The organism is Hamadaea flava (assembly GCF_024172085.1).
In the GTDB taxonomy this organism is placed as follows: domain Bacteria; phylum Actinomycetota; class Actinomycetes; order Mycobacteriales; family Micromonosporaceae; genus Hamadaea; species Hamadaea flava.
Window position 1 is genome coordinate 166543 of sequence record NZ_JAMZDZ010000001.1, and the last position, 54116, is coordinate 220658.

Sequence of the window (54116 nt, forward strand, 5' to 3'; positions counted from 1 at the left end):
GGGTCTCCCGGGTGCCGGGGCCGGTCGCGGCCACCATGACCGTCGCGGCCTCGCCGACGAGCGCCCGCCAGCGCGCGGTCACCTCGGTGGCGTACCGACGGACGCCGTCGCCGGGCAGCAACGGGCCCTCGCCGTTCGTCCCGGCCAGCAGCAGCGACGTCACGCCGCCCTCGGCCAAGTAGGCCAACAGCGGCTCGACGGCTTCGGCATCCGGCCGCCCTTGGGCGTCCAGCGCGGTGACCAACGGAATGACCGTGCCGCTGACCAGCGGTTTTACCGAGCCGCCGGTGGTCGGGCGGCTGTTTTGCCTGGTAGACATGGGACCTCCTGAGCGAGTGCTTCCGGACGGTACCGGCGATCTTTACCGGACGCCAGACGCTAATAGGTATTAGTATTTCGCCTTCGCTCTTCGGGATCGCGTACTGGATCACCCCTTGACATCCAGTCGTAGCCGGTGTGAAACTTTGCGACCACCGAACACCCCCAGTTAGTAGGGCGCATTAGCAGGGAGGCGCACAGTGTCCCGAAGCCCCGTGCCACGCGGACCGGCGCGACGGCCCACCCAGGCCGACATCGCACGCCTGGCCGGCGTCAGCCAGGCGACGGTCTCGCTCGTGCTGAACGAGCGGGAGTCGGAGGTACGCATCAGCCCGGCGACCCGGGACCGGGTGCTGGCCGCCATGCGCGAATGGGGTTACGTCGCGAACCCCTCGGCCCGCTCGCTGGCCGGCGGACGCAACCGGATCCTCGGCGTGCACACGTTCGAGCCGGTGTTCCCGACCAACAGCGTGGACTTCTACTTCCCGTTCCTCGTCGGCATCGAGCAGGAGGCCGCCGATCTCGGTCACGACCTGCTGCTGTTCACCAGCGCGGGCGGCCAGCGGCAGATCTTCCGCGACGGGTCCAGCCGGCTGTCGCTGGCCGACGGCGCGCTGCTGCTCGGCCGCAACCCCAACGTCGAGGAGATCGAGCGGCTGCGTGACTCCGGCTACCCATTCGTCTACATCGGACATCGTGAGGTCTCCGGCCCGCCGATCCCGTACGTCGCCGCCGACTACGCCACCGCCACCCAGCAGCTCACCGAGCGGCTGTTCGGGCTGGGCCACCGGCGCGTCGCGTACGCCCGGATCGGCGACGGCGACGCCCAGCCCAGCCGCGACCGGGAGAAGGGCTTCCGCCGGGCGGCGTCCCCGGACGGGCAACGGCGGCTGACCGGTCCGGTGTGGACGCTCGAATCCGGGGAGGACGTGCCCGGCCTGCTCGCCGAGATCCGCCACGGCGGCATCACCGCCATCGTGGCCGAGCAGCAGGTCCTGGCCGAGCGGATCCTCGCGTACGCCGAGGGGCAGAACCTGTCGATCCCCGGCGACCTGAGCGTGGTCGTCCTCGGCGACTCGGCCGGAGCGCCGCAGACCGGCACCGACTGGACCGGACTCATCGTGCCCCGGGAGCAGATGGGCCGGCAGGCCACCCGGCTGCTCGTCCAGCTGCTCGAAGACCCGGATCTGCTGGACGATCCCGGTTCGGCGGACGCGGCCCCCGGTGACGGAGCGCCGCACGAGAGCGTCGAATGCCTGCTCGCCGACGGCTCGACGGTCGGGCCGGTGACGCAGTCATGATGCGGCTCGTCGTCAAGCGCCTGCTCATCGGCGTCTTCGTGATGTGGGGCGCGGCCTCGCTCATCTTCCTCATCGTCCGGGTCGCGCCCGGCGATCCGGCCAGCATCATGCTCGGCCCGGACGCCGGCAGCGATCAGGTCGCGGAGCTGACCGCCCGGCTCGGCCTCGACAAGCCCCTGTACGCCCAGTACCTGAGCTACCTCGGCGACGTCGTCCGGCTGAACTTCGGCGACTCCTACCGCCTCGGCACCGCCGCGATGCCGACGGTGTTCGAGCGGCTGCCCGCCACGGCCGAGCTGATGCTCGCCTCCACGGCGATCGCCGTCATCGTCGGGCTGACCCTCGGCCTGCTCGCCGGAGCGCGGCCCGGCTCGATGGCCGACCGGATCGTCTCGGCGGTGTCGATCGCGTTGCAGTCGTTCCCCACGTTCTGGGTCGGCATCATGCTGATCCTGATCTTCGCCCAGGCACTGCGGCTGCTGCCCAGCGCCGGGGCGGGCAGTCCGCTCCATCTGATCCTCCCGGCGGTCACGCTGGCGTTGCCGTTCACCGCGGTGGTCGCCCGGCTGACCCGGACCAACGTCGCCGAGACGATGCGGGAGGCGTACATCCAGACGGCGCGGTCCAAGGGGCTGTCCGAACGGCAGGTGCTGCTCGGCCACGCCCTGCGCAACTCGCTCATCCCCGTCGTCACCGTGGTCGGCCTGCACATGGGCGGCCTCATGGGCGGCGCGGTCGTGGTCGAGAACGTCTTCGCCTGGCCCGGCGCGGGGTCGCTGGTCGTCGACGCGGTGTCCAACCGCGACTACGGCCTGGTCCAGGCGGCCACCTTCCTCATCGCCGGGATCGTCATGCTCTTCAACCTGATCACCGACCTGGTCTACTCCCAGCTCGACCCCCGCATCCGCCTGGACGGTGGGGCATGACCGCGGTGCTGGAGAAGACTCCGGCGACCTCGGCCGACGTACGCCGTCGTCGTCCGCGTCGCCGCTGGACGCGGTGGGTCCCGTACACGATCCTGGCGATCTACGCCCTGGTCGGCGGGGTCGGCCCGCTGCTGATCGACTACAACCCGGTGTACGTCTCGCTGCCCGATCGGCTGCTCAAGCCGGGGTCGCACGTGTCGACCGGCGGGATCGCCTGGCTGGGCACCGACGGCACCGGCCGGGACGTCCTGGCGCAGGTCGTCTACGGCGCGCGTACCTCGGTGCTCATCGGGATCGCGACCGTCGTCGTCTCCTGCGTCGTCGGCGTCGCGATCGGCACCGTCGCCGGATACTTCCGGGGCTGGCTGGACACGATCCTCGCCCGGGGCATCGACATCCTGCTCGCGTTCCCGGCGATCCTGCTCACCATCGTCATCGCGGGCGCCTTCGAGCGCAGCGTGCTCGTCGTGGTGGTCGCGTTGTCGGCGACCGCGTGGATCTCGTTCGCCCGGGTCACCCGGGGTGTCGCGCTGACCATCCGGGAACGGGCCTGGGTCGACGCGGCCCGGGTGCTCGGCGTACGCCCCCTGGCGATCCTGTGGCGGCACATCGTGCCGTTCACCGCCGGACCCGTCGTCGCCCTCGCGACCCTCGAATTCGCCCTCGTCGTCCTGGCCGAGGCCGGGCTGAGCTTCCTCGGCATCGGCCTGCCCAACTCGGCCGTGTCGTGGGGCCAGATCATCGCCAACGGCAAGCAGTACCTGGCGACCGCCTGGTGGATCTCCGCGATCCCCGGCATCGCGCTGTCCCTGCTGATCATCACCATCGGGATCCTCGGGGACCAGCTCACCGCCCGCTACGGACGCGGGCACGTCCGATGAACCGCCCACCTCTGCAAGTCCCTTCCCTCATGACCACTCCCACTTGGAAGGCATCGATGACCAGATATCGTGCCCCGCGCGCCACCCGGCGTACGGCGCTGGCCGTGCTCGGCGCCGCGCTGTCCGCCTCGCTGGCCCTGACCGCCTGCAGCACCACCAGCGGCGGCTCCTCCGGCGGCGGCAAGGAGATCACCGTCGCCGGCACCTACTCGATCGAGAGCCTCGACCCGGCCAGCCCGTCGGGCGGCGGGGCCACCGGCACCCAGCTCACCTCGAAGGCGCTGTTCAGCCGCCTGGTCAAGCCCAAGGCCGACGGCAGCCTCGAAGGCGACCTCGCCACCGAGTGGACGCCGGACGGCACCGCGACGCAGTGGACCTTCAAGCTGCGCTCGGGCGTCAAGTTCAGCGACGGCTCGGACGTCACCGCGGACGACGTGGTCGCGTCGTTCCAGCGGTTCATCGACCTCAAGAGCACCAACGCCGCGAACTTCACCGGCTACACGATGACGGCGTCCTCGCCGACGGAGGTGGTGCTGAAGGCGACCAAGCCCGACGCCGCCATCCCGTACAAGCTGGCCGTCTTCTTCGTGATGCCCAAGAGCGTGCAGGGCGAGGACAAGGAGTTCTTCCAGCACCCGGTCGGCTCCGGCCCGTTCAAGCTGGAGAAGTTCGACTCGGCGGGCACCGTCGTGTTCGCCCCGAACAGCGGCTACTACGGCGGCGAGCCCAAGGTCACGAAGGTGACCATCAAGAAGATGCCGGAGCTGGCCGCCCGGCTGACCGCGCTGAAGACCGGCGAGGCCGACCTGATCTGGGGCATCCCAGACGACCAGCTGCCGCAGCTGCAGAGCGACTCGAACCTGACGGTTCAGACGGTGCCCAGCACCGCGGTCTTCACGATGTGGTTCAACTCGTCGATCCCGTCGCTCAAGGACGCCGCCGTACGCCGGGCGCTCTGGCAGGCCGTCGACTTCGCGACCATCATCAAGCAGCTGTACCCGCAGACGGGAACGCTGTCGGACGCGCCGGTGTCGCCGGTGACCCTCGGCTACTCGCAGCAGGAGGCCCAGAAGTACGACCCGGCGGCGGCCAAGGCGGCCCTGCAGGCGGCCGGCTTCGACTTCGCCAAGAAGCTGCGGCTCCAGTTCGCCAACGCCGAGTTCCGCCAGTTCAACCAGGCGGTCGTCTCCGACCTGGCGAAGATCGGCGTCCAGGTGGACCTGCTGGAGAAGGAGCAGGCCGTGTTCACCAAGGATCTACTGGCCCTGAACTGGGACATCAACTTCCAGCAGCTGTCCAACCCGACCTTCGACGGGGCGAACACGCTCGGCCGGCTCTACACCTGCGCCGCCAAGCGCAACGGCTACTGCAACCCGGACCTGGACAAGCTGCTCGCCGCGGCCGGCGCCAGCCCGGACAAGAACGAGCGCGTACGCCTCTACGGCGAGGCCGGCAAGATCATCTGGTCGGACGCGGTCGGCATGTTCCCGATGGCCGTGAAGTTCGCGTACGCCTGGAACAAGAACCTGACCGGTGTCGCGCCGGACCCGAACGGGCTGCCGGACTTCTCGACGATCGGCGTCAGCGGATCATGACCACGCGAATGCCGTCTCACGCCGGCCGCCCTGAGGCGGCTCGGCAAGCGACCCGGCAAACGCGTTTGCTGGAGGTGTCCGGGCTGGTCGTCGACCTGCCCGGCCCCGCCGGCGGCACGGATTTCGTGCGCGTCGTCGACGGGGTGTCGTTCGACGTCCCGCCGGCGACGACCGTGGGACTGATCGGCGAGTCGGGCAGCGGCAAGACGATGACGGCCAACGCCCTCATCGGCCTGCTGCCCGACGGCGCCGAGACCGGCGGCGAGCTGCGCTGGCGCGGGGAGGATCTGCTCAAGGCCACCCCGGCCCGGCGACGCGCCCTGCGCGGCCACGAGATCGCGATGATCTTCCAGGATCCGCTCGCCGCCCTCAATCCGACCCAGACGATCGCCCGGCAGGTCGGCGAGATCCTGCGCCGGTCCGGCCGCCCGCGCGACGAGGTACGCCGCCGCGTGGTCGAACTGCTCGACCGGGCGGGTGTGCCCGACCCGGCGACCCGGGCCGACAGCTACCCGCACGAGTTCTCGGGCGGTCTGCGGCAGCGCGCCGTCATCGCGATGGCGCTCGCGGGCAGTCCCGCGCTGCTGCTGGCCGATGAGCCGACGACCGCGCTGGACGTGACGGTGCAGTCGCGCATCCTGCGGCTGCTGCGGTCCCTTCAGGACGACGATGGGCTCGCCATGGTCCTGGTCAGCCACGATCTGCGGGTCGTGGCGCACGTCGCGCAGGAGACCGTCGTCATGTACGCCGGGCGGGTGGCCGAACGCGGGCCGACCGCCGCCGTGCTGCACCGACCGGCCCACCCGTACACCCGGGCGCTGGTGCAGAGCGTGCCCGCGGTGCGGACGCGGACGGCGCTCGCCTCGCCGTTGCCGGGCACGCCCGCGACCCCGGCGAACCGGCCGTCCGGTTGCGCCTTCCACCCGCGCTGCCCGCTGGCCCGCGACCGCTGCAAGGTGGAGCGACCGGTCGTCCGCGAGATCGCGCCCGGCCAATGGGCGGCCTGCCACTTCGCCGAGGAAGTACTGAGTACCGAGGAGGTGCGGCATGACGCTGCTTGACGTACGCGATCTCCGGATCACCTTCGGCCGCCGCACCAAGGTCGTCGCGGTCGACGGGGTGAGCCTCTCGGTCGCGCCGGACGAGACGGTCGGCCTCGTGGGCGAGTCCGGCTCCGGCAAGACCACTGTGGCCCGCGCGGTCGTCGGCCTGGTCCGGCCGGACTCGGGCGCGATCGTCCTGGATGGACAGCCGCTGGGCCGGATCGGGCGGCGTTCCGCGGCGGCGCATCGTGCTGTGCAGATGGTCTTCCAGGATCCGCGGTCGTCGCTCAACCCGCGCATGACGGTCGCCGCGGTGATCGACGAGGTGTGGCGTACGCATCCGGTCACCGCGCCGGAGGGCGATCGCACGGCCGCGCTGCACGGCCTGCTCGACGACGTCGGGCTGGACGCGAGCGTCGCCCGGCAACGGCCGAGCGAGCTGTCCGGCGGCCAGTGCCAGCGGGTCAGCATCGCCCGCGCACTGGCCGCCAAGCCCCGGCTGCTGGTCTGCGACGAAGCGGTGTCCGCACTGGACGTCTCGGTGCAGGCGCAGGTGCTGCGGCTGCTCGTGGACCTGCGGGAGAAGCACCATCTGTCCATGTTGTTCATCTCGCACGACCTCGGCGTCGTGCACCAGATCGCCGATCGGATCGCCGTCATGCGGCGCGGCGAACTCGTCGAGGAGGGCCCGGCCGCCGACGTCCTGGGCGCCCCGCAGCACGAGTACACCCAGAGCCTGCTCGACGCGGCGCTCGAACTGAACGAATGAACCAACCCGCACAACCAAAGGCAAGACCTGGGGAGGAAACACCAATGACGGACGGCTCATCCCGCGTACCAGCAAATGCTGACGTGCTGGTGGTCGGCGGGGGTCTCGGGGGAGTCGCCGCCGCGCTCGCCGCGTTACGCCGGGGCCGCACGGTCCTGCTGACCGAGCCCACCGACTGGCTGGGCGGCCAGCTGACCAGCCAGGGCGTCCCGCCGGACGAGCACCCGTGGATCGAGCAGTTCGGCGCGACCCGCTCGTTCCGCGCGCTCCGCGAGGCGATCCGCGATCACTACCGCCGGTGGTACCCGCTCACGCCGGCCGCGCGCGCCACGACCGACCTCAACCCCGGCCTCGGCCGGGTCAGTCGGCTCTGTCACGAGCCGCGCGTGGCGGCCACCGTGCTCGCGGCGATGGTCGGGCCGCATCTGGCCGCGGGGCGGTTGACCATCTGGTACGCACACCGGCCGATCGCCGTCCAGAGCGACGGTGACCGGGTCACGTCGGTGCTGTTCGAGGGACCGGACGGCACCCGGGTCGAGGCGAGCGCGCCGTACGTGCTCGACGCCACCGAGCTGGGCGATCTGTTGCCGATGGCCGGTGTCGAGCACGTGACCGGCTTCGAGTCCCGGGACGAGACGGGGGAGCCGAGCGCGCCGGCCGTCGCGCAGCCGGACAACATGCAGGCGTTCTCCTGGGTGTTCGCGGTCGACCATCGGGACGGCGAGGACCACACCATCGACCGCCCGGACCAGTACGGCTTCTGGCGCGACTACCAGCCGCCGTTCTGGCCGGACCGGCTGCTGAGCCTGGTCGCCCCCGATCCTCGTACGCTGGAGCCGGTCGCCCGCACGTTCGTCCCGAACGCCGCCTCCGGCCCGGTCGTGGCCGATCAGAGCCGGGATCCCGGCGACAAGGACCTGTGGATCTTCCGGCGCGTCCTGGCCCGGGAGCAGTTCCAGCCGGGGTTCCTGACCAGCGACGTCACCATCGTCAACTGGCCGATGATCGACTACCTGCCCGGACCGCTGATCGGAGTGTCCGACGAGGAGCGCGACAAGCACCTCGACGGCTCCCGGCAGCTGGCGCTGAGCATGTTCTACTGGCTGCAGACCGAGGCTCCGCGCCCGGACGGCGGCACGGGCTGGCGAGGACTGCGCCTGCGGCCCGACGTGATGGGCACCGCCGACGGCCTGGCCAAGACGCCCTACATCCGGGAGTCGCGGCGCATCCGGGCCCGCCGGACGGTGGTCGAGCAGGACCTGTCGCTGGCTGTCCGCGGAGAGCACGGCGCTGTGTCCTATCCAGACAGTGTCGGCGTCGGCATGTACCGCATCGACCTGCACCCGTCGACCGGTGGCGACAACTACATCGACGTCGGCAGCAGCCCGTTCCAGATCCCGCTCGGCGCCCTGCTGCCGGTACGCGTCCGCAACCTGCTCGCGGCGGGCAAGAACATGGGCACCACGCACATCACCAACGGCTGCTACCGGCTGCACCCGGTCGAGTGGAACGCCGGTGAGGCTGCCGGGGCGCTGGCCGCGCACTGCCTGGCGAACGGGCTGGAGCCGGCCCAGGTGCACGAGAGCCCGGAGCTGCTCGAACGCTTCCAGAACGAACTGGTCGCGGACGGCTTCGAGCTGGCCTGGCCGCAGATCCGCGGCTACTAGAAAATCCAGTTACGCCCATGCGCCGCAGGGACTACCCTGCGGCGCATGACCATGGCCGTGTTCGGCCAGGGCACCCGGTAGACCGCGCGTACACCGGGGCGCCGCTTTCCGGCGCACACATGCCCTGACGCAGGTAAGTCCACAGACGACGCGCCTGCCTTCGCCGTACCCTCCATCCGGAGACCGCCATGGCCGCCGTGCCCGTCAGCGCACGCGATCCGCGCATCAGCGCGTTCCTGTCCACCCGGACCCCGTCCGGATCCGTCCTGGCCGAAGGACTCTGGGCGCACCAGTGTCTGCTCCAGTCCGACGCCGACCTCGACGTCCTCGTGATCTGCCCCGACCTGATGGAACCGTCCGCCGGTCGGCTCGCCCACGACCTGACCGCGCGGGCGCGTACCGCCGTCGAAGTGTCCGCCAAGACGTTCGCCCGCATCAGCCGCCGCACGAAGCCGTCCGGCCTGGCCTCCCTGGTACGCCTGCCGCGCTGGCCGGTCAGCCCGGGCAGGATCGGCGACCGGCCGATCGACGCCGCCACCCGAGTGCTCGTCGCCGACGGGATCGAGTACGCCACCAACCTGGGCGCGCTGATCCGCATCGTCGACGCCAGCGGCACCGGGGCACTGCTGCTCACGAATCGTCAAGCGCGTCTGGAACATCCCGATGTGTTCACCGCCAGCCGGGGCACGCTGCTGACCACGCCGGTCGTCGACTTCGGCGAGCCGTCGTCGGCGGCGGACTGGCTGCTGCGGGCGGGGTTCACGATCCGGCTCGCGTTGCCGGGCGCGCCCGGCGGCTTCCGTACGCCCGCCGGCGACCCGTCCGGCCCGACCGCGATCGTGGTCGGCTCCGAGGGCCGGGGCGTGTCCCCGCAATGGCGATCGGTGCCGCACGAGCCGATCTCGATCCCGATGCGCGGCCGGGCCGACTCGCTCAACGTGGCCGTCGCCGCCGGAGTGCTCCTGTTCGCCTGATCATTCCCTGATCTTGGTGCCGAATGACGAACGAACCCGGCCTGTATGGGCCGTAGCGTGGGTATTCGCACAGCTCACGAACCGAAGGAGAACGATCATGAGCACCAACGCGCCAGCCGGCTACACGACCGTCGCGCCGTGGATCGTGACGCCCGACACCGGCCGGTTGCTGGACTTCGTCACCGCGGTATTCGACGGGGTGGAGCAGGGCCGGGTGCCGCTGGAGGACGGAACCATCGGCCACGCCGAGATCCGCGTCGGCGACACCGTCCTGCTCGCCTTCGACCAGCGACCGGACTGGCCGGCGATGCCATCGCTGTTGCGGGTGTTCGTCGCCGACGCCGACGCCGCGATCGAACGCGCGGTCGCGGCCGGGGCGCGGGTGGTCACCGGGGCGGCCACCCACGCTTTCGGTCAGCGGGGCGGCCGCGTACGCGACGAATTCGGCAACATCTGGTGGATCAGCGCGGTGGTCGAAGACGTGCCGCCGGAGGTCGGGATGCGCCGGCTCGCCGAACCCCAGTACGCCGCGGCGATGCGAGACGCGCAGGAGACCCTGGATCGCGAACTGAGCGGGTCGGCAGACAGCACGGTGAGCCCGGTAGACCTCACCGGGCGGCCGGACTGAACTCAGCCGATGAGCCGGCTGGCGGCGGTCAGCCGGATTCGGCTGACTCGGCGGCGGGCTCGGTCCAACCGCCGGATATCGGGAGTGTGAAGGTGAGCCACTCCAGCGCCTCCCGAGTCTCCGCCGTGTCGCCATCGAGATCTGCCGCGAGCCGGGCCTCGACGGAGGCCCGCAACTCCGACCCGTTGAGCCAGTCCACCACCGGACGGTCCCGGTGACCCCAGTACGCGTTGCTCGGCCGCAGGCGGCCACGCCGATCCACCCGGCAGCCGTACTCGACGAAGCCGCGCAGGGCCATGATCAGGTCCGGCCGGTCGAGGTTGTCCGTCCATGGTGCGAGGTACGCCGTGAGGTCGTCCTCGGCGTTGCCGATGGCGCACAGCGCCGCGTCGTAGTCGACCACCGGTTCGTCGGCGAAGAGCGCGTCCGTCCACATCGCCTGGAAGTACGCCCGGACGGCACCCTGCTCGCCTTGCGGCCACGAGGTCCAGCCCGCGCGTGGCAGTCGGCCGATCAGACCTTCCAGCTCGGGATAGTTGAAGGTCTCCATGGTCGCGATCTCGACGATGCGAGGCAGGAAGTAGCGCAAGTCCGCCACGTCGCCGACCGTGAGCATGACGTCGGCGGCGTACGGGCGCATCACATCGATCGGGACCTGCCGCAACGGAACCGGGGCCAGCACCGCCCGTTCCTCGTCCGACGTGAAGCAGCATGGGCAGTAGTCGAGCGAATGAGGTCGGGGGTTCGCGGCGAACTCGTCATAGAGCCGGTCGATCGCGCTCGTCAGCGCTTTCCTCAGCGGTGGCGTCCTCATTTGCGGCGGCTTGCGATCCGGGCGGTGGTGACTCCGGCGGAGCGGAGCTCGCCGACCAGGATGCGCAGGAGCGTCCCAGCCATGAGCGGGTACGCCTCGCCCTTGCAGTCCAGCCAGATCGACCAGCCGCCGTCCGGCTGTGGTTCGGGGTCCGAGACGTAGTTGGGGGAGTAGTCGGCGTCGAGCACCTCGTCGATGTCGGCGTACTCGGTGCCGTCGTCGCCGACGAGGAACATCCGGAGCTGGGCGTTGGCCAGTGCGACGGTGACGGCCTCGCCCGGCTCGCCGGCGACGTGGACCCGGAAGGCCTGCGTGGGAAAGTACTCGTCACCGTTCACGGCGACGAGCGGAAAGCTGCCAGGATCGACCACGACATCCTCGACCCCGCCCCACTCGGCCTCGATCGCAGCGCGCTGGCGTTCGATGGCGACGCGGGCCGAATGCCTCGTGGCGAGCTGCGCGAGTCGCCACTGCATCGGCACGTCCCCCAACTGTGCGGCGCGACGCAGCCACGCTTCGGCCGCGTTCGCGTCGCGCATGCCTTCGCGGGTCAGCGCGCATTCGGCGATCCGGTACGCCGCCTCGGCGTCGCCTCGATTGGCCGCCTCGGCCCAGCGCGGAATCAGCTCAGTGATCGGTTCGCTGATCGGCTCGTCGCCCATCGGTCCATCATGGGGCTTGCCGTCCGGTGAGGCTGGCCCTTCGGCGAGGGCCGGGAGCTGGCGGTCAGCTGATCATCGCGGTGCACGGTCAGCGACGTCGGCGAAACGCCTTCGTCAGCCGGAGGTGGCTTCCGGCGCGGGCGGCGTCCGCTGCGCCGCGCGCAACACACCGATGACGGCGCCGATGAGCCACAGCGAGAAGGCCGCTGACCCCAGGCCCGCGGTCCAGAAGCCGGACAGGCACAGGGCAGCGACGGCGTAGGACAGCCAGACGGCCCACGTCGGCAGGGCGTGCGCCCGCTGGGCGATCCGTGTCGTGACGGCGACCAGCACTGCGCCGCCGATCAGCCCGGTGAGCCCGATGACAGCTCCCGCCGTGCCGAGCACGCGGACGGTGTTCGGGTCGGGGGTGAACTCATCCGTCAATGCCGTGACCGCGCTCGACACGTCGAGCCCGACCGCCGTGATCGTCACTCCGCCGAACAGGGCCGCCGCCGGCACGGCCGTGTGTGCGAGCAGGTCGCCGCCGGACAGCCGGTCCAGCACGCGGCGCAGCCCGGTGGTGAACCAGAGCAGCAGCGCGACCCCGACGGCGATCACCGGCAGCCCGATGCCGGCGGCGGTCTGCCGCGCGCCGTCGTCGATCCTCGCGAGGATCTCGGCGTCGGACACGCTCGGGTCGTCGACGCCGGCCAACGCGGTCAGTGTCACCCCGAGCGCGAGCAGCACGACCGAAGCGGCACCCGCCCATCCCGCGCGTCGAAGTGCTCGTGACTCGTCCATGCCGCCTCCTGCGGTCGGGACCACTGGTGGATGAGGGGTGGTGAGAGCAGCCCGAGTGTCCACCCGCGCCGGGCCGCCGGCAAGGAGCCGCGCGGTCGCAGGTGGCTGCCGTCCGGTAAGAAGGGCGGATGCAATACGTCCTGTTCCCCGGCCGCCACCACCTGCTGACCCGCTTCCAAGCGGACTATCTACGCAGCCTGCCGAAAAGTGACGGCGGGACGGTCGTCTGGGCGGTGACATCGGCGAACCATGCGAACACCCGGCGCAACCCGGTGGCGTACCACCGGCGGGAGGCGGCCATCGAGCGGTTCAGCGTGATGACCGGGCTGCGGTCGCTGGTGGTGCCGGTGTTCGACACCGCGCCGACGGATCGGTTCGCCGAGGTGACCATCAAGAACATCGCGACCGAGACCGGGATCGGCCTGACTCCGGCGAACACCGTGGTCGCCTGTTCCACGCCGGAGGTTGCGGCGCTCTACGCGAGGCTCGGGTTCGAGATCGCGACCGTCGAGCAGGAGACGGGCGCCGAGCGTCCGTGGGACGTGCTGATCAGGCTGGCGAACGGGGACGAGTCCTGGCGTGAGCTGGCCCACCCGGCCACGGTGGACGTCTTCGACCGATATCAGCTGGCCGACGCTGTGCGTACCGTCGTGAACGATCCAGTCGTGGGCGACGAGGGTGGCCTGACCGCGACGCGGGACTACCGCAGCTACGCGGAGTCGTTCGCCGACAGCGCGGCGCGCAAGTGGTCCGCGGTACGCGAGTACGTCCGCCCTGGTCGCATCGTGGACATCGGCTGTGGCGCGGGAGCGGTCCTCGAACTCGCCGACCGCGAGCCCGCCCTGCGGGAGAGCGATCTGGTCGGGGTGGAGGTCGCCCGGCACCTGTTCGACGAGTGCGTCCACAAGAAGGCCCAGGGCGTGTTCGCCAATCCGAACGTGTTCTTCTACCGCCGCAACGTCCTCGGCGGAGCGGTCTTCCCGCCGCGCTCGGTCGACACGACGCTGACTTTCGCGCTGACCCACGAGATCTGGTCGTACGGCGAGCGGGCCTCGTCGCTGCGCGCGTTCGTCCAGGCGATCTACGACCACACCGCGCCCGGCGGCGTGTGGATCAACAGCGACGTCTGCGGTCCCGACGATCGCGGCCGGCCGGTGTTGCTGCGGCTGGACCGCACCGACGGCGAGAACCCCGTCGAACCCCGGCGCGACCTGGCCGAACGTCCGCCGGCCGAGGTGGCGGCGTACGTGGCGGGGCTGTCGACGCGGGCCCGGTTCGATCAGTTCGCCGTCGACTACCGCTTCCCCGTGGAGTACAAAGTCGACGGAGACGCCCTCCGGCTGTCGTTCGGCGACGCGATGGACTACCTGACCCGCAAGGACTACACCGCCAACTGGCTTTCGGAGACGCAGGAGCAGTTCTGCGGACTCGAGTACGCCGACTGGAAGAGCCTGCTCGCCGACGTCGGGTTCGAGGTCGACTCGGCTTCGCGTACGCTGCGCAACGACTGGGTCGTCGACAACCGGATCGCGCCGGTGGCCTCGCTCACCGACCTCGACGGCCGGCCGCTGGACTGGCCGATCACGCACGTGCTCCTGGTGGCCCGGCGGCCGCTGAACACCTGACGGTCGGCACGCCGAAACTCAGCGGCACCTGGCTCGCGAGCCGCGATGGGTGATCGGGCATGATCTGACGATGGCCGTACTCGATCAAGTCCGCCCGCTGCTGGCCGACCCGCTGTTCTGGGCGCGCTACTTCTACGCCCACGCGGACGGACCCGGCGCCGATCGGCTCGGCGACCTCGCCGGCAAGGTCGCGGACGCGTACGAGTCCGAGGACGACGATGACCTCGACGAAGACGACCTTGACGACGACGGCCTCGATGACGACCTCGAGGATGAAGACGACGACGAAGAGGTCGGCGAGTTCCAGTACCAGCTGCGGTTCGACGTCGGCGACGGGTACGGACTGCTCCTCGACTTCGACGTCTCGCTGGACTCCTACAACCTGGCCGCGTACGGCCCGGGGCGGCCGGAGGCCGAACTCGGCTGGGACGATCTGGCCCACTGGCACCCGTACGCCCTGCGCTGGTCCGAGCTGGAGCTGATCTGCCGGGCGCTGGCGGCGAAGGACGGCGAGCTGCCGCAGCCCGGTCCGGCGTTGGCGCTGCTGTGCCGGTTCGCGGCGGTGTTCGAGGACGACGACGTCGACTCGGCGGTGGCCGCGGTCGAGGCGGCGTACGCGTCACTGCGCCCGGCCGGATGGACGGGCTACTGGCCGCGGGGCGCGGACTGGCTGGAGCGGTCGGACTTCCGCGGCCGGCGCGTGACGTGGCACAGCGACGAGTCCGGCAACCGGTGGGGTGAGCAGGCGGAGGGCGCCGGTCGTGACTTCTACTCGATCCGCAGCGCTCGCCCCGAGCCGGGAGCGAACGGGTTCCCGCACGATTTGCTGCGCACGATCCTCACGAAGGCGGCCGCTGCCGTCTAGTCGCGCCCGAGCCGGGCGTCGGTGATGAACCGAGTCGGTCGCCCTTCGCGGAACTCGGGCTCGGTCAAGCGCGGCGACCGGATCGCGGCCGGACGGGATCGTGCGGCCGGTTGTCGCGCAACGTCTCCCCGAAGGCCGGCATGATCCGCCGTACGCACGGCAGGTTCCGCTTGCGCAGCAGCGTCCGATACAGGTGACGCAGGTCGGATCGGGCAGTCGCCGAGTCGATCGCGGCGGTCGTCGTGATCGCCGGTTCGGCGACCTCGCAGGCCAGGTCCAGATGGTCGGCTCCGGCGAAACTCAGGGCCAGCCGGGCTCCGTAGCGGGCCCGCAGCCGCTGCGACTCCGGGGCCAGTCGGGCGTACTCGCCGGTCAGGATCGTCGCCGCTTCCAGGGAACGGCCCAGTTCGTGGAACGACCAGGCGCGGACGAACGACAGCGACCCCGGCGTCGTGCTGCCCAGTGGGGGACCGTCGCCGGTCGGTGAACCCGCCAGCCGGGAGGCCCGATCGAGGGCCGTCAGGGTCGCGTACTCGTCGCCCTGCAGCGCGTATCCCTGCGCCTCGCGTTGCGCGCCGAGTTCCCGGACGCGGTTGCTCCGGGCGGCTTGCGCACGCCGGGCGAGCTGGATCGCGTCGGTGAAGTTGTCCCGATACAACGCGATCTCAGCCTTGCGGACCAGGGCGTAGTCGGCCATGTCCTGATCGCCGCCGAACTCGGCCAGCAGCCCGGCCTGATCCGTCCACCAGGTCGCGGCCCGTTCGTCGCCCGCCTCCTGTGCCATCCAGCCGGCGTACTCGACGAATCGGGCCGCCAGCCGGAACGCCTCGTCGCGGGCCCGCCCGGACGCGGCCATCGCCATGGTCCGCAGCGAGTTGGCCGAGGGGATCACGATCTGGAGCATGGCCGACGGCGGCAGCACCTGACCCATGCGCCGGACGTCGGCCAGCAGGTGGGTCAGCACCGGGAGGCTGGCCGGCAGCGACGTGTTCCGGGGGGCCGCGATGGACCAGGTGGCGGCGTCGGCGTCGGGATCGGCGGGATCGTGCGAGCGGAAGACGAGCTGACCGTCCGGCGGTAGACGCAACGACCACTCGTCCGTGAGCGACGGTCCGTGCGATGCGCCCGGTGGGGCGTCGCGGGCCACTGTGGGCACCAGTTCGCTGAGTACTCCGGGAAGCCCGAGCGCGGCTTCGAGCCGGCGTGCGAGATCCACGCTGGGCTGCTTCGCGCCCGCCTCAATGTTGCTCAGATGGCCCTTGCTGTAGTTCGCCAGCTTCGCCAGGCGGCCCAGGCTGAGCCCGACCCGCGTACGCAGCAGCCGCAACCGCGGGCCGAATCTGGGGGGAAGTGGATCGTTGTCGTCCATGATGGCTGATCTCCGCTCGGACGTAGCCGGCTGACCTGCCGAAAGCCTAATACCCGTCGTCAGTGGACAGATCCGCTGATCGGCTCGCGACCATGACACTCCCGGCATCGGCGGCGGACCGCGCCCGCGTGCCGGCGGCCGGTCGGGCGGCCGGCGTGAGCACGAAAGCTCGTGTCGATGGACCAACGCACGTCCACGAAAGGGAGACGCCCGAACGGGAGACGCCGTCGCGACTGCGCCCGCCCGTCGTGGCCGTTCCGGCCGGGTGACTCGTCGTCGTGGTGAGCGCGGCCGTCGCCGGACGGTGACCGGGGGCACGCCGGGCCGCCCCGCGCACGCCGATCGGCTGCCGTGGCGAACCCACTCCGGCGGTTGTCCGTTGTCCACGCCGATCGGTGAAGACAACACCATTGCCGCGGCCCGAAATCCGCTGCGACGCTTCCCCCGATCTCGGTGAAGGCCGCCATCTGGTCCCTCGTGACCAGGTCCGCGGCGATCGGGACCTTCGGCCAGCCGGCCTACGGCGGAAACGGGTGGGCAATGACGGACATCTTCATCAACTACCGATCGGACGACGATCCGTTCGCGGCAGCGCTCATCGACGAGCGCATGACCCAGGCGTTCGGGCCGGAGCGCGTGTTCCGGGATGCCCGCGCGCTGCATCCCGGAGTGGACTTCGAACCCGAGTTGTGGGCCCGGCTCCGGTCGAGCCGAGTCTGCCTCGTCCTCATCGGCGCCCGCTGGCTCGGGCTCACCGACGAGCGCGGGAACCGGCGGATCGATCGCGCGGACGACTTCGTCGCCCAGGAGATCGCCGAGGCGCTGCGGTGCGGCCTGGCCGTCCTGCCGGTGCTGCTCAACGAGGCGGACCTGCCGACACCCGGCCAACTGCCGGAGTCCGTACGCGAACTCGCCGGGCGGCAGTTCGCCCGGCTGCGGCAACGGCACGCCGAAAGCGATCTGCGGGACCTCGTCGACGCCGTCGCGCGCTGGGTGACGCCGTCGCCGGTGGTGCCCCAGCAGCCGACAGGGAAGTCCTTCACCGCGTCGTCCAACAGCGGCAACGCGTACAGCGCGGAGACCATGACCTTCAACGAGCAGGGACCACATCGATGACGACGACCGACTCGGGCGCTGAGCGCACCGTCTACCAATTCCTCGCCACCAGCCAGAGCGGCAACGCGTACACCGCGGAGCAGATGACCTTCCTGATGGCGGCGGCGGACCACTTCGCCGGCGGCGTACAGGCGCTGGAGCGGAAGCTGTATCCGCAGGCCGTGGCCCGGTTCACCGACTTTCTGACGACCGTCACCCAGAGCCAGGGCCCGGCCCTCGACGCCGCGACCGTCCGCGAGCTGGGCCATCGGCAGACGCAGGCGCACTTCCTCGCCGCGGTGTCCCTCCTCGGCGGTGCGGCGGTGGGAACAAGTCACCGCAGGTGATCGCACAGGTGGAGAACCATCTGGAGCAGGCCCGGTCGAGCATGGCCGAGGCGGACACCTTCCACCAGGCGAGTGTGTTGTGGGCGATCGTCAAGGAGGACAGCGCCAGCGACGGCATGTTCATCCGCCCGCCCGCGCCGGAGGAGCTGCGGCCGTCGCTGGAACACGTCTCCAGCGACCAGGCCGCTTTCCTGCTCACCCACCTCACCGGCGCGCGTGGGCAGACCTTCGCCGATCTGCGCAAGCGGTCGGGCTACACGCCGCCGCCCGCGGTGGCCGCGCCCCGGCCCGGCCCGACCGCACAGGGGCGGCCCAAGGCCGGCACGAACTACTTCACGAAGCCGGTCGGCGCCCGGGAGATCTTGTGGGCCGTCGTCGGGGGATTCGGCGTCCTCCTGCTGCTGTTCGGCCTCGCCGCGGGCGACGCCGGAACGCTCGGCTGCATGACCGTCCTCTGTGGCATTCTCGTGATCACCGCCCTGGTGAAGACCATCCGGTACTTCCTGGCCTATCCGAAGCCCAGCGATCGCCAGATGGACGACTGGCTCACGAGCGACGTGCAGAACACCGTGATGCCTCGGGCGCTCGCGCAACTGCGCATCGATGGCCGGCCGGCGCACGAGGGCGGTGACCTGATCGTGCCGGCGCAGATCGTCGTCGGGGTCGCGTCGCCGCTGCGCGTCTTCGACGTCACCCGGACGCTTCTGCACTACGCGATCTTCCTGGGCTCGGACCGGCGCGTCCGGGCGTCCTACTACGACGTGCTCATCCTGTTCATGACCGACAAGATCGTCAGCGCGTACCAGGCGCTGCTCGACACCCGGACGGGACACCTGCTCCTCGACGCCACGCAGGAGCACCGCTACAGCGACATCGCCGGCGTCCACAGCCGCACGGTTCCGCTGAACATCGCGCCGAACCTGCGGCAGCAGATCCCGGCGGAGACCCTCGTGCGGCTGTCCGCCCAGCACGAGTTCTCGCTCGGGATCGTCAACGGCAACAGCCTGACGGTCACCGTGGACCTGCCGTCGCAGCAGGGCGGCGGCGTCGCCTGGAGCAACGAGCAGGCCCTGTCGATGATTCAGCGGATGATCCGGGGCAAGAAGGAAGCCTGACCGGGGAAGCCAGAAACCCGGTTGCGGCCGTGGCGGGCGTGACGATAGCGTCCCGGGTCATGTTCGCCACGGCTGGATTCGGCGCGCTCGCAGGCCTTCGCCTGCCGGGCGCCGTCGCCGTGCGCGCGAAGTCGGCCCGACTGGATAGCTGACTCTCCTCCACCCAAAACCGCCCAGCGCTTCGGCGCCGGTGCCGGCCTGGGCCCCAGGACACGGAGGAGAGTGCCGCACGCCGTCCTGAGCAATCCTCTCCTGCTGACTTCGAAGGAATCGTCATGTCCAAGACCACGTTCGTCCGCGCCAAGCCGCATCTCAACATCGGGACGATGGGGCACGTCGACCACGGCAAGACGACGCTGACCGCCGCCATCACCAAGGTTCTCGCCGAACGGGACCCGTCGGCGAACCGCTTCGTCGCGTTCGACGGCATCGACCGTGCGCCGGAGGAGATCGCCCGCGGGATCACGATCACCATCGCGCACGTCGAGTACGAGACGGCCACGCGTCACTACGCCCACGTCGACATGCCCGGCCACGCCGACTACGTGAAGAACATGATCACCGGCGCGGCCCAGGTGGACGGCGCGATCCTCGTCGTGTCCGCCCTCGACGGCGCGATGCCGCAGACCCGCGAGCACGTGCTGCTCGCGCGGCGGGTCGGCGTGCCGCATCTGGTGGTCGCGATGAACAAGGCGGACGCGGTGAGCGACCCCGAACTGCTCGACCTCGTCGAGCTCGAGGTCCGCGAGCTGCTGACGGCCAACGGGTTCCCCGGCCAGGAGATCCCAGTGGTACGCGTATCGGCGCTCAAGGCGCTGGAAGGCGACCCGCGCTGGACGCAGTCCATCGTGGACCTGCTGGACGCGGTGGACACGTACGTGCCGGTGCCGCAGCGCGAACTGACGCAGCCGTTCCTGATGCCGATCGAGAACGTGCTGACGATCTCCGGCCGGGGCACCGTCGTGACCGGGGCGGTCGAGCGCGGCACGCTGTCGGTCGGCGAGACGGTCGAGGTCGTCGGCCTCGACCCGACCTTCACCGCGGTCGCGACCGGGCTGGAGACGTTCGGCAAGGCGCTGGACCGCGCCGAGGCGGGCGACAACGCCGCCGTCCTGCTCCGGGGCGTCAAGCGCGACCAGGTACGCCGGGGGCAGGTCGTCGCGGCGGCCGGCAGCGTCCGCCCGTACTCGCGGTTCCGGGCGCGGCTGTACGCGCTGACCACCGCCGAAGGCGGGCGGCGTACGCCGTTCTACGCGAACTACCGGCCGCAGTTCTACTTCCGGACCACCGACGTGCCCGGATCGGTGGAACTGGGCGACGTCGTCGAGGTTCGCCCCGGCGACACCGTCGAGCTGACGGTCGACCTCGGCGCGCCGATCGCGATGGAGGCCGGCCTCGGCTTCGCCGTACGCGAAGGCGGCCGCACGGTCGCGGGCGGCACCGTCACCGAACTGCTGGCCTAGCGCGAGCAGCTGGCTCCACACCGGACACAAATTGATCCACATCCCGGAACGTGTCGGAATCCGCTCCGTCGGAGACACGTTTCGGGATGTGGATCATCACAGCGGGGTTCAGCGAGCCGTCAGCCGGGTCGCCGGATCGGTGCACCACGCCAGCGCGGACGGCCATGGGCCGTAGCCGTCGGCGATCAGCAGGACCCCGCGGCGGGCAGAGCGGTGCCTCGTCGGCGGTTACCCTGCTGGGCATGGCGCTGTATCTGCACGGATTCGGTCCGGCGGCCGGTCGACCGATCGTCGCGCTGCACAACATGACCGGCAACGGCGGACGATGGGCGGAGATCGCCAGGCGGCTCGACGGCTTCCGGGTGCTCGCCCCCGATCTGCGCGGATTCGGCCGGTCGCCGCAGGAGCCGCCGTGGACGCTGGACTATCAGGTCGCCGATCTGCTCGCGACGCTCGACGCCGCTGGTGTCGATCGGGCCGACCTCGTCGGCCACTCGCTCGGCGGCTCGATCGCCGTGCACCTGGCCCGGTACGCGCCGGACCGCGTACGCCGGCTGGTGCTGCTCGATCCGGGCATCGGAGTGCCGCCGAGCATCGCCCTGGCCCAGGCGGCGGCCGAACGGCATCCGGCGACCGTGACGCTGTGGTCGGAGCTGGCTCGGCCCGCGGTGACTCCGCCGCAGGGTGTGCCGACGCTGCTGGTGCTCGCCATGCGCGACCGGGACGCCGAGTTCGAGTACGTCGCCGGGTGGCGCGCCGAGTGCGGCAGCCTCACGGTGGCCCACCTCGACTGCGGGCACGCCATTCCGGAGGAGCGTCCCGACGAGACGGCAGACCTGATCCGGGCCTTCCTCGCCGAGTCCTGAGGATCGGCGGCCTGAGCTTACGAGGTGGAGTTCGCCGACGCCGACGCCGCACACTCGCCCTGATCACCGTCACGCCGGACGAGGTCGAGCCGATCGGCTGACCGGTAGACCGGCCCCACTCGTAGCCCTGGGCATTGTGAACGCGGCGCGAGCGGCTCAGGGGCGCCCTCGGGCAGCGCGGCCCGTGATCGACGGCGCGAAACTCCCGCATCTGCGGCGGCGAAACCGGAAACGACGGTAGGAACTCCCGTCTCGCCCCGGGGCCGGGCCGACCCGAGAAGGATTGGGGTTCTGCCCGACACGGCGAGGGGGATTCACCGTGGACACTGTGCAGGCGACCCGGTCGGGCGCACCGATCTCGGAGTACCCGCGGCGCTGGCTCGCGCTCGCGGTCATCGCCGTCGCTCAGCTGATGGTGGTTCTGGACGCCACCATCGTCAACATCGCACTGCCGCAGGCGCAGGCCGACCTCGGGATCAGCGACCCCGACCGGCAGTGGGTGGTGACCGCGTACACGCTGACGTTCGGCGGCTTCCTGCTGCTCGGCGGGCGCATCGCCGACTACTGGGGCCGGAAACGGACATTCATCGCCGGAGCGGTCGGCTTCGCCTTGGCCTCCGGCCTCGGCGGGCTGGCGCAGCACGGTGCCACGCTGTTCGCCGCCCGCGCGTTGCAGGGCGCGTTCGGGGCGCTGCTCGCCCCGGCGAGCCTCGCGCTGCTGACCGTCCTGTTCACGGAGGTGCACGAGCGGTCGAAGGCGTTCGCCGTGTACGGCGCCATCGCCGCCGGTGGCGCGGCGGTCGGCCTGCTGCTCGGCGGGGTCCTCACCGAGTACGCCAACTGGCGCTGGTGCCTGCTGGTCAACATCCCGATCGCGCTGCTGGCGATGCTGGCCGCGCTCGCGGTCGTCCCGGAGAGCCGGGCACACGGCAATACCACGCTGGACGTGCCCGGGGCTGTGGTGGTGACGGTCGGACTGGCCTCGATCGTCTACGGCTTCACGAAGGCCGCCACCGACGGCTGGGACGCGCCGGTGACGCTGGGCTTCCTGATCGGCGGTCTCCTGCTCGTCGCGGTCTTCGTGGTCCTGCAGATGCGCGTACGCAATCCGCTGTTGCCGCTGCGCATCCTGCTCGACCGCAACCGGGGCGGGGCGTACCTGGGCAGCCTGTTCGTCGGGGCCGGCCTGTTCGGCTCGTTCCTGTTCATGACGTTCTACTTCCAGCGCACCCTGGGGTACTCGCCGATGAAGGCGGGTCTGGCGGCGCTGCCGGTCAGCGCCGGCGTCTTCGTCGCGGCCGCGGTGGCCAGCCAGTTCGTTCCGAAGGTCGGCCCGAAGGCGTTCATGGTGACCGGTGGGGTCTTCGCCACGGTCGCGCTGCTGTGGCTGACCCAGATCGGCGTCGACACGGCGTACGTGTCGCACGTGCTGCCCGCCCAGATCCTGCTCGGCCTCGGACTCGGCTCGATCTTCGTGCCGCTGTCCAGCCTCGCCCTCATCGGGGTCGCCGATCACGACGCCGGGGCGGCCAGTGCCACGCTCAACGCCACCCAGCAGGTCGGCGCGTCCCTGGGCACGGCGTTGCTGAACACCCTGTTCGTGTCGGCGGTGACGGCGTACCTGACCGATCACGCCGCGGGTGTCGTGCTGCGGCCGCAGCTGACCCAGGCCGAGGCGGCGGTGCACGGCTACCGAGTCGCGTTCCTCTGGGCGGGGATCATCCTCGGCGTCGCGACCGTCGTCATGGCGGTCGTGGTGAAGGCGCACAAGAGCGACCTCCCCGCGCAGGGTGCCGGGGGCGGGTCGATGTGACACGCCCCCGGCGGTTTCAGGCCTCGGCGTACGCATCCGCCTGGATCGCGTAGAGGCGGGCGTACCGGCCGTCGGCGGCCAGCAGGCGGGCGTGGGTGCCCTGCTCCACCAGGCGGCCCTGGTCGAGCACCAGGATGTGGTCGGCCCCGGCGACGGTGGAGAACCGGTGCGAGACCACCACCGTGATCGCCCCGGTCCGCCCGGCCAGCCGTCGGGCGCGGGCGAGGTAGCGCTCGAAGATGGCGTGTTCGCTGGGCGCGTCGAGCGAAGCCGTCGGCTCGTCGAGCACGAACAGCACCGGTTCGGTACGCATCGAAGCACGAGCCAGCGCGGTCTTCTGCCACTGACCCTCGGACAGCTCCACGCCCCCGTACGCCCGGCCGAGCTGCGTGTCCAGCCCGTCCGGCAGCCGTTCGGCGAACCCGTCGGCGTCGGCGGCCTGGACGGCGGCCGCCACTCGGGCGTCGTCGTGCAGCCGGGGCAGGTCGCCGAGCCCGATCGCGTCGCGGAAGCGTACGTGGAACCGGCCGAAGTCCTGGAACGCCGCGCTCGATCCGGCCCGCCACCGCGCGGTGTCCACATCGGCCAGATCCGTCCCGTCCACCTCGATCCGGCCCTCGTCCGGCTGGTAGAACTTCGTCAGCAGCTTGACGAGGGTGGACTTGCCGGAGCCGTACTCGCCGACGACGGCCACGACCGAGCCGGCCGGCAACCGGCAGCTGACCTCGTCGACGGCCCGGCGGTCCGAACCCGGATAGGCGAACGAGACCCGATCGAGGACGATGCCCTCCCGCAGCGTGGCCGGGGCGGGCAGCGTACCGGGGCGGTCGGCGGTCTGCGCGTACTCCTGGAGCCACTGATACGGGTCGGCGAGCGTACGACCGGCCATCGCCTCGGAGACCCCGAACAGCGCGTCCTGCAACGCGTCGCGCAGCGTCGCGGCCACCGTGACCGCCAGGACGAGGTCGCCGATGGTGCCCTCGCCGCGCGCGGCCCGGTACACGACCAGCGCGAGCCCGGCGCCGAGCCCGAAGGTGAACAGCGCCCACCCGGCCAGGTTGCCGGCGGCGGCCTTGACCCGCGCGCGAAAGCGGGCGGCCATGGCCTCCGACCACGCCGCGCGCTGGCGCTCGGCGAGCTGGTCGCCGGCGCCGCACACACGGATCTCCTTGCCGCCGGCCGGTCCGGTGGCGAGGTTGAACAGCTCCCGTTGGAGCCGGTACGCCTCGGCGGTGTCCAGTTCGGCCTGGAAGGTGGTCCGCTGGCCGCGTCGTTCGAAGTAGATCGGCGCGGCGGCGAACACCACCAGCGGCAGCAGCCACGGAGTGACCGCCGTGCCGAGCACGATCAGCAGCAGGATCAGCCGGAGGCCGACGAAGACGGCGATCACGGCGGTCCACAACGACGCGCTCATCCGCCAGCCGAACCCCCGCAGCAGGGTCACCCGGTCGAGCAGGTCGGTGCGTTCTAGATGGCCCAGCCCGGCGAGCCCGGCCAACCGGGTCTCGACGTCTCGCCGCAGATGCAACGCGCCCAGCCGGTCGACCAGCATCGCGTCGAGATTCCGGCTCAGATCCTTCAGGTAGACGGTGACGCCGAAGACGAGCGCCGCCACGGTCGCCCCGGCCACGGCGGAGGTCCGGCCACCGCGGATGATCCCGTCGATCGCCGCGCCGAGGGCCAGCGCGAGCGCGGGCGTCGTTCCCGCCGAGGCCGCCTTGACGGCGAGCAGCGCGCCCGTGGCCCCGGGATAGTGCCGCCACGACAGCCGAAGCACGTCGCCGAGCAGCCGCAGATAGCTCCGCTTCACCGCACGTCACCTTCCTCCAGGCGATCGTCGAAGCCCCGCCGGAATCGCTCGGCCTGCAGGGCGAACATCTCGGCGTACGCGCCGCCGTGGGCGATCAGCTCGTCGTGACGGCCGGACTCGGTGATCCGGCCGTCGCCGAGCAGTACGATGCGATCGGCCTGGCGTACGGTCGACAGCCGGTGCGAGATGAGGACGACGGTCGCGTCTCCCTTGTGCGCCGCGAGCCGGTCGAACACCTCGAACTCGGTACGCACGTCCAGATGCGCCGTCGGCTCGTCCAGCACGAGGATCTCCGCCCCGGTACGCACGGCGTACAGGGCGCGGGCCAGCACGACCTGCTGCCATTGCCCGCCGGACAGGTCGACGCCGCCGGTCCGCGAACGGGACAGGGGAGTGTCCCAGCCCAGCGGCAGCCGGTCGAGGACACCGGTGAGCCCGGCGTCCTCGGCGGCGGCCGTCAACGCCGCCTGGTCCCGGGGTACGCCGCCGTTGCCGAGCGCGACGTTGTCGGCCACCGACAGTGGATAGCGCACGAAGTCCTGGAAGACGACGGACAGCCGGCGGCGCCAGACCTCGGCCGGCACGCCGGCCAGATCGAGGCCGTCGGCGGTGAGTCGCCCGGCGGTCGGCTCGTACAGCCGCGCCAGCAGTCTGATCAGTGTCGACTTGCCCGCGCCGTTCAGCCCGACGACGCCGAGCAGTTCGCCCGGGCGGATCTCCAGGTCGATCCGGTCGAGCACGGGCCGGGTGGTTCCGGCGTACTGGAAGCCCACGTGCTCGAAGCGGATCACCGGCCGCTCCGGCAGCTCGGCGACGCGCTCCGCCGGGGCCGGGGCAGCCAGCTCAACCTTCAACTGTTCGTACGCCCGCATGCAGTGCACGGTGTTGACGGTGAAGTGCGGATTCTCGGTGAGCGCCTGGTAGACGGCGGTCGACGCGGCGAACACGGCGGCCGCGACGGCGACCGTGGCCGCACCGCGTACGGCGGCCAGCGCCACTCCGGCGTACGCCGCGAGCAGAGGAACCGTGAGGATCAGCGCGGGCTGCCAGAGGCTGGCCAGCGTACGCCGCCCGTGCGTCCACATCGGATTGAACGCCAGCCGCAGGTGATGCTGGATCCGCCCGACGGCCCAGTCGCCCAGTCCGAAGACCCGGACCTCCTTGCCCTCACTGGGCGAGACGATCGCGTTCGCCCACACGTCGGCGTGCATGCCGGGCGCGATCGACCGCCGCCAGACCAGGCGTCGCCGCTTGGCCTCGCGCGAGTACAGCCGCTCGGCCGCCAGCCCGGCGACGACCAGCACCGGGACCAGCCACCACGCGTACGCCGCGAGCACGACGCCCGCGCTGACCATCGCCAGCAGCCGCCCGAGCAGCTCGAGTTGGACGAGGACTCCCGGGCCGGGCGTCCCCTCGATGAAGCTCTCCGGATCGGCCCGGGTCTGCCAGATCAACGCCTGCACCTCGGGACGTTCCAACGCTCCGACCGTGTCACTGGTGCTGGTGAGCTGGGCGACCCGGGCCCGATGCTCCCCGTCGATCCGGGTCTGGGCGAGGTAGCGCAAGGGCTCGCGGAGCACGCCGAGGGCGTACCCGGCGAGGACGACGATCAGGTACAGCAGCAACGGGGTGACGGCCACGGCGGCGTCGCCGGAGACGACGGCGTCCAGTCGGGACACCAGCGTGGCGAAGGCGACCGCGGTGGTCGCGGGGAGGAGACCCTCCAGCACGGTCAACGCGGTCAGCGCGGTCAGCAGCCCGACGCCGGCGGCCTTGAGTCTCCTGAGCATCTCGATGCGATCGCGCATCGTGGCGGTGGCCTCGACCTGGGCGGCCAGCCCGATGGTACTCACGGTGTGAACTCCCTCGATCCGCCCTGGGCGTGATCCGGCTACGCCGGACATGATCACGCCAGGGTCGGCAGCAGCGGGTACCAGAAGAACAGCCGGAGGTGGGCGCATGGCGCCCACGCCCTCACGCAAGCCAGGAACGGCGCGCAAGGCGTACGCCCGCATGATGCGCTCAGTCGGCGCGGCGGGCGATCTCACGGAAAGCGGCTGCGGTTCACACCATGACGGCGATCTTCGAGGCGCGCCGGGCTGATGTCAACTGAAATGTCAGACCGGCGGGCGAGGATGGCCGGGTGGACACCACCGAGGAGACCCGGCGTACCGCCCTTGACTATGTGGACAGCCTGGAGCGGCGGGACTGGCCGCGCTGGTCGGCGTTGCTGGCCGATGACGTCGTGTACGAGATGCCGCAGACCCGGGAACGTATCCACGGGCGGGACGGGTTCGCCCAGTTCAACGTCGACTACCCCGGCGACTGGCATCTGGCCGTCCGCCGAGTCGTGGCCGACGGGCGGTACGCCGCACTGTGGCTCGACGTCCGGGTCGCCGAGGACCGGATGGACGCCTGCGTCTGGCTGGAGATCGGGGCCGACGGGACGATCACGAAGGTCACCGACTACTGGCCGGATCCCTATGAGCCGCCCGCCGGTCGCGAGCACCTCGTCGAGCGGTACTAGTCCGCGGGAAGTCCGGTCTTCTCCAGGTCGGACAGCCGGTACTCGGCGACCTGGAGATAGCGGCCGTCGTTCAGCGTGAACCGGGTGATGTCGGCATCCCTGACGTTGTCGTCGACCGGGAACCGGACCAGCCAGTACTCGGGGATTCCGGCGGCGGCGTACTTCGCGGGCTTGGAGCCGACGTCCCGTTCCTCGGACTCCGGCGACACGATCTCCACCGCGATCGCGATCGCCGCCGGCGGGTGGTGGGCCCGCCGCATGTCGGGCTGACTCGCGAACACGGCGACGTCCGCGATGCGGGTGCTGCGATCGCCGAACTTGATCCCAACCTCGCTGAACGCCAGCCGGTCGGCCCGCTCGAAGAGCCAGGTCAGGCGGCTCGCGACGTGATTGTGCCAAAGGATGGCGGGGGACATGATGACCAGGCTTCCCTCGTGCAACTCGTAACGATTGCCGTCGTGAGGAAGCTTCTCGATGTCCTCCACCGTCCATTCGGCCGGTGTGAGGTCCAATGTGAGCAACGGGCGCTCCCTTCCGCGCTCAGGGTAGGCCCGCTCACCAGCCGATTCGTCTGCGGTCACGAACACATTCTGACACCGAAAAGGTCGCAGAATAAAAACCCGCCTTACGAGTCACGAAAGCCCGGGCACGGAATCACGAAGAGTGACTCACACCCGCATTAGCCGCAATGTCGTCGGCGAGCTCGGACCACAGTGCGGCGGGCAGATCGTGGCCCATGTCCGGCACGATCTTCGCCGTCGCGCCCGGGATCGCCTTCGCGAGCGCCCGCGCGGCGGCCGGGCCGCGCAGGAGCGGATCGTCCGCGCCGTTGACGATGATCGTCGGCGCCGAGAGCGCGAGGCGGCGGGCCGCCAGGCCCGGGTACGACCGTACGGCGGCCAGCTGGCGCTGCGTACCGGATTGGTCGCGAGGCGCCCGGCTGTGCGCCACCTCGGCGACCTCCCGAGCCCAGGTCAGGTCGACCGGGTTGCCGGGCGACGACTGTGCCCGGGAGATGTCGACCAGCGTCTGGATCGCGCCCTCGTCGGTGTCCGGGTGCTTGATCTTGCCCATCTTGGCGATGAAGCCGAACTGGATGTAGCGCAGCGACGCCGAGATGCCGGACGGCGTCGCCAGAAGCAGGGCCAGGCTGCGTACGCGGTCGGGGTGGCCCAGCGCGGTGGCGACGGCGAGGAAGCTGCCGAGCGAGGCCCCGGCGACGTGGGCGGACTTCCAGCCGAGCGCGTCCATGACGGCCAGCCCGTCGCCGACCATGTCCGCACCGGTGTAGGCGGGCGTCCGGTCGCGGCGGAACAGGGCGGCGATCGGGTGCCGCTGCTGCGCCGAGGCGAAATGCTCGGACAGCCCAGCGTCGCGGTTGTCGAACCGTGCGACGAAGAAGCCGCGGTCGACCAACATCCGGCAGAAGTCGTCGGGCCAGTACACCATCTGGAAATCCAGGCCCATGATCAGCAGCAGGGGCTCGCCGGACGGGTCGCCGAAGGTCTCGTACGCGATCTTCGCGGACCCGTTGTGGGTGTATTCGACCGTCATCTCGGCCCTCCCGACGTTTTTACAATGCACTCGCATTGTATACTGGGCCGCGATGCCGAAGAAGGTCGACCACGAGCAACGAAGGTCACACATCGTCGAAGCGCTGCTGCGGATAGCCGGGGAGCGTGGGCTGGAGGCCGTCTCCCTACGGGAAGTGGCGGCGGAGGCGGGCGTCTCGATGGGTGCGGTGCAGCACTACTTCGCGTCCAAGGACGAGATGCTCCGGTACGCCATGCAGCACTGGCTGTCGTTCACGGTGCACCAGCGCTTCACCCGTGCGGTGCAGGCCCGGCTCGCCGGCGCGGACGTGTCCGATCCCGCCGTCGTGCTGCACGCGGTGGCGGCGGCGTACCTGCCGCATGACGAGGAGAGCCGGGCGAACGCGAAGGTGGCGCTGGCCTTCATCGGGCGGGCCGCCGACGAACCGGCGATCGCCGAAGCCCTGCGTCCGGCGCACGCGGGGCTGCTCGACGTCGTCGGCCGCATCCTGAGCGGCGGCGCGCCGGGGGTGGGGGAGCCGTTGACCGGTCGGCCCGCCCCCGACGGCGTACGCCGTTTCATCGCGCTCCTCGACGGACTGCGCCTGCACGTGCTGGCCGGCGCGGTCGCGTACGAGGACGCGCTGGGGCTGCTGGATCGCTACCTCAGCGAGGCCCTCGTCGATACGCCAGGACCGCCAGCGGTGCGAAGAGCGCCATGATCGCGGCGCTCCAGAGCAGCGACCGCGTGACGGCCGGGCCAACGGGCGTGCCGAGCAACAGCCCCCGCAGGGCGTCCGACACCTGCGTCACGGGATTGATCTTCACCCAGGACTGCAGCCAGCCGGGCAGCTTCCCGGTCGGCACGAACACGTTGCTGCCGAAGGTGAGCGGGAAGATCAGGACCAGGCTGAGCGCCTGCACCGTCTCGGCCGCCCGGGCGACGACGCCGATCAGGGTCGCGATCCAGCAGACGGCCAGCGCGAACACCAGCATCAGCGCCGCCGCCGCGCCCACTCCGGCTAGTCCATTGTGTACGCGGAAGCCGAGCGCGGCCCCGACGCCGAAGACGAGCAGCACGGCGAGTGCGTACTTCACGGTGTCGCCGAGGATGTGCCCGATCAGCGGGGCCGAGCGGGCGATGGGCAGGCTGCGGAGCCGATCGTAGACGCCGGTGCGGATGTCGGTGTTCAACGAGATCGCGCTGCCGAGGGTGGCGAACATCAATGCCTGCACGGCGATGCCGGGAATGACGAACTGCAGGTACGCGTGCCAGTCCCCGGAGACTGCGTTGCCGAAGAGGAAGACGAACATGAGCACGAACGTGATCGGCATCAGCGTGATGTCGAGCAGCTGATCGGGCGTGTGCCGGAACTTCACCAGGTTGCGCCAGGCCAGTGCGGTGCCGTGCCGCAGCGTGCGGTTCGGGGTCATGCGACCGTCTCCTTCTCCGTGAGTTCGAGGAAGACCTCGTCGAGGCCGGCCAGCCGGACGCCGATCTCGTCGACGGCCACCCCGGCCCGATGCAGGCCCGCGGCGGCCTCGGCGAGGACCGCGGCCGCAGCCGTGCCAGGGGTCAGTGGTGCCGAGACCAGTCCGTCGGGCGTCGCGACCGCCTCACCCAGGACAGCGGCGCCCAGGACGGCGACGACATCTGGTACGCGTGCCGGGTCGGCCGCGCGTACGGTCAGGGTCTGGCCGCCCACCTGCGCCTTGAGCTGCGCCGGAGTGCCCGTCCGCAGGACTCGGCCGTGATCGATCACGCACACCGCGTCGGCGAGTCGGTCGGCCTCCTCCAGGTACTGCGTCGTCAACAGGACGGTCGTCCCGTCGGCGACGAGGCCGCGGACCAGTTCCCACACGTCGGCGCGGGCCCGCGGGTCGAGTCCGGTCGTGGGCTCGTCGAGAAACAGCACCCGTGGCGTGCCGAGCAGGCTCGCCGCCACGTCGAGGCGACGGCGCATGCCGCCGGAGTACGTGCGGACCGGCCGCCCGGCGGCGTCGGCCAGCCCGAACCGGTCGAGCACCTCGGCGACCCGAGCGCGGGCGCGCGGCCGGGGCAGCTCCAGCAGCCGGGCGATCAGGCGGAGGTTCTCGGCCCCGGTGAGGGCGTCGTCGACCGCGGCGAACTGGCCGGTCAGCCCGATCAGCTCCCGTACGCGGTCCGGCTGCCGGACGACGTCGAACCCGCCGACCCGAGCCGTTCCCGCGTCGGGCCGCACCAGGGTCGCCAGGATGCGTACGGCTGGTGGTCTTCCCGGCGCCGTTCGGCCCGAGCAGGCCGCAGACCGATCCGGCCGGCGTGACGAGGTCGAATCCGTCCAGGGCGACGGTGTCGCCGTAGCGTTTGACGAGCCCGGATACTTCGATCACTTTCACTCCTCTCGTACGTCGTACGACGAAACCGTACTCCGTACGAGTCGGGCTGGCAACCGACCGCCGGTACGCTGTGCGAATGGCCCAGGACGAGTCCGCCCAGCTGCTCTGGTCCCGCCCGTCGCGGCGGCCCAAGGTGACGCGGGAGCAGCTCGCCGCCACGGCGTTGGCGATCGCCGACGCGGAGGGCTTCGAGGCCGCGACGATGCGCCGCATCGCCGGCGAGCTGGGCGCCGGGACGATGACCCTCTACCACTACGTACGCTCGAAGGCCGAGCTGCGGGCGCTCATGCTCGACGCGATCATGGCCGAGCAGCTGGTGCCGGCCGGGGAATTGCCCGCCGGGGACTGGCGGGCCGCGCTCACCGCGTTGGCGCACCGCACGCGGGCGATGTTCCGCCGTCATCCGTGGGCGCTGAGCGGACTGGCTCAGGCGGCCGGTGACACCGCCAGTGCCGGTGCGGGCGCCGGGGGTCCGCACGCGTTGCTCCACTTCGAGCAGTCGCTCGCCGCCGTCGCCTCGACCGGGCTGCCGCCGAGTGACCGGATGGACCTCATCTCGGCCGTCGACGAGTACGTCGCGGGGTTCGTGCTCAAGACCGACCTCGAACCGGGCCTCGAGTCCGTGCCGGAGGAGGCCGGGCCCCATGTCGCGGCATACCTCGACGCGCTCGTGGCCTCGGGCGACTATCCGCACGTCGCCGAGCTGCTCGGCACGGGTGACCGCTGGGCGGCCCTGGCAGGCTTCGGCCGCTCGTACTCAGCCGACGAGCGGTTCGACCGCGGGCTGAACCGGCTGTTCGACGGCGTCGCTGCGCAGCTCGCCGCGCTGCCGGATTAGCCGCTCAGCCCCGGCGACAGGACCGCGCTGGTCGCAAGGTGTGCGGGCGGGGCGAGGTCGACCGACACCATGCTGGTACGCGTCTCACCGCCCCGCCCGCTGCGGTCAGGCGGTGCCGGTGACCGCGCCGCCGGACCGGGCCACTGTGTACTGGACGGTCGCGCCGCTCCAGAAGTGGAAGGTCAGCGTCACCGGAGCGTCGTCGGCGACCTCGGTGAAGAAGGTATCCGTCAGCGCGATCGTGTTCGCCGCGTAGTCGGGCGAGAAGGTGATCGCGAACTCCTTGTAGGAGGTCCAGTTCTGCGGGCCCGCGTACGAGCCGTCGGCGTACTTGGCCTCCATGGTCGCCACGAGGTCACCGTTGAACGCCGCCGGGAGCTTGAACGCGCTCGTCGTCCCGGTCGCGCTCTGGAGGACCGGAAGGTCGTTCGTGATCACCCGGAACTTCCACGGCACGCCCCGATCGAAGCGGGCCGACAGCACCGCGTTCACCCCGTACGCCTGGTCGCCGGTCAGCCGGGCCAGCGCTGCGGCCGGGAAGGTGAGCTGATCGCCGGACAGGACGTAGTCCCTGCCCGGGACGAGGCGCTTGCGGTCGTCGAAGATGCCGGTGAGCTTGGCGCCGTTGAGGTTCAGTGTCACCGTCTGATCCGCCGCCGGGGCGGACTTGCCGACGAAGACGAGATCGGTGGCGGCCGTCGCCGAGCGTACGCACCAGCTGGACTTGATCTGGGCGGCCAGATCGGGGTCGCTCCACTGGAACGTCGTCCGGTTGAGGTGCTGGCCGTTGTCCCACCACATCGTGGTGATCCGCTGCTGCCGGGCGTAGTAGCCGAGGAACTCGAAGAACTTCAGTTTCTCGCCCTGCTCGATGACGTTCAGGCTCCGGTCGAAGCCGAGCAGTCCGTACTCGCCGATGATGACCGGGATTCCGTTGGCCACGTACGCGTTGTGCACCCGGTCGAAGATGTCGGTCAGATCCTTCTGGACCGTCGCGTCGAATCTGGTGAAGCCGGCGATGTTCACGCTGAACGGCCAGAACCCGTAGAAGTGGACGGTCGCCACGAGGTTCGGGTCGCCGAGCGCGGTCACCGTGGCGGTCAGCTCGTCGACCCGCGGCTGATCCGGCGAGGTGTGCAGGGTCGGCAGCACCAGCAACCGGGTCGCGTTCGGTCCACCCGACGCGCGTACGACCTGGTGGAACGTGGTGTTCAGCTCGTTCATGAGCGTGGCGTTCTGCGCGTCGCCGGAGCTGCCGTTGAAGAACGGCTCGTTGACGCTCTCGAAGAGCAGGCGCGGCGAGGCGTTGCGGAAGGCCTCCGCGACCTGCGTCCAGATCGCGGTGAACCGGGCCAGGACGGCGTCGTGGTCGGTGGGCATGGTCATGACCCACTGCCACGAGTCGTGGTGCACGTTGATCAGGACGTAGAGCCGCTCGGCCAGCGCCCAGCCGACGACCTCCTGGACGCGGGCCAGGTACGCGGGGTCGATGACGTTCGCCGAGTCCAGGTGCTGGACCCAGGTGACCGGGATGCGGATGCTGTTGAAGCCGTTGGCTTTGACCGCCCGGATCAGCTCCCGGGTCACCTGCGGGTTGCCCCACGAGGTCTCGTCGGCGCCGGTCGCGTCGAAGGTGTTGCCGAGGTTCCAGCCGGGCTGCATGGCGTCCACCACGGACTGCGCGCTCGGGCGGCCGGGGGTGCCCGCGGCGTGGGCGACGCCGGGGACCAAGGCGGCCGACGCCGCCACGCCGGCCGCCGTCAACAGGTGTCTTCTGGTGAGGGTCATGCGGCATAGTTTGGCTGACGACTAAACTAAAGGGAAGAGGGTCGGAGGGGCCGGAAGAACGCCCGGATCTCCTCCGCGAGCGCCCGTGGTTCTTCGATGGCGGGGAAGTGGCCGCCGCTGGGCAGTTCGCGCCAACGCTCGACCTGGTAGAACCGGTCGGCCAGCTCCCGCGGCGGATTCGGGACCGGCTGGAACTCGTTCGGGAACAACGCGAATCCGGCCGGAACCGGGATGGGTCGCGACGCGTCGAGCAGTACGCCGTGCCGCCGGTGCTCGTAGTACATCCGGGTCGAGGAGCCGATCGTGCCGGTCGCCCAGTACAGGGTGAGCGTCGCCAGCAGCCGGTCGAGCCCGATCCGGCCGTCGGGGTCGCCGTGGCTGTCCGACCAGTCGCGGTACTTCTCGGCGATCCACCCGGCCAGTCCGGCGGGGGAGTCGGTGAGCCCGTAGCTCAGCGTCTGCGGCTTCGTGGCGTGCTGGTGGGCGTACGCGCCCTCGGCGGCCTGCCAGTGATCCACGGTGGCGAAGTACGCCCGTTCGGCCTCGGTCCACGGTTCCGGCGGCCGGGGCATCGCGGTGGCGCTGAGGTGGATGCCGACGAGGTTGCCCGGATGGCGTACGCCCAGGTGGGCGGTGACTCCGGCGCCGATGTCGCTGCCGTGTGCCCCGAACCGCTCGTAGCCGAGCCCTTCGGTCATGAGTCGCTGCCACCGATCGGCCACGACCGCGTTGACGACGCCGGGCCGAGTGGGGCGGTCGGAGAAGCCGAAGCCGGGCAACGACGGAATGACGACGTCGAACGCGTCGGCCGGATCCGCCGGATCGGACAACAGCGGGATGAGGTCGAGGTGTTCGAGGAAGCTGCCGGGCCAGCCATGGGTCAGCGCGATGGGCAGCGGCTCCTGCGTCGCATGTGGACTGCGTACGTGGATGAAGTGGACCCATTGGTCGTCGATTCGGGCGCGGTAGTGGGGAAGCTCGTTGAGTCGCCGCTCGAACGCGGCCCAGTCGAAGTCATGCCAGGCGGCCAGCAGCCGCCGCAGGTACGCGGGTTCCGTCCCGGCGTCCCAGCCCGGCTCCGGCGCGTCGGCCGGCCACCGCGTACGCGTGATGCGGTCGCGCAGGTCGTCGAGGACCTGCGGGTCGACGGAGATCTCGAAGGGTTCGATACTCAACACCGGTCAACAGTAACACCGGTGTCGGCTATAGTTGGTGTCGTGGACACGCCGGCCGATCTTCTCCTGCTCCGGGACTTCCTCAATACGCTGGACCAGCGGGCGTTCCGGCGGCGAGGTGTCGACTTCACCGGCGGCTCAACCGGCGGCGAGGACCTGCCGACAGCGGCCGCCCTCGGCCGGTGGCTCGCCGAACGGGACCTGCTCCCGGCGACCGCCCGGGTCTCGTCAGCCGACCTCACTCGGGCGCGAGAACTTCGGTCGGCTCTGCGTGACGCGGTCACGCCGGGCGGCGTACCGGACGACGGCGTTCTCACGTCGTTTTCGCTGCGAGCGTCAGTGGACTCGACCGGCGAGGTACGCCTCGTCCCGGCGGCGTCCGGAGTGGAGGGTGCGCTCGCCGGACTCGTCGCGATCGGCGTACGCGCCACCGCCGCCGGAACCTGGCGACGGCTGCGCGCCTGCGCCGCACCGGAATGCCGCTGGGTGTTCTACGACGACTCGCGCAACGGGGCCGGGCGCTGGTGCTCGATGTCGTCGTGTGGCAACCGCGTCAAGACCGCTCGCTATCGGGCGCGCAAAGCGGTCTCCTAGCCGGTCAGGCCGTCTCGGCCGGCCGACTGAGGCGGCGGGTCGCGACTACGCTCGCCAGGTCGGGGGCCAGGCGTACCTCGATCGCGGCCAGCTCCGGGTGGCTCAGCCAGTGCAGGCGAGCCTCATCCGGCTGCCCGGCGTGCGTCGGCGGCCACTCGGTCGCCGGAGTGAAGTCGTCGACCACGAGTACGCCACCCGGCCGGACCAGGCGCGCGGGGTCGGCCGCGCCGCCGCCCTTGGCGTTGCCGCCGCCGTCGAGGACCAGCAGGTCGAACGGGCCGTGGGCGTACACATCGGTCCAGTCGCCGTGGACGATCGCCACGTCCGGTACGCCGTCGAACAGCCGTCGCACGTGCTCGACCAGGCGAGCGTCCCGCTCGACGGAGACGACGCGTACGCCCGGCCGGCGGGCGCTGACGAGCCAGGCGAGCCCGACTCCGCAACCGGTGCCGGTCTCGCCGATACTCTGCGCCGCTCCGGCAGCCAGGGCGTGCAGTAGGCGACCTTGCTCAGGACGGCACGACTTGTCGAACCCGAGTTCCGCCCCGAGGCGTACTGCCTGCGCGACCAACTCCGGCAAGGCTGTCAGGTCGGTGTAGCCGCTCGTTCCGCCGATCGACACGCGCCCATCGTATGCGGGCGCGGCCGTGCGATGAGGGCGCGGGCTGAGCGCGGGAATAGGACGCACGGCATCCGCCGATCATCCGAGCCCGGGTCGCGGCGGGTGGGAGGACGATGGAAGGGAGGCGGACGCCACGCACCGGCGTCCGCTTCCGTTGACCCCGGTGGCGGACCGTCGGGTGGTGGCGGCTCAGCCTGCGGATTCCCAGGTCACGACGAGTTCGCGGCGCTGGCCGAAGCGCTCCAGATGCCGGCCGAGCACGTCCTGCACGACGGCCAGGCTCTCGTCGTCGGGCGCGCTCGCCCGCATCACGAGCTTGTCTGCTCGCGGTTCGAGGACGCCGGCGCCGGCGGTCAGGGTGATCCGGTAGCCGCCGTCGGCCAGCTCCTCGATCGCCGAGCGGCGGCCCAGGTGTGCGGCGAGCTGCTTGGCGTAGCGAGGAGCGGCGTCGGTCGCGACGTTGGCGATCGAAGTGGGCATGGGTGAACCTCCGAGTGCTTAGTAAGGCTAACCTTACCGGTGCGACCTGGGAGAACGCTCAAGATCCCAGCTCGCTCCGCAGCCACGCCCGTTCGGCGTCCCGGGTCGCCTTCGCGATCTCGATCATCCCGCGCCGGTAGGGGTCCGCGAGGTCGCTCGACCGCATCGTCTTGCCGCCGGCAGAGAAGAAGCGGGCGGGCGCGTCGAGGAAGTCCAGCCGCCGCTGTAACACGGCGTCCCGCTCGGCCTGGTCCGGCAGGTGCCGCAGGAACGCCAGCAGCGTGAAGTACTTGTTCCGGTCGCTGATCTCGCCCGGAGCCGGTTCGCGCAGCCGCCGCAGCAGTTCGGCTCGCCCGGCGTCGGTCAGCGAGAGCGTCTGCCGGGGCGCTCCGGAGGCGCCCGGCTCGGTCTGCTTGGTGAGCAGGCCCGCCGTCTCCAACCGGGTCAGCGCGGGATACAGCGCGCCGTCGCTGACCGCTTTGACGTGCCCGGTCAGGCTCTGGATGCGTTCCTTCAACTCGTAGCCGTGCAGCGGCTCCTCGTAGAGGAAGCCCAGGATCGCTAGCGTCAGCACTCGTCGATCGTATATCGTTCCGAGGTACCTCGATTCGAGGTACTGCGAGACGGAACGAGGACCCCTCATGCACCTGCCCGACAAGACCACTCACCGCCGGGCGCTGCTGCGCCTCGCCGGCCCGAACTACGCCGGGCTCATGTCCGGCGTGGTGACCGGCATCATCGACGTCGCCTGGGTGGCCCGACTGGGCGCGGGCGCGGCCGCCGCGGTGGCCGTCGCCACCAACATCGAGAACCTGCTGCTCGGCGTGATCCTGGCGGTCTCCGGCGGGCTGACCATCGTGGTGTCGGGCCGGGTGGGCAAGGGCGACGCGGCCGGGGCGCGGCGCGCCGTCCGGGCGGGCTGGCTGCTGTTCGCCGCGATCACTCCGATCGTGGCGGGCGGGAGTTTCCTGTTGCGTACGCCGATCGCACGGCTGTTCCTCGACGATGCCGGCGCGGTCCGGCTCGCCGTCGCGTACCTGGCGATCTCGCTGCCCGCCGTCGTCGTCTTCTACGGGCAGTGGCTGCTCGACGGGCTGTTCGCCGGCCACGGCGACACGCGTACGCCGATGCGCCTGGCCTTGCTGGCCAACGGCATCGTGCTCGTCGCCGACCCGGTGCTCATCTATGGGCTGGCCGGGTTCCCGAAGCTGGGGGTCGCGGGTGCGGCCCTGGCGACGGCGGGCGGCCGGCTGGTCGCCTTCGTGGTGGGGCTGGTCCTGGCGCGGCGGTTCACCCGGGGTCGAGTCGCCGAGTCGGTGCGCGGTGACGTCCGGGCGATCCTGCGCGTGGGCGGTCCGGTCTCCGGTGACTTCCTGGTCCGGATGGCGGGTGCGTTGGGGCTGGTCGCCGTGGTCGGCCGGTTCGGCGTCGTCGCGGTGGCCGGATACGGCATCGGCATGAAGGCGCTCTACGTGGCGACGATGGCGTTCTACGCGATCCGCAACGCAGCCACCATCCACACACCACGAACCCTGGCCGCGATCGATGCCACGAACGCGGGGGAGAAGGAGACCGTCGAGGCCGAGATCCGGCGGGCCACCCTGCGCGTGGCGCTGATCGCCGGAGTCGTGGCCGCCGTCGTCTTCGCCGCCGGGTCCGGCTGGATCCTGCGGGCGTTCACCGGTGATCCCGCCGTCATCGACGCGGGCAGTGCGTTCCTGCGCTGCGTCGGGCCGTACCTCGTCGGGCTGTCCGGCGTGGTGGCCTTCGGCGGGCTGCTCATGGGGGCCGGCCGGGGAACGCTGATGTTCGGGGTGACCGTTGGCGGCGTCGCGGGCCAGCTAGGGCTGGCCTGGTTGCTGTCCTCGGCGTTCGGGCTCACCGGCGTGTGGGCGGCGATGGGCGTGGCAGCCCTGGGTCAGCTCGCCGTCCTCCTGTACGCCGTCCGCCCCAAGCCCCGGCTCAGGCTTCGACCGGCGACGGCAGCGGACGCTTGGCGGTGATCCCGTCGCCGGACGACTGGCCGCGCGCGTGGCGTACGACCCAGGGCAACAGGTGCTGCCGAATCCAGGCGACCTCGGCAGCGGCCCGCTGACGCCGGGTGCGGATCGGTTCGAGCGGCAGCGACTGCGACCACGTCTCGTCGAAGCCGGGCAGTCCCGCCGCCCAGGCCAAGGCGTACCCGATCCGTTCGTGCCCGGCGCTGTTGGCGTGCAGCCGGTCGGTGCTCCACAGCCGGGGGTCTCCGGCGACCTCGTGCGCGCCGAGGTCGAGCAGGATCGCCCCGGTCCGGGCGCTGACCTGACGGAGCTTGTCGTTGTACGCCGCGAACCGGCCACGCAGCGGGCGCGCCATCGGCATGACCCGGCCGGGGTCCGGCATGGTGAAGGTGAGCACGGTCGCGCCGGTCGCGATCAGCGCGGCCTGCATCTCGCCGATCCGGCCGGCGACGTCGTCGGCGTCGAAGCGCGGCCGGAGCATGTCGTTGACTCCGGCGACGACGGTGGCCAGGTCGGGCCGCAGCTCAAGGGCCACCGGCAACTGCTCGGTCTGGATCTCGGCGGTCAGCTTGCCGCGGACGGCGAGGTTGGCGTACTCCAGGCCGGGTTGGGCCGCCGCGACGTGGTGGGCGAACCGGTCGGCCCAGCCGCGGTAGCCGCCCCGCCCGTCCGGGTCGTCGAGCCCCTCGCTGGTGCTGTCGCCGATCGCCACATACCTATGCCACACAGTCACGCCACCATCTCACCATTCGCTGCTCGCCCGGTGGGCATACGGTGAGCAACAGTACCGTTCACCTGGCATTCTTGACCCGGTCATAGTTCGGAAACTGGGGTGAAACGGGCATCCGTAAGCTCGTCTCATGACACGGGGCATCGCGCTCGTAGCCCACGACCGCCACAAGCAAGACCTCATCGAGTTCGCCCAGCATCATCGGGAGGTTCTGCGCGGCCATCGGCTGTATTCCACCGGCACGACGGGACGGCTGCTGATCCGGCACGCCGACCTGCCCGTGACCTGCCTGCGCAGCGGTCCGCACGGCGGCGATCACCAGCTCGGGGCGCAGATCGTCGACGGCGACGTCGATCTGCTGATCTTCTTCTGGGATCCGCTGACGGCCCAGCCACACGAACCCGACGTACGCCCGCTTCAACGGCTGGCGACGCTGGCGAACATCCCGATGGCGTACAACCGGGCCAGCGCGGATTACATCATCTCGTCGCCGCTGCTGGCACCACCGTCATTGGTAGCGCTGTAACGCCCGGCGAGATCGTCGCTGTAACGCCCAGCGAGATCGTCGCGTAACGCCAGTGAGATCCAGGAGAGTGTGACCGGGGCGGGAGGAAGCCGGTTTGTCCCACGCCCCGGTCACACTGGGTCCGCGACCCGCCTGTTTGCAGCAGATAGCGGGCGCTCGATGGAGCCTGTCGGGGAGGACAGACGGACCGACCGCGTCCAGCGCACCTACCCGCACCGACGCGAGTCCCAGCCTAGGAGCGCGATCGGCCGAAGATCAGCCGCGTGACAGGACTGTCATCTGCCGTCCGGCCGCTGCGCGGGCACGTGAAGCGTGACGGTGGTGCCCGTCGCGGGCTCGTGCGCCAGGCGTACCTCGCCGCCCCATCCGGCTACCACTGTCCGGGCCATCACCAGTCCCAGACTGGTGCCGGTGCCCGGACCGCCCGGTGTCGGCCCGGGTCCGCTGTCGGTGACCGTGATCGTCCAGGCCAAGTCGTCGGCCTGGCCCTCGACGGCGATGCGATCGCCGGGGCCGGTGAACTTCACCGCGTTGTCGAGCAGGCAGTCCAGCACCGCCTCCAGCCGGTCGCGGTTGGCGATCACGGTGCCGCCGGCGCACTTCCAGGACCAGGCGCGGTCGGCGGCCGGCGTCCACCGCCGGACGATGCGGGTCACCTCGGCCGGCAGGTCCAGCGCCTCCGGCACGTACGCGCCGTCGGCGTCGATCAGGGTCACCAGGCGCTGCGTGATGCGGGCGAGCTTGTCCAGCTCGGCGAGCACCGTGTCGGAGTCCTCGCGGGTCTCCGCGTCGGCGTGCCGGTCGGCGACCAGCTCGGTGAAGCCGCGCGCGACGGTGATCGGCGTACGCAGCTCGTGGGCGACCTGCCGCATCAGGTGCTGGCGGGCCTCAGCGACCTGCCGGTCCCGGTCGGCGGCGTCGGCCAGCGCCAGCAAGGCCAGATGGCGGCGGCGGACGAGGGCGGCGGTCACTGCGATCAGGGCGACGCTGAGCGGGACCTCCAAGGTCTCCAGCCACTCGATCCGGCCGCCCGCCGCGTGGCTCACCAAGATCGCGCCGGTCGCGGCGGCGGTCACGCCGACCATGACGGCGAGCTCGACCGGGCGCCACCGGGTGAACCCGTACAGCAGCGACAGGCCGATCCACATCAGGTGGAACGGGATCGTCGCGGTGCCCGGAAGCAGCCACATCGCGGTCGCGCAGACCGCCGCGCCGACGAGCCAGACGACGCGCAGCGACCAGCCCAGCCGGAACGAGTCGGGCAGCCTGCTCTTGGCGAGCCGGTTAAGGGGTGGCGAAGCGGTAGCCGACATGGCGTACGGTCTCGATCCGGTCGGGGTGGTCCAGTTTGGCGCGCAACCGGCGAACGGTCACGTCGACGACGTTGCTGCCGGGGTCGAAGGTCATTCCCCAGACGGCGTGCAGCAGCTCCGACCGGCCGCAGGCCCGGCCCGCCGCCTCCATCAGATGCCGCAGCAGCAGGAATTCGCGATAGCTCAGCGCGGTCCAGCGGCCGTCCACCGCCACCCGGTGCAACGCCAGGTCCAGACAGATCGGGCCGATCACCACGGAGTCGGCGGCCGGTCCGGGAGCCCGGTCCCGCAGTCGGGCGCGTACTCGGGCGAGCAGTTCGGCCAGGGCGAACGGCTTGCTGACGAAGTCGGCGGCGCCCGCCTCCAGGCAGGCGACCCGGGTGCCGACCTCGGGCACCGCCGACAGCACGATGACCCGCTGATGCGGGCGCTGGCGCATCAGCTCGGCGAGGACCGCCGACCCGTGGAGCCCCGGGAGCATCAGGTCCAGCAGGACCAGGTCGAACTCCTCATCGGTGGCGTACCGGAGGCCCTCCTCGCCGGTGCCGGCCCGCTCAACCACGTAGCCGTCCCGGCTCAGGGCACGCGCGATCAGCCGCGCGACGCCGTCGTCGTCCTCGATGAGGAGCAGGCGCGCGGTCCGGGCAGGGGCCGCCGCTACGGGGGTGGGTGTGGTCGTGACGATTCCTCATGATGGCACGCGACCCGGCGCGGTCACGATGCCGTTCCCGTCCGGCCCACTTCGCCGGGGTACGGCGTTAGGGTGGTCGCCGTGCCCCGACTGGAGTTCAGCGGGCCGGATCTAGGCCGGGTCCGCTTCGCGATCATGCCGTTCCAGGAGACGCTCAAGGCCGCCCGGGGACTCGCCCTACCGGCCACCCCGGCCGGGCTGGCCGGCTGGCGGCATGCCACCCTGCCGAGGCTGCCCGCCGCGGCCCGCCCCGCGCTCGCGTTGTGCGGCGCGCACTCCCGGCATCTGCCGGACTTCCTGACGCCGCAGCCGCCCACCGGCCCGCTCACCTTCGACGACGAACTGGCGGCCGCCCTGGCCGACCCCGGGCTCCCCGTCGAGGACGACACGCTGTCGTTTCGCTCCGTTCTGCGTACCCCTTCGAAACTGGTGGAGGACCTGCTGGCCGCGCCCGACCGCGGACGTCGCGCGCTCGCGGCCTCGTTCACCGCATTGCACCGCGCGGTGCTGGCGGCGGACTGGCCACGGTTGCACGCGCAGCTGGCCGCGGACGTGGCCGGTCGGGCGCGGACGGCGGCCCGGCACGGCGTCGAGGCGATGCTGGCCGGCCTGGCACCGGGACTGGTGCGCTGGTCGCACCCCTTCCTGGAGTACGCCGGCCCACCAGCGCCCGATCATCAGCTGGCTGGTCGGGGCCTGGTGCTGGTGCCGAGCATGTTCCTGACCGACGCCGTACATCGGCAGCTCAACGACCGGCAGCAGCCGATGCTCTTCTATCCGGCCCGGACCGCCGCCGAGTTCTGGCGCGACGGGCGGGTCGCGGACGGGCGGCTGGCCGGGCCGGTGGGGGAGCCGCGGGCGCGGATCCTGCGGCTGCTGGCCGAGCGGCCGCTCGGGACCGGCGAACTGGCCGCCGAGTTGGGCGTCGCGCCGTCGACCGCGTCGGAGCACCTCGCCGGGTTGCGTCGCGCCGGGCTGGTGGTGACGACCAGATCGGGACGCGACGCATCGCACCAGCCGACCGCGCTGGCGTGGTCCTTGTTGGACGTCTACATCGGATGATCAATCGACCGCGACGGCCTCGATCTCCAGCAGCCAATCCTCGGCATAGATGGTCGCGATGACGATCGTGATCGCCGGACGGTGATCGCCCAATACCTCTTCGCGAATATTGCCGTTGATTGTTCGGTACGCCCGGTCGGCGAGGAAGATCCGCACGCTGGCGAGATTGCGGACGCCCATGTCCGCCTCGGCCAGCACGGCAAGGACGTTGCGCCAGGTCAACCGGCATTGGTCGGCGAAGTCCGGCGGGACCGGCTCGTCGCGGTCCCACGGCACCTGGCCGCTGACGAAGACGGCCCGGCGTGCGCCGGTGACAAGGGTGCCGTGGGTGTAGGAGCCGGTAGACGCCGGAAGGGTCGGCGGGTTCAGCGGCTGGATCGCGTAGGTCATGGCGGTGAACCGTACGGACCGTCCCTCGTCCGGACGAACGTTTCGGCCGTGCACCGAAACGCTGCCGTTCTATTCGTGGAAGTTGCGCGGTTTTGTGATGATTCACCACTAGCGTGACTCGGGTGAGACATCGTCCACGTGGCGAGTGTCCGATCACGACACCGTGCAAACGGCTCCATACGGCCGACTGACGCCACGTCCGTATGTCTCCACAATCAACTGACCCCACTACAGCCTGGGAGTTGCCATGAAGATCGAGTACCTCTGGAAGACCGTGTGGTCCGGCGGCGGCGGCTGCCCGGCCCTGTACCGCACCGACGGCGGCTACGTCGTGCAGGGCGTCAAGCTCGACGACGCGACCCGCGCCGCCCTGCGCGACCTGGCCGCCAACGAAGACGCGGTGTACGTTCCCGCCGACGTTCTTGATCGACTCCGTGAAGTCGCCTGACTACACGGCGTAACCCGAAACGGTGCCTTTACCGCTACGCGGGCATCGGCCAGACTTTGTTGCCTACCGTGAATCTGCGGCACCACAGGGGTCGTGATTGCAGGGGGCGGCGCGCGGGGGCGGCTCTCTCGTGCCTTGTCCGCCGAGCTGACGAAGTAGACGATGACCACCCTCACCGAGCGGCAGCGGGAAACCGGAATGCTGGCGGAGGCGCTGCGAGCCCTCCGCCAGCGCACCGGGTTGTCCGGAAAGGACTTCGCCGCCCAGCTCGGGTGGCACGCCTCCCGGGTCAGCCGGATCGAGCACGGCCGCCAGATCCCCACCGCCTCCGACCTGCACGCCTGGTCGGCCCTGTGCCAGGTGAGCCGGTCCGAGTCGGCCGAGCTGGCGGGGCTGCTCCGCCGGGTCGAGGCCGAGCATCGGGACTGGCGACGGCGGATGCGGCAAGGGCAGAACTCGGTCCAGGCCGACTACAACCAACTCGTCGAACGGTCGGCGACCGTACGCCACTTCGAGATCGCCTGGGTTCCCGGACTGGTCCAGACGGCCGCGTACGCCCGGCAGGTGTTCCGCGAACAGGTCGAACTGCACCGGCTCGAGGTCCACGACGAGGAGGCCGCCGTCCAGACGCGGCTGGCCCGGGGGCGGCAGCTGTACAACCCGGCGAAACGGTTCGAGTTCCTGCTCGCCGAGCCGGTGCTGCGGTGGCGTACCTGCCCGCAGGACGTGCTGCGGGAACAGCTGACCGCGCTCCGGCAGATCCTCGCCCTGCCCAACGTCCGGTTCGGCGTGCTCCCGCTGGACCGGCCGATCGCGACCACCCCGCAGAACGGGTTCCAGATCTACGACGCCGTGACCGTGGTCGAGACGTTCAGCGGCGAGATCTTCTTCTCCAACGGCGCGACCGCGCTATACGCCCGCACGCTCGACCGCCTCTGGGCCGACGCGCTCACCGGAGCGGACGTCGACGCGCTGCTCACCGCCTCGATCACCTCGCTAGAGTGAGCCCTGTGCCGGTCTTATCCGGTGCTCGGCTCACTTGGAGGCACAGTGCCGATTCGGGCAGTACGCGGGGCGACCCAGCTGGACGTCGACGAGCGGGAGCATCTGCTGGACCGGGTCGCCGAACTGGTCAAGGAAGTCCTGCACAGCAACGAGCTGGACACCGAGGACCTGATCAGCGCGATCTTCACGGCCACCCCGGACATCCACTCCGAGTTCCCGGCGTACGCCGCCCGCCTGATGGGCATGTCGGACGTGCCGCTGATCTGCGCCCAGGAACTCGACATCGCCGGAGCGATGCCGCTGGTGATCCGGCTGATGGCGCACGTCGACACCGAGCTGCCGCGCGACCAGATCACCCACGTCTACCTGCATGGGGCGGCGGCGCTGCGGCGGGATCTCACGCACGTGCACGCGGTGCCGGACTGACCGATCCTTCGGTCGCTCCATGATCAGCGGAGTTCTCGCGGGGCTATGACACCGAGAATCTTCCGCTGATCACTGCAAGGCGTCACGACGGGCGCGTGATCCCGAGCGGCGGGCGTTTCGGGTGGACGCTGAAGTAGGTGAGCCCGTCCGGCCCGGCGACGACGGCCCGCTGCGATCCGCGCGGGAGCCAGATCAGCGCGCCGGACGCGAGTTCCAGTGACTGGCCGCCGCTGTCGAGGTGGCCGCTCCCGGCGAGGACGTGGATCAGCACGTCGAGGTCGGGACCTTGATGGGACGCGATGCGGTCGCCGGCCGGCAGGTGGATGATGTTCGCGTCGAGCTGGCGGGGTTCGTCGGTGACCCGCCAGATGGCGCCGGCTGTGCTCGTGTTCGCCAGGATGGCGGCGGCGTTCCCGATCTGGCGCGGTTGCGTGCTCACGCTGTCCAGGCTAGTCAGAACGCGGCCAGCACCCCACCCGAGTACTTGTCCGTGATGAACTTCTTGATCTCCGGCGAGGTCAGCACCTTGGCCAGTTCCTGGATGCGCGCGTCGTTCTCGTGGCCCTGCTTGACCACCAGGAGGTTGGCGTAGGGGTTGCCCTGGCCCTTCTCCAGCGCGAGCGCGTCGGTCGCGGGCTTCAGGTTCGCCTGCAGCGCGTAGTTGCCGTTGATCACGGCGAGGTCGACGTCGTCCAGCGCCCGGGGCAGCTGGGCCGCTTCGAGCGCGGTGACCTTCAGCTTCTTCGGGTTGGCCGTGATGTCCCGCTCGGTGGCGGTCACCCCGGCGCCGTCCTTCAGCGTGATCAGGCCCTCCGCCGCCAGCAGGGCGAGCGCTCGGCCGCCGTTGGTGGCGTCGGCCGGGATGGCGACGGTCGCACCCGCCGGCAGGTCGGCCAGGGACTTCACCTTCTTCGAGTACGCACCCAGCGGCTCGATGTGCACGGCGACCACGGAGACCAGGTGAACCGGGTTCTTCGCGGCGAAGTCGTCCAGGTAGGGCTTGTGCTGGAAGTAGTTGGCGTCCAGCTCGCCGGACTCGGTGGCGAGGTTGGGCTGGACGTAGTCGTCGAACTCCTTGATCTCCAGCTTGAGGTCCGGGGCGAGCCGGGCCGCCTCGCGGAGGATCTCGGCATGCGGGACCGAGCTGGCCCCCACCACGAGCGCGTCCGAAGAGGACGAGTCGTTGTCGGAGGAGCAGGCGGCCAGGGCGGCCGTGAGGGCGAGGGCGAGCGGGGCGGCGAGCAGCAGGCGGCGGTTCATCATTTTCTCCCAGGGATTTAGCGGCGGCGGTCGAGCCGGCGAGCCAGACGGTCGCCGGCGAGTTGGATGAGTTGGACGAGACCGATCAGCACGGCGACGGTGGCGAGCATGACGTCGGTCTCGAAGCGCTGGTAGCCGTAGCGGATGGCGAGGTAGCCGAGCCCGCCGCCGCCGATGACGCCGGCCATCGCGGAGTAGCCGATGAGCGCCACGACGGTCAGGGTCAGGCCGCGGATGAGGGCAGGCAGCGCCTCGGGCAGCAGGATGCGGGCGATGATCTGCGTACGCGAGGCGCCGAAGGCGTGCCCGGCCTCGCTCAGCCCGGGATCGACTTCGGCCAGCGCGCTCTCGACGAGCCGGGCGAAGAACGGGATCGCGCCGATGGTGAGCGGGACGACGGCCGCATCGGTGCCGATGGAGGTGCCGGCGATCGCCCGGGTGACCGGGATGACGGCGATCATCAGGATGATGAACGGCAGGGACCGTCCGATGTTGACGATCAGCCCGAGCAGGTGGCGTACGCCGACCGGCCCGTGGCCGAGCAACACGCCGAGCGGCAAGCCGCCGAGGACGGTGAACAGGGTGGCGAGCCCGACCATGCGGAGCGTCTCGCCGGTCGCGGGGAGCAGGAGGTCCACCATCAGCGCACCGCTTCCCGCAACTTCGACAGCGCCGACGCCGGATTCGCTGCCAGGTCCGCCACCGGGCCGGCTTCCAGCAGGCGGCCTTCGGACAGCACGCCGACGCGGTCGCAGATCCGGTCGACGACCCCGAGATCGTGCGTGATGAGCAGGACGGTCAGACCGAGCCGCTGGTTGAGATCGCGCAGCAGATCCAGCACCTCGACGGTCGTGTAGGGGTCGAGCGCGCTGGTCGCCTCGTCGGACAGCAGCACGTCCGGTCGGGTGGCCAAGGCCCGGGCGATGGCCACCCGTTGCCGTTGGCCGCCGGACAGCCGGGCCGGATACTCGGTCGCCTTGTCGGCCAGCCCCACGAGGTCGAGCAGCTCGGCGACCCGTCCCCGGCGCTGCGCCCGGGCGACGCCGGCCAACGTCAACGGCAGCGCCACATTGGCCGCGACCGTTCGGCCGCGCAGCAGGTTGAAGTGCTGGAAGATCATGCCGATCCGGTGCCGGGCGGCCCGGAGCCGCGCGGCGGGCAACGCCGTCAGGTCCTGTCCGGCCACCCGCACCGTCCCGCTGTCGGGCCGTTCGAGCAGGTTCACCGTACGCAGCAGCGTGCTCTTGCCCGCGCCGCTGCGCCCGACGACGCCGAAGACCTCCCCGGCCGCGACCGTCAGATCGACGCCGTCGAGGGCGACCACGCCACCGGCGTACGTTTTTCGCAATTGGTGCAATTCAATCATCGAAGGATGCAACTCTTCCCGAGAAAGGGGGACTACGGAGAGTAAGCGCCACTCAGGTGCGCTCAGGAGAAGAAGAGTCAGCTACACATTCGACACGACGGCCGACACGGGCGCATCGCAGCACCGAACGCCGTTCCGGCGTGGTGAGCGGGGAAGTGCGCGACCGTGGACATGAACAAAACCTAGAGGATCACTGGGGAATGCGGCTACCCAGAGTGAGGTACCTAACGAAAGCCCGGCTGTTCACCCATCCTTCGCTTCTGGCGTACCCTTCGTGAGCATGCCGGTCTGGCTGCTCGACATCGACGGGGTCGTCAACGCCCTGGACGACCCGCCGCCCACCGGGACGTGGCCGGCAGACCAATGGGTCCGCACGAGCGCGAAAAGCGCGTTGGACCTCGATTGGCCGCTGGTCGTCGCGGCCCCGGTGCTGGACTTCCTGCGCAAGGTGACCGAGCAGGGGCGCGCCGACATCCGCTGGCACAGTGCCTGGCAGCACAACGCGGTCAACGTCGGCGCGGCCCTCGGCCTCCCGGACTGGCCGGTGGAACCCTGCCCCGAGTACGCCCTGGGCAAGGCGGCGATCGCCGTGCCGCTGACGCGCCGGGTCAGCCACTGGTGGAAACTGCCCGCCGCGATGCGAATCCTGGAACGCGACGGGTCGCTGCTGTGGACCGACGACGACGCCCGGTACCAGTTGCGGAAGGCGGACACCGAACGTTGGGGCGACCGGGCTCTGGTGATCTCCCCGCTTGCGTCCGGCGGCCTGACGCCGGCACACCTGCGTCGTATCGACGCCTGGCTCGCCCGCCAAGCCGCATCCTGACCAGACCCCCATACCCAGACGCTCCCGTGCCGCTTATCCTCGGCCGCATGGGTGAGATCGGGACGCTGGCGATCCTCGTCGGCGGATTCGGCGTGACCCTCGCCGGATTCGCTTGGTTCGCGGCGTACGTGCGCCGCCGGGGACTCGGCGGTGGCGTGCTGGGCCCGGTCGACGAGATCTACCGGCCGACCGCCCATCACGTGCGCTTCGAGATTCAGGCCGAGGCCGAACGCGGCCAGCCGTCTCCGGAGGCCGCCCCGCCGCAATGATCGGCCGTCACCGAAGGCGGCGCGTGGGTCTTGCCGGACAGCGGGAACTCGGGCCAGAATGATCCGCCGTCGGCTTGATCAACGGGGGAACAGACATGGTCAGAGTCATGGGGAAAGGCGCGTTGGTCGGCCTGCTCGCGTACGCCGCCGCGGGCGGTGCCGACCTGGTCCTTCCGGGGAGCATGAGCGACTTCGCCCGTACGCTGTCGCTTTTCCTCGCCGCGTTCGTGGCCGCCGCGATCGCGGCACCGTCGCTGCGGCTGCGGCAGTGGTTTCTGATCCCGGTGCTCGGCACGGTGTTCAACGCCGCGATCAACCTGCTGATCGGGTGGCTGGCCGGGCGGTCGGGCGGGCTGGTCCTGCTGCCGTCGCTGCCCACGCCTGTGCTGCATGGCGCGTATCTGGTGGTGCTCGGGGCGGCGGCTGCGGCAGCGGCCGAACGGGTGGCGCGGGCGAACGCGGAGATCGACGCCGGGGTCGTGTGACCTAGTCCAGGTCGTTCAGCCCGAGCAGGCCGTCCGGCGTACGCGGCGCGACGGGTACCGGCTCGGCGGCCCGTCCGACCTGCGCCGGGGTGGCCTGGGCGGGCACGACGGGGTGCGCGCCGGTCGGCGACTGCTTGCCCCGGGGCTGCTTGGCGCCGGCTGCCTGCGACGACGGCGGCAGCGCGTCCGCCCCGACGCCGAGGACGCGCAGCTGTCCCTGCATGAAGGTGACCAGGCGGTCGCGGTAGTTGCGCTCGAACTGCTTCAGGCCGTCGATCTCCTGCTGCAGCGCCGTGCTCTTGGCTTCGAGGCTGCCCACGATCTCCTCGTAGCGCTGCTGCCCGTCGCGGACGAGGTCGTCGGCCTGCGCCTGGGCGCTGTTGACCATCTCCTCGGCGGCCAGCCGGGCGTCGGACAGCGTCTTGTCGGACTCCCGCTGGAGCGCGTCGGCCTGCGAACGCGCGTCGCGCCCGATGCGCTCGGCCTCGCCACGGGCGTCGCCGAGCGCCTTCTCAGCGTCCCGGTGCAGCACGTTGGCTCCGGCTCGGGCCTCGCCGAGGATGTCCTCGGCCTGGGCGTGCGCCTCGGCCCGGATGCGGTCGGCCTCCCGCTGGGCGTTGGCGAGGTGTTCGTCGGCGGTGCGGCGGGCGAGGACGAGCACCTGGAGGGCCTGCCTTTCGGCGTCGGAGTCGTGGGCGGCCGGGTCGATCTCGGCCGCCGGGGGCATGGCGCTCGGCGCACCGGCCGGCATGCCACCGGGCACCGCGCCGGCCGGGCCGGCCGGGATCGGCGGCAGCTCGTCGGCGGCCGGCGGGGGCGCGAACAGACCCTTGACGCGACCCTTCAGCCGGTTCTCGGTCATCGGTGCCCCTCTCGTCGGGCGGTGAAAACTGGATCGGTGAAAACTGGATCATGGTACGGCCGGAGTTTCCTGGGCGCGGAACGGCCTGGGAAAGTATGGCGTGAAACCGGCGCGGGAGATAGCCCCGCGAAGAACGCCCGGATACGCCCGAGTCGTCGGGCCCGCCCGTACGAGTGACGGCAGGTCAGCCCGCGATGGTGGGCAGTTTGAGCCGCTTGATCGCGTCGGTCGCCAGCTCGTCGGGGGTCTCCGCGAGGTCGAGGACGATGCCGGTCTCGTCGTCCTGGAGCGGTTCGAGGGCGGCGTACTGGGACTCCAGCAGGCTCGACGGCATGTAGTGGCCCGCGCGGTGGGCCAGCCGCAGCTGGATGACCTGCATCGGCCCGGCCAGGTGAACGAAGTCGAGGGTCGGGGCGCCGCTGCGGAGGATGTCGCGGTAGCTGCGGCGCAGCGCGGAACAGGCGAGCACGGTCGAGACGCCGAGGCGGTCCTGATGCGCGAGCCACCAGGCCAGGCGGTTCAGCCAGGGCACGCGGTCGGCGTCGTTGAGCGGCACGCCGCGCCGCATGCGGTCGACGTTCTCCTCGGAGTGGTAGTCGTCGGCGTCGGCGAAGAGGAAACCGGTGCGCTCGGCGATGCGCCGGGCGACGGTCGACTTGCCGCAGCCGGAAACGCCCATCACGACGACGTGTCGTGCTGAGTTCGCCGGTGCGCTGTCCATCGAGACGAGCGTACCGAACGCGTGGCAGACTCGCCGGATGATCGACGTGCGGCTGCGGGCCGTGACCGAGGCGGATCTGCCGGTGTTCTTCGAGTGGCAGCGTGATCCGGAGGCGGCCCGGCTTTCCAAGATCCCCGGACGCGAGTGGGAGGAGTTCCTGACCCATTGGCGGACCAAGGTGCTGCCCAACCCCGACGGGTTGCTCCGAGCGATCACCGCCGACGGCGTACTGGCGGGCAACATCGTGTCGTTCCCGTTCCGTGAGCGCCGCTGCGTCGGTTACTGGCTCGGGCGGGACTTCTGGGGCAAAGGCGTCGGCACCACGGCCCTGCGGCAGTTCCTCGCCGACGTCGACCAGTCCCGTCCGCTGTACATCGAGACCGACGAGGGCAACGCCGGGTCGCTGCACATGGCGGAGAAGTGCGGCTTCGAGCGGGTCGGCCTGGAGGTAGAGGGGGACCTGCGGTTCGTCGTCCTACGGCTCGACGACTAGGCGTACCGGGGTGGTCGCGGTCCGCGGCGGCAGCGGCCCGGTGACGGACCCCAGGACGCTCGCGGTCCGCGCCCCGGTGCACGCCGGCAGGGTGGCCGCGAGCCCGTGGGCGGTCAGCCACCCGATCAGCGCGAACAGCAGCGCTTCCTTCGAATCAGCGGGTACGCCCAGCGCATCCGACGTCGTCACCACGGTCGGTCCCACCAACTCGGTGAGGCGCTCCATCAGATAGGCGTTGCGTACGCCGCCGCCGGAGACGACGAGCGAAGCGAGCCCGTGTTCGGCGACCTCGGTGGCGATCGTGACGGCGGTCAGCTCGGTCAGCGTGGCGAGCAGGTCGGCCGGCCCGGCGTCGGTGGTGGGCAGATAACCGGCGTGGAACAGCTCCTTGCCGGTCGACTTGGGCGGCTGCCGGGCGTAGTACGGGTCCTGGAGCAGGTCGCCGAGCAGTCCGGGCAGGATCCGGCCGCTGCGGGCCAGCTCGCCGTCCTCGTCGTAGGCCCGCCCGGTGAGCCGGAGCATGGCCGCGTCGATCAGGGCGTTGCCCGGACCCGTGTCGTACGCCAGCCGCCGGCTCGGGACGGTGAGATTGGCGATGCCGCCGATGTTGAGCGCGCCCGCCGCCGGGCGGTCCGCCAAAAGCAAGGTGTCGAGGATGGCAGCCAGCGGAGCGCCTTGCCCGCCGGCCGCGATGTCGCGCACCCGGACGTCGGCCACGACGGGCAGCCCCGTGCGTTCGGCGATCCAGGCGGGCTGGCCGAGTTGGAGCGTGCCGAGCGCGGCGCCGCCCTCCACCCAGTGGAACAGGGTCTGCCCGTGCGAGCAGACCAGCTCCGGTTCGGCGGCCTGATAGGACGCAGCGGCCTCGGCGAACTCCTGGCCGATCCAGGTGTCCAGCCGGCATACCGCGCCCAGGTCGACCTGGTTCGGCGGCAGCGCGGCGCGGATGGCGTCACGCGTACGGTCGGAGTAGGGGAACGTGCCGGTGCGGAGCAGCCGCGCGCGCAGCACCGCACCGTCGGGCTCGAACTCGACCAGGGCCGCGTCGATCCCGTCGTACGAGGTCCCCGAGCTGAGCCCGAGGACCCTCATCCGCGTACGGCTCCCGCGGTGAGGCCGCGGGCGAGGTTGCGCTGGACGAACATGAAGAAGACCGCGACCGGCAGCGCGATGATCGTCGCCCCCGCCATCAGCGGCCCGAACGAGGTGCCCTCGGTGGTGACGAAGTGGCTCAGCCACAGCGGCAGCGTGTACTTCTCCGGGCTGCTGATGAGGAAGTAGGTCAGCAGGTACTCATTCCAGGCCAGGATCATCGTGAAGATCGACGTCGCGACGAGGCCGGGCACGATGAGCGGCAAGGTGACCCGCCGGAACGCCTGCACCTGGGAGCAGCCGTCGATCATCGCGGCCTCCTCCAACTCGGACGGCACCCCGAGCACGAAGCCGCGCAGCGCCCACACCGCGAACGGCAGCGCGAACGCCAGGTACGCGATGACGAGACCGGGCACGGCGTCGGTGAGCTGAAGCGCGCCGAGCGAGGCGTCCTGGATCTCCGTGAGCGTCAGGAAGATCGGGATGACCAGGGCGATCGACGGGACCATCTTCATGATGAGGATCGACATCAGGAAGGTACGCCGCCCGAAGAACCGGAACCGGGCGACCGCCACGGCGGCGGCGAACGCGACCGCCATCGCCAGCACGACGGTGAGCACGGTGGCGATCAGGCTGTTGGCGGCGGCCTGCCAGAAGGTGCTGTCGCCGAAGACGTCCGCGAAGTTGTCCCCGGTCGGGTGCAACGGCACGAACTGCGGGGTCGCGGAGTACATGTCCTTGCCGGACTTGAACGCCGTGGACACCATCCAGTAGATCGGGAACGCCCAGACCGCCGCGATCAGCAGACCGGCCGCGGAGTACCCGATGCGGACCGCTCGTCTCATTCGGCTTCTCCCGTCTTGATCAGCTGGCGGATGTAGAAGACGCTCACCACGAGCAGCAGCAGCACCGTCACCACGGCCACCGCCGAGGCGTACCCGTACTCGTGACCCTGATAAGCCTGCATGTACGCGTAGATGGCCAGCGTCTGATAGTCCGGCGAGGGCGCGCCGTTGCGCAGGATGTAGATCTGGTTGAACACGCTGAAGTCCCAGATGATCGACAGCGCGGTGACGATGACGAGCACCGGCTTGATCGAGGGGAGGGTGATGCCGAAGAACACCTGCCGGCCGCCCGCGCCGTCGAGCCGGGCCGCCTCGACCAGTTCCGCGGGCACCTGGGTGAGGGCGGCGTAGGTCGTGACCGTGATGAACGGGACCGCGCCCCAGACGACGATGAGCGTGGCGACCGCCAGACCCTGTTTGGCGTCGGTGTACCAGTTGTGCTGGCCCAGCCCGAGGACGTAGTTGAGGACGCCGAAGTTCTGCTCGGTCATCCAGGCGAAGATCTGGGTCGACACGAACGTGGGCACCGCCCACGCCATGATCAGCGAGAACGTCATCACCCCGCGGACCCAGGCGTGCACGCGTTCCATGAGCAGGGCCAGGCCGACCCCGACGCCCATCGACAGGCCGACCATGACGGCG

The 54116-nt window shown here is 70.8% G+C and carries 59 protein-coding genes and 1 pseudogene (2 of these 60 only partly in view); 31 read left to right on the forward strand and 29 right to left on the reverse strand.

Annotated features, from left to right (window positions below; genetic code table 11):
- Nucleotides 1-319, reverse strand: the 5' end (the start) of a protein-coding gene (locus tag HDA40_RS00820; RefSeq protein ID WP_253750140.1) for a dihydrodipicolinate synthase family protein. Its footprint begins 644 nt before the window's first position; 319 of the gene's 963 nt are visible here — the first part of the coding sequence; its start codon is at nucleotides 317-319; the stop codon falls past the left edge of the window.
- 199 nt (nucleotides 320-518) lie between these two features.
- Here HDA40_RS00820 and HDA40_RS00825 point away from each other — a divergent pair, with 199 nt between their 5' ends.
- The 9 genes from HDA40_RS00825 to HDA40_RS00865 all read left to right on the forward strand — a co-directional run bounded on the left by HDA40_RS00825 (nucleotide 519) and on the right by HDA40_RS00865 (nucleotide 10102).
- On the forward strand, nucleotides 519-1619 hold the full coding sequence (locus HDA40_RS00825) for a LacI family DNA-binding transcriptional regulator (protein ID WP_253750142.1): 1101 nt from the start codon (nucleotides 519-521) through the stop codon (nucleotides 1617-1619).
- Nucleotides 1616-2545, forward strand: coding sequence for an ABC transporter permease (locus HDA40_RS00830; protein WP_253750145.1), 930 nt, complete (start codon nucleotides 1616-1618; stop codon nucleotides 2543-2545). The genes HDA40_RS00825 and HDA40_RS00830 overlap by 4 nt, the downstream gene beginning before the upstream one ends.
- The gene (locus HDA40_RS00835) at nucleotides 2542-3426 is read left to right on the forward strand and encodes an ABC transporter permease (RefSeq protein WP_253750148.1); all 885 of its coding nucleotides are present in this window, start codon (nucleotides 2542-2544) and stop codon (nucleotides 3424-3426) included. Before HDA40_RS00830 ends, HDA40_RS00835 begins: the two co-directional genes overlap by 4 nt.
- Before the next feature lie 56 nt (nucleotides 3427-3482).
- Entirely contained in the window at nucleotides 3483-5021 is a 1539-nt protein-coding gene (locus HDA40_RS00840) for an ABC transporter substrate-binding protein (protein ID WP_253750151.1), read from the forward strand.
- 74 nt (nucleotides 5022-5095) lie between these two features.
- Complete coding sequence (locus tag HDA40_RS00845; RefSeq protein WP_253763525.1) at nucleotides 5096-6082, forward strand: ABC transporter ATP-binding protein; 987 nt, start codon at nucleotides 5096-5098, stop codon at nucleotides 6080-6082.
- Nucleotides 6069-6833, forward strand: coding sequence for an ABC transporter ATP-binding protein (locus tag HDA40_RS00850; protein WP_253750154.1), 765 nt, complete (start codon nucleotides 6069-6071; stop codon nucleotides 6831-6833). The genes HDA40_RS00845 and HDA40_RS00850 overlap by 14 nt, the downstream gene beginning before the upstream one ends.
- Before the next feature lie 44 nt (nucleotides 6834-6877).
- The gene (locus HDA40_RS00855; RefSeq protein ID WP_253750157.1) at nucleotides 6878-8500 is read left to right on the forward strand and encodes an FAD-dependent oxidoreductase; all 1623 of its coding nucleotides are present in this window, start codon (nucleotides 6878-6880) and stop codon (nucleotides 8498-8500) included.
- Nucleotides 8501-8688: 188 nt separating this feature from the next.
- Nucleotides 8689-9474, forward strand: coding sequence for a TrmH family RNA methyltransferase (locus tag HDA40_RS00860; protein WP_253750160.1), 786 nt, complete (start codon nucleotides 8689-8691; stop codon nucleotides 9472-9474).
- Nucleotides 9475-9571: 97 nt separating this feature from the next.
- Nucleotides 9572-10102 carry a VOC family protein gene (locus HDA40_RS00865; RefSeq protein ID WP_253750162.1) on the forward strand — a complete coding sequence of 177 codons (531 nt, stop codon included), beginning with the start codon at nucleotides 9572-9574 and terminating at the stop codon, nucleotides 10100-10102.
- Between the two features lie 28 nt (nucleotides 10103-10130).
- Here HDA40_RS00865 and HDA40_RS00870 read toward each other — a convergent pair whose 3' ends face one another.
- The 3 genes from HDA40_RS00870 to HDA40_RS00880 form a co-directional block, all read right to left on the reverse strand.
- Nucleotides 10131-10916, reverse strand: coding sequence for a hypothetical protein (locus HDA40_RS00870; protein ID WP_253750165.1), 786 nt, complete (start codon nucleotides 10914-10916; stop codon nucleotides 10131-10133).
- On the reverse strand, nucleotides 10913-11578 hold the full coding sequence (locus HDA40_RS00875) for an SEL1-like repeat protein (protein WP_253750168.1): 666 nt from the start codon (nucleotides 11576-11578) through the stop codon (nucleotides 10913-10915). Before HDA40_RS00875 ends, HDA40_RS00870 begins: the two co-directional genes overlap by 4 nt.
- A gap of 114 nt (nucleotides 11579-11692) precedes the next feature.
- Complete coding sequence (locus HDA40_RS00880; protein WP_253750171.1) at nucleotides 11693-12361, reverse strand: hypothetical protein; 669 nt, start codon at nucleotides 12359-12361, stop codon at nucleotides 11693-11695.
- A gap of 128 nt (nucleotides 12362-12489) precedes the next feature.
- Here HDA40_RS00880 and HDA40_RS00885 point away from each other — a divergent pair, with 128 nt between their 5' ends.
- Both HDA40_RS00885 and HDA40_RS00890 read left to right on the forward strand, forming a co-directional pair.
- Nucleotides 12490-13986 (forward strand): class I SAM-dependent methyltransferase, encoded by a 1497-nt coding sequence (locus HDA40_RS00885; protein ID WP_253750173.1) that lies wholly within the window; start codon nucleotides 12490-12492, stop codon nucleotides 13984-13986.
- Nucleotides 13987-14056: 70 nt separating this feature from the next.
- A complete protein-coding gene (locus HDA40_RS00890; RefSeq protein ID WP_253750175.1) occupies nucleotides 14057-14851 on the forward strand; it encodes a hypothetical protein in 795 nt (264 codons plus the stop codon).
- 64 nt (nucleotides 14852-14915) lie between these two features.
- Here HDA40_RS00890 and HDA40_RS00895 read toward each other — a convergent pair whose 3' ends face one another.
- On the reverse strand, nucleotides 14916-16220 hold the full coding sequence (locus HDA40_RS00895; protein ID WP_253750178.1) for a helix-turn-helix domain-containing protein: 1305 nt from the start codon (nucleotides 16218-16220) through the stop codon (nucleotides 14916-14918).
- Between the two features lie 540 nt (nucleotides 16221-16760).
- Here HDA40_RS00895 and HDA40_RS00900 point away from each other — a divergent pair.
- The 6 genes from HDA40_RS00900 (at nucleotide 16761) to HDA40_RS00925 (ending at nucleotide 22919) form a co-directional block, all read left to right on the forward strand.
- A complete protein-coding gene (locus HDA40_RS00900; RefSeq protein ID WP_253750181.1) occupies nucleotides 16761-17336 on the forward strand; it encodes a toll/interleukin-1 receptor domain-containing protein in 576 nt (191 codons plus the stop codon).
- Nucleotides 17333-17662: a hypothetical protein gene (locus HDA40_RS00905; protein ID WP_253750185.1), complete on the forward strand. Its 330-nt coding sequence runs from the start codon at nucleotides 17333-17335 to the stop codon at nucleotides 17660-17662. The genes HDA40_RS00900 and HDA40_RS00905 overlap by 4 nt, the downstream gene beginning before the upstream one ends.
- Nucleotides 17663-17670: 8 nt before the next feature.
- Nucleotides 17671-18777, forward strand: coding sequence for a hypothetical protein (locus HDA40_RS00910; RefSeq protein WP_253750188.1), 1107 nt, complete (start codon nucleotides 17671-17673; stop codon nucleotides 18775-18777).
- Between the two features lie 275 nt (nucleotides 18778-19052).
- Nucleotides 19053-20240 carry an elongation factor Tu gene (gene tuf / locus HDA40_RS00915; RefSeq protein ID WP_253750191.1) on the forward strand — a complete coding sequence of 396 codons (1188 nt, stop codon included), beginning with the start codon at nucleotides 19053-19055 and terminating at the stop codon, nucleotides 20238-20240.
- A 242-nt stretch (nucleotides 20241-20482) separates the two neighbouring features.
- On the forward strand, nucleotides 20483-21106 hold the full coding sequence (locus HDA40_RS00920) for an alpha/beta fold hydrolase (protein ID WP_253750195.1): 624 nt from the start codon (nucleotides 20483-20485) through the stop codon (nucleotides 21104-21106).
- 319 nt (nucleotides 21107-21425) lie between these two features.
- Complete coding sequence (locus HDA40_RS00925; protein ID WP_308197656.1) at nucleotides 21426-22919, forward strand: MFS transporter; 1494 nt, start codon at nucleotides 21426-21428, stop codon at nucleotides 22917-22919.
- Between the two features lie 16 nt (nucleotides 22920-22935).
- Here HDA40_RS00925 and HDA40_RS00930 read toward each other — a convergent pair whose 3' ends face one another.
- Both HDA40_RS00930 and HDA40_RS00935 read right to left on the reverse strand, forming a co-directional pair.
- A complete protein-coding gene (locus tag HDA40_RS00930) occupies nucleotides 22936-24729 on the reverse strand; it encodes an ABC transporter ATP-binding protein (protein ID WP_253750197.1) in 1794 nt (597 codons plus the stop codon).
- Nucleotides 24726-26582 carry an ATP-binding cassette domain-containing protein gene (locus HDA40_RS00935; RefSeq protein WP_253750200.1) on the reverse strand — a complete coding sequence of 619 codons (1857 nt, stop codon included), beginning with the start codon at nucleotides 26580-26582 and terminating at the stop codon, nucleotides 24726-24728. Before HDA40_RS00935 ends, HDA40_RS00930 begins: the two co-directional genes overlap by 4 nt.
- Before the next feature lie 290 nt (nucleotides 26583-26872).
- On the opposite strand from HDA40_RS00935, the gene HDA40_RS00940 reads away from it, so the two are divergent.
- Nucleotides 26873-27256, forward strand: coding sequence for a nuclear transport factor 2 family protein (locus tag HDA40_RS00940; protein ID WP_253750203.1), 384 nt, complete (start codon nucleotides 26873-26875; stop codon nucleotides 27254-27256).
- On the opposite strand, the gene HDA40_RS00945 is transcribed toward HDA40_RS00940, so the two are convergent.
- A complete protein-coding gene (locus HDA40_RS00945) occupies nucleotides 27253-27837 on the reverse strand; it encodes a Uma2 family endonuclease (RefSeq protein ID WP_253750205.1) in 585 nt (194 codons plus the stop codon). The genes HDA40_RS00940 and HDA40_RS00945 overlap by 4 nt on opposite strands.
- A 73-nt stretch (nucleotides 27838-27910) precedes the next feature.
- A complete protein-coding gene (locus HDA40_RS00950) occupies nucleotides 27911-28810 on the reverse strand; it encodes an alpha/beta fold hydrolase (RefSeq protein WP_253750208.1) in 900 nt (299 codons plus the stop codon).
- A 52-nt stretch (nucleotides 28811-28862) separates the two neighbouring features.
- Here HDA40_RS00950 and HDA40_RS00955 point away from each other — a divergent pair, with 52 nt between their 5' ends.
- On the forward strand, nucleotides 28863-29510 hold the full coding sequence (locus HDA40_RS00955; protein WP_253750211.1) for a TetR/AcrR family transcriptional regulator: 648 nt from the start codon (nucleotides 28863-28865) through the stop codon (nucleotides 29508-29510).
- Here the strand turns inward: HDA40_RS00955 and HDA40_RS00960 are convergent.
- Together HDA40_RS00960 and HDA40_RS00965 are read right to left on the reverse strand one after the other, a co-directional pair.
- The gene (locus HDA40_RS00960; RefSeq protein WP_253750214.1) at nucleotides 29455-30222 is read right to left on the reverse strand and encodes an ABC transporter permease; all 768 of its coding nucleotides are present in this window, start codon (nucleotides 30220-30222) and stop codon (nucleotides 29455-29457) included. The two genes, HDA40_RS00955 and HDA40_RS00960, sit on opposite strands and share 56 nt — an antisense overlap.
- A pseudogene (locus tag HDA40_RS00965) lies at nucleotides 30219-31167 on the reverse strand (ATP-binding cassette domain-containing protein). The gene HDA40_RS00960 and the pseudogene HDA40_RS00965 overlap by 4 nt, the downstream one beginning before the upstream one ends.
- A gap of 76 nt (nucleotides 31168-31243) precedes the next feature.
- On the opposite strand from HDA40_RS00965, the gene HDA40_RS00970 reads away from it, so the two are divergent.
- A complete protein-coding gene (locus HDA40_RS00970; RefSeq protein ID WP_253750217.1) occupies nucleotides 31244-32005 on the forward strand; it encodes a TetR/AcrR family transcriptional regulator in 762 nt (253 codons plus the stop codon).
- A gap of 105 nt (nucleotides 32006-32110) precedes the next feature.
- Here HDA40_RS00970 and HDA40_RS00975 read toward each other — a convergent pair whose 3' ends face one another.
- Both HDA40_RS00975 and HDA40_RS00980 read right to left on the reverse strand, forming a co-directional pair.
- Nucleotides 32111-33793, reverse strand: coding sequence for a cellulase family glycosylhydrolase (locus HDA40_RS00975; protein ID WP_253750220.1), 1683 nt, complete (start codon nucleotides 33791-33793; stop codon nucleotides 32111-32113).
- Nucleotides 33794-33819: 26 nt separating this feature from the next.
- Nucleotides 33820-34971, reverse strand: a complete 1152-nt coding sequence (locus HDA40_RS00980) for an epoxide hydrolase family protein (protein ID WP_253750222.1) — start codon at nucleotides 34969-34971, stop codon at nucleotides 33820-33822.
- Nucleotides 34972-35010: 39 nt separating this feature from the next.
- On the opposite strand from HDA40_RS00980, the gene HDA40_RS00985 reads away from it, so the two are divergent.
- Complete coding sequence (locus HDA40_RS00985; protein WP_253750225.1) at nucleotides 35011-35562, forward strand: CGNR zinc finger domain-containing protein; 552 nt, start codon at nucleotides 35011-35013, stop codon at nucleotides 35560-35562.
- Between the two features lie 4 nt (nucleotides 35563-35566).
- Here the strand turns inward: HDA40_RS00985 and HDA40_RS00990 are convergent, their stop codons facing one another.
- The 3 genes from HDA40_RS00990 to HDA40_RS01000 all read right to left on the reverse strand — a co-directional run bounded on the left by HDA40_RS00990 (nucleotide 35567) and on the right by HDA40_RS01000 (nucleotide 37238).
- Nucleotides 35567-36184: an O-methyltransferase gene (locus HDA40_RS00990; protein WP_253750228.1), complete on the reverse strand. Its 618-nt coding sequence runs from the start codon at nucleotides 36182-36184 to the stop codon at nucleotides 35567-35569.
- 189 nt (nucleotides 36185-36373) lie between these two features.
- Nucleotides 36374-36664, reverse strand: a complete 291-nt coding sequence (locus HDA40_RS00995) for a DUF2218 domain-containing protein (protein WP_253750231.1) — start codon at nucleotides 36662-36664, stop codon at nucleotides 36374-36376.
- A gap of 58 nt (nucleotides 36665-36722) precedes the next feature.
- Nucleotides 36723-37238 carry a PadR family transcriptional regulator gene (locus HDA40_RS01000; protein WP_253750233.1) on the reverse strand — a complete coding sequence of 172 codons (516 nt, stop codon included), beginning with the start codon at nucleotides 37236-37238 and terminating at the stop codon, nucleotides 36723-36725.
- A gap of 67 nt (nucleotides 37239-37305) precedes the next feature.
- Here HDA40_RS01000 and HDA40_RS01005 point away from each other — a divergent pair, with 67 nt between their 5' ends.
- Nucleotides 37306-38667, forward strand: coding sequence for an MATE family efflux transporter (locus tag HDA40_RS01005; RefSeq protein ID WP_253750235.1), 1362 nt, complete (start codon nucleotides 37306-37308; stop codon nucleotides 38665-38667).
- On the opposite strand, the gene HDA40_RS01010 is transcribed toward HDA40_RS01005, so the two are convergent.
- Nucleotides 38627-39397, reverse strand: coding sequence for an SGNH/GDSL hydrolase family protein (locus tag HDA40_RS01010; protein ID WP_253750237.1), 771 nt, complete (start codon nucleotides 39395-39397; stop codon nucleotides 38627-38629). The two genes, HDA40_RS01005 and HDA40_RS01010, sit on opposite strands and share 41 nt — an antisense overlap.
- A 127-nt stretch (nucleotides 39398-39524) precedes the next feature.
- Between HDA40_RS01010 and HDA40_RS01015 the strand changes: the two genes are divergently transcribed.
- Entirely contained in the window at nucleotides 39525-39920 is a 396-nt protein-coding gene (locus tag HDA40_RS01015; protein WP_253750239.1) for a methylglyoxal synthase, read from the forward strand.
- Between the two features lie 275 nt (nucleotides 39921-40195).
- Here the strand turns inward: HDA40_RS01015 and HDA40_RS01020 are convergent, their stop codons facing one another.
- On the reverse strand, nucleotides 40196-41233 hold the full coding sequence (locus HDA40_RS01020; RefSeq protein WP_253750241.1) for a sensor histidine kinase: 1038 nt from the start codon (nucleotides 41231-41233) through the stop codon (nucleotides 40196-40198).
- Nucleotides 41205-41918, reverse strand: a complete 714-nt coding sequence (locus HDA40_RS01025; protein ID WP_253763527.1) for a response regulator transcription factor — start codon at nucleotides 41916-41918, stop codon at nucleotides 41205-41207. Before HDA40_RS01025 ends, HDA40_RS01020 begins: the two co-directional genes overlap by 29 nt.
- 87 nt (nucleotides 41919-42005) lie before the next feature.
- Between HDA40_RS01025 and HDA40_RS01030 the strand changes: the two genes are divergently transcribed.
- Nucleotides 42006-42986, forward strand: a complete 981-nt coding sequence (locus tag HDA40_RS01030; RefSeq protein WP_253750243.1) for an ArsR/SmtB family transcription factor — start codon at nucleotides 42006-42008, stop codon at nucleotides 42984-42986.
- Here the strand turns inward: HDA40_RS01030 and HDA40_RS01035 are convergent, their stop codons facing one another.
- On the reverse strand, nucleotides 42987-43376 hold the full coding sequence (locus tag HDA40_RS01035; RefSeq protein ID WP_253750244.1) for a RidA family protein: 390 nt from the start codon (nucleotides 43374-43376) through the stop codon (nucleotides 42987-42989).
- A gap of 247 nt (nucleotides 43377-43623) precedes the next feature.
- Here HDA40_RS01035 and HDA40_RS01040 point away from each other — a divergent pair, with 247 nt between their 5' ends.
- The 3 genes from HDA40_RS01040 (at nucleotide 43624) to aroH (ending at nucleotide 45255) form a co-directional block, all read left to right on the forward strand.
- The gene (locus HDA40_RS01040; RefSeq protein ID WP_253750246.1) at nucleotides 43624-43824 is read left to right on the forward strand and encodes a lipid A biosynthesis lauroyl acyltransferase; all 201 of its coding nucleotides are present in this window, start codon (nucleotides 43624-43626) and stop codon (nucleotides 43822-43824) included.
- A 162-nt stretch (nucleotides 43825-43986) separates the two neighbouring features.
- Complete coding sequence (locus HDA40_RS01045) at nucleotides 43987-44829, forward strand: Scr1 family TA system antitoxin-like transcriptional regulator (RefSeq protein WP_253750248.1); 843 nt, start codon at nucleotides 43987-43989, stop codon at nucleotides 44827-44829.
- 45 nt (nucleotides 44830-44874) lie between these two features.
- Nucleotides 44875-45255, forward strand: a complete 381-nt coding sequence (gene aroH, locus HDA40_RS01050) for a chorismate mutase (RefSeq protein ID WP_253750250.1) — start codon at nucleotides 44875-44877, stop codon at nucleotides 45253-45255.
- A gap of 82 nt (nucleotides 45256-45337) precedes the next feature.
- Here the strand turns inward: aroH and HDA40_RS01055 are convergent, their stop codons facing one another.
- The 4 genes from HDA40_RS01055 to HDA40_RS01070 are packed head-to-tail and all read right to left on the reverse strand — an operon-like array spanning nucleotide 45338 to nucleotide 47881.
- Nucleotides 45338-45694 carry a cupin domain-containing protein gene (locus HDA40_RS01055; protein WP_253750254.1) on the reverse strand — a complete coding sequence of 119 codons (357 nt, stop codon included), beginning with the start codon at nucleotides 45692-45694 and terminating at the stop codon, nucleotides 45338-45340.
- 14 nt (nucleotides 45695-45708) lie between these two features.
- Entirely contained in the window at nucleotides 45709-46515 is an 807-nt protein-coding gene (locus HDA40_RS01060; RefSeq protein WP_253750257.1) for a MetQ/NlpA family ABC transporter substrate-binding protein, read from the reverse strand.
- 17 nt (nucleotides 46516-46532) lie between these two features.
- Nucleotides 46533-47156 (reverse strand): methionine ABC transporter permease, encoded by a 624-nt coding sequence (locus tag HDA40_RS01065; RefSeq protein WP_253750260.1) that lies wholly within the window; start codon nucleotides 47154-47156, stop codon nucleotides 46533-46535.
- Nucleotides 47156-47881, reverse strand: coding sequence for a methionine ABC transporter ATP-binding protein (locus HDA40_RS01070; protein WP_253750264.1), 726 nt, complete (start codon nucleotides 47879-47881; stop codon nucleotides 47156-47158). The genes HDA40_RS01065 and HDA40_RS01070 overlap by 1 nt, the downstream gene beginning before the upstream one ends.
- Nucleotides 47882-48161: 280 nt before the next feature.
- Here HDA40_RS01070 and HDA40_RS01075 point away from each other — a divergent pair, with 280 nt between their 5' ends.
- The 3 genes from HDA40_RS01075 (at nucleotide 48162) to HDA40_RS01085 (ending at nucleotide 49461) form a co-directional block, all read left to right on the forward strand.
- Nucleotides 48162-48707 carry a hypothetical protein gene (locus HDA40_RS01075; RefSeq protein WP_253750266.1) on the forward strand — a complete coding sequence of 182 codons (546 nt, stop codon included), beginning with the start codon at nucleotides 48162-48164 and terminating at the stop codon, nucleotides 48705-48707.
- A gap of 47 nt (nucleotides 48708-48754) precedes the next feature.
- Nucleotides 48755-48976: a hypothetical protein gene (locus tag HDA40_RS01080; protein ID WP_253750268.1), complete on the forward strand. Its 222-nt coding sequence runs from the start codon at nucleotides 48755-48757 to the stop codon at nucleotides 48974-48976.
- A 107-nt stretch (nucleotides 48977-49083) separates the two neighbouring features.
- A complete protein-coding gene (locus HDA40_RS01085; RefSeq protein WP_253750270.1) occupies nucleotides 49084-49461 on the forward strand; it encodes a hypothetical protein in 378 nt (125 codons plus the stop codon).
- A 1-nt stretch (nucleotide 49462) separates the two neighbouring features.
- On the opposite strand, the gene HDA40_RS01090 is transcribed toward HDA40_RS01085, so the two are convergent.
- The gene (locus HDA40_RS01090) at nucleotides 49463-50323 is read right to left on the reverse strand and encodes a DivIVA domain-containing protein (RefSeq protein ID WP_253750272.1); all 861 of its coding nucleotides are present in this window, start codon (nucleotides 50321-50323) and stop codon (nucleotides 49463-49465) included.
- Between the two features lie 184 nt (nucleotides 50324-50507).
- Nucleotides 50508-51044 (reverse strand): gluconokinase, encoded by a 537-nt coding sequence (locus HDA40_RS01095; RefSeq protein ID WP_253750274.1) that lies wholly within the window; start codon nucleotides 51042-51044, stop codon nucleotides 50508-50510.
- A 37-nt stretch (nucleotides 51045-51081) separates the two neighbouring features.
- Here HDA40_RS01095 and HDA40_RS01100 point away from each other — a divergent pair, with 37 nt between their 5' ends.
- Complete coding sequence (locus HDA40_RS01100; RefSeq protein WP_253750276.1) at nucleotides 51082-51537, forward strand: GNAT family N-acetyltransferase; 456 nt, start codon at nucleotides 51082-51084, stop codon at nucleotides 51535-51537.
- Here HDA40_RS01100 and HDA40_RS01105 read toward each other — a convergent pair.
- The 3 genes in view from HDA40_RS01105 to HDA40_RS01115 are tightly spaced (each overlapping or abutting the next) and all read right to left on the reverse strand, a layout consistent with a single transcriptional unit that may run on beyond the window.
- Nucleotides 51520-52629, reverse strand: coding sequence for an anhydro-N-acetylmuramic acid kinase (locus HDA40_RS01105; protein WP_253750278.1), 1110 nt, complete (start codon nucleotides 52627-52629; stop codon nucleotides 51520-51522). The two genes, HDA40_RS01100 and HDA40_RS01105, sit on opposite strands and share 18 nt — an antisense overlap.
- Nucleotides 52626-53474, reverse strand: coding sequence for a carbohydrate ABC transporter permease (locus HDA40_RS01110; protein ID WP_253750281.1), 849 nt, complete (start codon nucleotides 53472-53474; stop codon nucleotides 52626-52628). Before HDA40_RS01110 ends, HDA40_RS01105 begins: the two co-directional genes overlap by 4 nt.
- Nucleotides 53471-54116, reverse strand: partial view of a carbohydrate ABC transporter permease gene (locus HDA40_RS01115; protein ID WP_253750284.1) — the 3' portion only. The gene runs 299 nt beyond the window's last position; 646 of the gene's 945 nt are visible here — the last part of the coding sequence; the start codon falls outside the window, past its right edge; its stop codon occupies nucleotides 53471-53473. Before HDA40_RS01115 ends, HDA40_RS01110 begins: the two co-directional genes overlap by 4 nt.

What these genes read in the sequence shown, in the direction of transcription:
- HDA40_RS00890 (WP_253750175.1), top strand. Translation starts at nt 14,057, where the DNA reads ATGGCCGTACTCGATCAAGTCCGCCCGCTGCTGGCCGACCCGCTGTTC.
- HDA40_RS01085 (WP_253750270.1), top strand. Translation starts at nt 49,084, where the DNA reads ATGGGGAAAGGCGCGTTGGTCGGCCTGCTCGCGTACGCCGCCGCGGGC.
- HDA40_RS00970 (WP_253750217.1), top strand. Translation starts at nt 31,244, where the DNA reads ATGGCCCAGGACGAGTCCGCCCAGCTGCTCTGGTCCCGCCCGTCGCGG.
- HDA40_RS01040 (WP_253750246.1), top strand. Translation starts at nt 43,624, where the DNA reads ATGAAGATCGAGTACCTCTGGAAGACCGTGTGGTCCGGCGGCGGCGGC.
- HDA40_RS00840 (WP_253750151.1), top strand. Translation starts at nt 3,483, where the DNA reads ATGACCAGATATCGTGCCCCGCGCGCCACCCGGCGTACGGCGCTGGCC.
- HDA40_RS01045 (WP_253750248.1), top strand. Translation starts at nt 43,987, where the DNA reads ATGACCACCCTCACCGAGCGGCAGCGGGAAACCGGAATGCTGGCGGAG.
- HDA40_RS01015 (WP_253750239.1), top strand. Translation starts at nt 39,525, where the DNA reads ATGACACGGGGCATCGCGCTCGTAGCCCACGACCGCCACAAGCAAGAC.
- HDA40_RS00870 (WP_253750165.1), bottom strand. Translation starts at nt 10,916, where the DNA reads ATGAGGACGCCACCGCTGAGGAAAGCGCTGACGAGCGCGATCGACCGG.
- HDA40_RS01095 (WP_253750274.1), bottom strand. Translation starts at nt 51,044, where the DNA reads ATGGACAGCGCACCGGCGAACTCAGCACGACACGTCGTCGTGATGGGC.
- HDA40_RS00995 (WP_253750231.1), bottom strand. Translation starts at nt 36,664, where the DNA reads ATGCCCACTTCGATCGCCAACGTCGCGACCGACGCCGCTCCTCGCTAC.
- HDA40_RS00895 (WP_253750178.1), bottom strand. Translation starts at nt 16,220, where the DNA reads ATGGACGACAACGATCCACTTCCCCCCAGATTCGGCCCGCGGTTGCGG.
- HDA40_RS01110 (WP_253750281.1), bottom strand. Translation starts at nt 53,474, where the DNA reads ATGAGACGAGCGGTCCGCATCGGGTACTCCGCGGCCGGTCTGCTGATC.
- HDA40_RS00835 (WP_253750148.1), top strand. Translation starts at nt 2,542, where the DNA reads ATGACCGCGGTGCTGGAGAAGACTCCGGCGACCTCGGCCGACGTACGC.
- HDA40_RS00960 (WP_253750214.1), bottom strand. Translation starts at nt 30,222, where the DNA reads ATGACCCCGAACCGCACGCTGCGGCACGGCACCGCACTGGCCTGGCGC.
- HDA40_RS01080 (WP_253750268.1), top strand. Translation starts at nt 48,755, where the DNA reads ATGGGTGAGATCGGGACGCTGGCGATCCTCGTCGGCGGATTCGGCGTG.
- tuf (WP_253750191.1), top strand. Translation starts at nt 19,053, where the DNA reads ATGTCCAAGACCACGTTCGTCCGCGCCAAGCCGCATCTCAACATCGGG.
- HDA40_RS01075 (WP_253750266.1), top strand. Translation starts at nt 48,162, where the DNA reads ATGCCGGTCTGGCTGCTCGACATCGACGGGGTCGTCAACGCCCTGGAC.
- HDA40_RS01105 (WP_253750278.1), bottom strand. Translation starts at nt 52,629, where the DNA reads ATGAGGGTCCTCGGGCTCAGCTCGGGGACCTCGTACGACGGGATCGAC.
- HDA40_RS00880 (WP_253750171.1), bottom strand. Translation starts at nt 12,361, where the DNA reads ATGGACGAGTCACGAGCACTTCGACGCGCGGGATGGGCGGGTGCCGCT.
- HDA40_RS01035 (WP_253750244.1), bottom strand. Translation starts at nt 43,376, where the DNA reads ATGACCTACGCGATCCAGCCGCTGAACCCGCCGACCCTTCCGGCGTCT.
- HDA40_RS00950 (WP_253750208.1), bottom strand. Translation starts at nt 28,810, where the DNA reads ATGACGGTCGAATACACCCACAACGGGTCCGCGAAGATCGCGTACGAG.
- HDA40_RS00900 (WP_253750181.1), top strand. Translation starts at nt 16,761, where the DNA reads ATGACGGACATCTTCATCAACTACCGATCGGACGACGATCCGTTCGCG.
- HDA40_RS01065 (WP_253750260.1), bottom strand. Translation starts at nt 47,156, where the DNA reads ATGGTGGACCTCCTGCTCCCCGCGACCGGCGAGACGCTCCGCATGGTC.
- HDA40_RS00850 (WP_253750154.1), top strand. Translation starts at nt 6,069, where the DNA reads ATGACGCTGCTTGACGTACGCGATCTCCGGATCACCTTCGGCCGCCGC.
- HDA40_RS00830 (WP_253750145.1), top strand. Translation starts at nt 1,616, where the DNA reads ATGATGCGGCTCGTCGTCAAGCGCCTGCTCATCGGCGTCTTCGTGATG.
- HDA40_RS01100 (WP_253750276.1), top strand. Translation starts at nt 51,082, where the DNA reads ATGATCGACGTGCGGCTGCGGGCCGTGACCGAGGCGGATCTGCCGGTG.
- HDA40_RS00865 (WP_253750162.1), top strand. Translation starts at nt 9,572, where the DNA reads ATGAGCACCAACGCGCCAGCCGGCTACACGACCGTCGCGCCGTGGATC.
- HDA40_RS00885 (WP_253750173.1), top strand. Translation starts at nt 12,490, where the DNA reads ATGCAATACGTCCTGTTCCCCGGCCGCCACCACCTGCTGACCCGCTTC.
- HDA40_RS00920 (WP_253750195.1), top strand. Translation starts at nt 20,483, where the DNA reads ATGGCGCTGTATCTGCACGGATTCGGTCCGGCGGCCGGTCGACCGATC.
- HDA40_RS00875 (WP_253750168.1), bottom strand. Translation starts at nt 11,578, where the DNA reads ATGGGCGACGAGCCGATCAGCGAACCGATCACTGAGCTGATTCCGCGC.
- HDA40_RS01070 (WP_253750264.1), bottom strand. Translation starts at nt 47,881, where the DNA reads ATGATTGAATTGCACCAATTGCGAAAAACGTACGCCGGTGGCGTGGTC.
- HDA40_RS01060 (WP_253750257.1), bottom strand. Translation starts at nt 46,515, where the DNA reads ATGAACCGCCGCCTGCTGCTCGCCGCCCCGCTCGCCCTCGCCCTCACG.
- HDA40_RS00955 (WP_253750211.1), top strand. Translation starts at nt 28,863, where the DNA reads ATGCCGAAGAAGGTCGACCACGAGCAACGAAGGTCACACATCGTCGAA.
- HDA40_RS01020 (WP_253750241.1), bottom strand. Translation starts at nt 41,233, where the DNA reads ATGTCGGCTACCGCTTCGCCACCCCTTAACCGGCTCGCCAAGAGCAGG.
- HDA40_RS00855 (WP_253750157.1), top strand. Translation starts at nt 6,878, where the DNA reads ATGACGGACGGCTCATCCCGCGTACCAGCAAATGCTGACGTGCTGGTG.
- HDA40_RS01090 (WP_253750272.1), bottom strand. Translation starts at nt 50,323, where the DNA reads ATGACCGAGAACCGGCTGAAGGGTCGCGTCAAGGGTCTGTTCGCGCCC.
- HDA40_RS00975 (WP_253750220.1), bottom strand. Translation starts at nt 33,793, where the DNA reads ATGACCCTCACCAGAAGACACCTGTTGACGGCGGCCGGCGTGGCGGCG.
- HDA40_RS00905 (WP_253750185.1), top strand. Translation starts at nt 17,333, where the DNA reads ATGACGACGACCGACTCGGGCGCTGAGCGCACCGTCTACCAATTCCTC.
- HDA40_RS00860 (WP_253750160.1), top strand. Translation starts at nt 8,689, where the DNA reads ATGGCCGCCGTGCCCGTCAGCGCACGCGATCCGCGCATCAGCGCGTTC.
- HDA40_RS01005 (WP_253750235.1), top strand. Translation starts at nt 37,306, where the DNA reads ATGCACCTGCCCGACAAGACCACTCACCGCCGGGCGCTGCTGCGCCTC.